Origin of the sequence: Clostridium ragsdalei P11 (assembly GCF_001675165.1) — a bacterium.
GTDB lineage: Bacteria > Bacillota > Clostridia > Clostridiales > Clostridiaceae > Clostridium_B > Clostridium_B ragsdalei.
This window is the reverse complement of sequence record NZ_LROS01000075.1, coordinates 1-57,671: the sequence shown is the minus strand read 5'-3', so window position 1 is coordinate 57,671 and position 57,671 is coordinate 1. Positions and strand designations below refer to the sequence as shown.

General features: G+C 30.3%; 45 protein-coding genes and 15 tRNA genes (1 of these 60 running past the window's edge). 54 read left to right on the top strand and 6 right to left on the bottom strand.

Going from position 1 to position 57,671, the window contains the following annotated elements:
* From guaA to gatB, 18 genes are all read left to right on the top strand, one after another.
* A protein-coding gene (guaA, locus tag CLRAG_RS18245; protein ID WP_065079700.1) for a glutamine-hydrolyzing GMP synthase crosses the window boundary here: on the top strand, window positions 1-12 show its 3' portion. The gene continues 1,521 nt to the left of window position 1, outside the view; 12 of the gene's 1,533 nt are visible here — the last part of the coding sequence; its start codon lies off the left edge, out of view; the stop codon is at window positions 10-12.
* A 287-nt stretch (window positions 13-299) separates the two neighbouring features.
* Complete coding sequence (locus CLRAG_RS18240; RefSeq protein WP_065079699.1) at window positions 300-1,451, top strand: methyl-accepting chemotaxis protein; 1,152 nt, start codon at window positions 300-302, stop codon at window positions 1,449-1,451.
* Window positions 1,452-2,032: 581 nt separating this feature from the next.
* On the top strand, window positions 2,033-3,385 hold the full coding sequence (locus tag CLRAG_RS18235) for a glucose-6-phosphate isomerase (RefSeq protein WP_065079698.1): 1,353 nt from the start codon (window positions 2,033-2,035) through the stop codon (window positions 3,383-3,385).
* 273 nt (window positions 3,386-3,658) lie between these two features.
* On the top strand, window positions 3,659-3,859 hold the full coding sequence (locus CLRAG_RS18230; protein WP_013240314.1) for a hypothetical protein: 201 nt from the start codon (window positions 3,659-3,661) through the stop codon (window positions 3,857-3,859).
* A gap of 39 nt (window positions 3,860-3,898) precedes the next feature.
* Window positions 3,899-4,351 (top strand): YaiI/YqxD family protein, encoded by a 453-nt coding sequence (locus CLRAG_RS18225; protein WP_065079697.1) that lies wholly within the window; start codon window positions 3,899-3,901, stop codon window positions 4,349-4,351.
* A 398-nt stretch (window positions 4,352-4,749) separates the two neighbouring features.
* Entirely contained in the window at window positions 4,750-6,753 is a 2,004-nt protein-coding gene (locus CLRAG_RS18220) for a triple tyrosine motif-containing protein (protein WP_065079696.1), read from the top strand.
* A 69-nt stretch (window positions 6,754-6,822) separates the two neighbouring features.
* The gene (locus CLRAG_RS18215; protein ID WP_065079695.1) at window positions 6,823-7,497 is read left to right on the top strand and encodes a lytic transglycosylase domain-containing protein; all 675 of its coding nucleotides are present in this window, start codon (window positions 6,823-6,825) and stop codon (window positions 7,495-7,497) included.
* A gap of 382 nt (window positions 7,498-7,879) precedes the next feature.
* On the top strand, window positions 7,880-8,596 hold the full coding sequence (locus CLRAG_RS18210) for a pseudouridine synthase (protein ID WP_065079694.1): 717 nt from the start codon (window positions 7,880-7,882) through the stop codon (window positions 8,594-8,596).
* 292 nt (window positions 8,597-8,888) lie between these two features.
* A complete protein-coding gene (locus CLRAG_RS18205) occupies window positions 8,889-9,182 on the top strand; it encodes a YerC/YecD family TrpR-related protein (protein WP_063556227.1) in 294 nt (97 codons plus the stop codon).
* Between the two features lie 445 nt (window positions 9,183-9,627).
* Window positions 9,628-11,868 (top strand): DNA helicase PcrA, encoded by a 2,241-nt coding sequence (gene pcrA / locus CLRAG_RS18200; protein WP_065079693.1) that lies wholly within the window; start codon window positions 9,628-9,630, stop codon window positions 11,866-11,868.
* A gap of 32 nt (window positions 11,869-11,900) precedes the next feature.
* Window positions 11,901-13,895 carry an NAD-dependent DNA ligase LigA gene (ligA, locus tag CLRAG_RS18195; RefSeq protein WP_065079692.1) on the top strand — a complete coding sequence of 665 codons (1,995 nt, stop codon included), beginning with the start codon at window positions 11,901-11,903 and terminating at the stop codon, window positions 13,893-13,895.
* Window positions 13,896-14,166: 271 nt separating this feature from the next.
* Window positions 14,167-14,436 carry a hypothetical protein gene (locus tag CLRAG_RS18190; protein WP_065079691.1) on the top strand — a complete coding sequence of 90 codons (270 nt, stop codon included), beginning with the start codon at window positions 14,167-14,169 and terminating at the stop codon, window positions 14,434-14,436.
* 72 nt (window positions 14,437-14,508) lie between these two features.
* Window positions 14,509-16,551 carry a sigma-54 interaction domain-containing protein gene (locus tag CLRAG_RS18185; protein WP_338030895.1) on the top strand — a complete coding sequence of 681 codons (2,043 nt, stop codon included), beginning with the start codon at window positions 14,509-14,511 and terminating at the stop codon, window positions 16,549-16,551.
* 199 nt (window positions 16,552-16,750) lie between these two features.
* Window positions 16,751-18,046, top strand: a complete 1,296-nt coding sequence (locus CLRAG_RS18180; protein ID WP_065079689.1) for an APC family permease — start codon at window positions 16,751-16,753, stop codon at window positions 18,044-18,046.
* Between the two features lie 60 nt (window positions 18,047-18,106).
* Window positions 18,107-18,838, top strand: a complete 732-nt coding sequence (locus tag CLRAG_RS18175) for a gamma-glutamyl-gamma-aminobutyrate hydrolase family protein (RefSeq protein ID WP_065079688.1) — start codon at window positions 18,107-18,109, stop codon at window positions 18,836-18,838.
* A gap of 178 nt (window positions 18,839-19,016) precedes the next feature.
* The gene (gene gatC / locus CLRAG_RS18170; RefSeq protein ID WP_065079687.1) at window positions 19,017-19,304 is read left to right on the top strand and encodes an Asp-tRNA(Asn)/Glu-tRNA(Gln) amidotransferase subunit GatC; all 288 of its coding nucleotides are present in this window, start codon (window positions 19,017-19,019) and stop codon (window positions 19,302-19,304) included.
* A gap of 19 nt (window positions 19,305-19,323) precedes the next feature.
* The gene (gatA, locus tag CLRAG_RS18165) at window positions 19,324-20,781 is read left to right on the top strand and encodes an Asp-tRNA(Asn)/Glu-tRNA(Gln) amidotransferase subunit GatA (RefSeq protein WP_065079686.1); all 1,458 of its coding nucleotides are present in this window, start codon (window positions 19,324-19,326) and stop codon (window positions 20,779-20,781) included.
* A 5-nt stretch (window positions 20,782-20,786) separates the two neighbouring features.
* The gene (gatB, locus tag CLRAG_RS18160; RefSeq protein WP_065079685.1) at window positions 20,787-22,217 is read left to right on the top strand and encodes an Asp-tRNA(Asn)/Glu-tRNA(Gln) amidotransferase subunit GatB; all 1,431 of its coding nucleotides are present in this window, start codon (window positions 20,787-20,789) and stop codon (window positions 22,215-22,217) included.
* Between the two features lie 36 nt (window positions 22,218-22,253).
* On the opposite strand, the gene CLRAG_RS18155 is transcribed toward gatB, so the two are convergent.
* The gene (locus CLRAG_RS18155; protein WP_065079684.1) at window positions 22,254-22,460 is read right to left on the bottom strand and encodes a hypothetical protein; all 207 of its coding nucleotides are present in this window, start codon (window positions 22,458-22,460) and stop codon (window positions 22,254-22,256) included.
* Window positions 22,461-22,605: 145 nt separating this feature from the next.
* On the opposite strand from CLRAG_RS18155, the gene CLRAG_RS18150 reads away from it, so the two are divergent.
* Entirely contained in the window at window positions 22,606-24,222 is a 1,617-nt protein-coding gene (locus CLRAG_RS18150; protein ID WP_065079683.1) for a peptide ABC transporter substrate-binding protein, read from the top strand.
* Window positions 24,223-24,584: 362 nt separating this feature from the next.
* Here CLRAG_RS18150 and CLRAG_RS18145 read toward each other — a convergent pair whose 3' ends face one another.
* Complete coding sequence (locus tag CLRAG_RS18145; RefSeq protein ID WP_242872179.1) at window positions 24,585-25,997, bottom strand: hypothetical protein; 1,413 nt, start codon at window positions 25,995-25,997, stop codon at window positions 24,585-24,587.
* Between the two features lie 85 nt (window positions 25,998-26,082).
* Here CLRAG_RS18145 and CLRAG_RS18140 point away from each other — a divergent pair, with 85 nt between their 5' ends.
* From CLRAG_RS18140 to CLRAG_RS18050, 19 genes are all read left to right on the top strand, one after another.
* A complete protein-coding gene (locus CLRAG_RS18140) occupies window positions 26,083-27,072 on the top strand; it encodes an AIR synthase family protein (RefSeq protein ID WP_065079682.1) in 990 nt (329 codons plus the stop codon).
* 44 nt (window positions 27,073-27,116) lie between these two features.
* Window positions 27,117-27,863, top strand: a complete 747-nt coding sequence (gene rph, locus CLRAG_RS18135; protein WP_065079681.1) for a ribonuclease PH — start codon at window positions 27,117-27,119, stop codon at window positions 27,861-27,863.
* A complete protein-coding gene (locus tag CLRAG_RS18130) occupies window positions 27,863-28,471 on the top strand; it encodes an XTP/dITP diphosphatase (protein WP_065079680.1) in 609 nt (202 codons plus the stop codon). Before rph ends, CLRAG_RS18130 begins: the two co-directional genes overlap by 1 nt.
* A 3-nt stretch (window positions 28,472-28,474) precedes the next feature.
* The gene (locus CLRAG_RS18125; RefSeq protein WP_063600891.1) at window positions 28,475-28,945 is read left to right on the top strand and encodes a metallophosphoesterase; all 471 of its coding nucleotides are present in this window, start codon (window positions 28,475-28,477) and stop codon (window positions 28,943-28,945) included.
* 119 nt (window positions 28,946-29,064) lie between these two features.
* Window positions 29,065-29,140 (top strand) — tRNA-Pro (locus tag CLRAG_RS18120).
* Window positions 29,141-29,219: 79 nt separating this feature from the next.
* Window positions 29,220-29,293: transfer RNA gene (locus CLRAG_RS18115), tRNA-Gly, on the top strand.
* Window positions 29,294-29,298: 5 nt separating this feature from the next.
* Window positions 29,299-29,375 (top strand) — tRNA-Arg (locus CLRAG_RS18110).
* Window positions 29,376-29,378: 3 nt separating this feature from the next.
* A tRNA-Lys gene (locus CLRAG_RS18105) sits at window positions 29,379-29,454 on the top strand.
* A 7-nt stretch (window positions 29,455-29,461) separates the two neighbouring features.
* A tRNA-His gene (locus tag CLRAG_RS18100) sits at window positions 29,462-29,537 on the top strand.
* A gap of 4 nt (window positions 29,538-29,541) precedes the next feature.
* Window positions 29,542-29,616: transfer RNA gene (locus CLRAG_RS18095), tRNA-Gln, on the top strand.
* 4 nt (window positions 29,617-29,620) lie between these two features.
* Window positions 29,621-29,696 (top strand) — tRNA-Lys (locus CLRAG_RS18090).
* Between the two features lie 30 nt (window positions 29,697-29,726).
* A tRNA-Leu gene (locus CLRAG_RS18085) sits at window positions 29,727-29,811 on the top strand.
* A 30-nt stretch (window positions 29,812-29,841) separates the two neighbouring features.
* Window positions 29,842-29,916 (top strand) — tRNA-Gly (locus tag CLRAG_RS18080).
* An 8-nt stretch (window positions 29,917-29,924) separates the two neighbouring features.
* Window positions 29,925-29,998, top strand: a tRNA-Gly gene (locus CLRAG_RS18075).
* Between the two features lie 5 nt (window positions 29,999-30,003).
* Window positions 30,004-30,080, top strand: a tRNA-Arg gene (locus CLRAG_RS18070).
* Window positions 30,081-30,086: 6 nt separating this feature from the next.
* Window positions 30,087-30,162 (top strand) — tRNA-Lys (locus tag CLRAG_RS18065).
* A gap of 17 nt (window positions 30,163-30,179) precedes the next feature.
* Window positions 30,180-30,255, top strand: a tRNA-Pro gene (locus CLRAG_RS18060).
* Window positions 30,256-30,274: 19 nt separating this feature from the next.
* A tRNA-Gly gene (locus tag CLRAG_RS18055) sits at window positions 30,275-30,348 on the top strand.
* Between the two features lie 28 nt (window positions 30,349-30,376).
* Window positions 30,377-30,453: transfer RNA gene (locus tag CLRAG_RS18050), tRNA-Arg, on the top strand.
* A gap of 157 nt (window positions 30,454-30,610) precedes the next feature.
* On the opposite strand, the gene CLRAG_RS18045 is transcribed toward CLRAG_RS18050, so the two are convergent.
* Entirely contained in the window at window positions 30,611-30,778 is a 168-nt protein-coding gene (locus tag CLRAG_RS18045; RefSeq protein ID WP_154105027.1) for a hypothetical protein, read from the bottom strand.
* Between the two features lie 679 nt (window positions 30,779-31,457).
* Between CLRAG_RS18045 and CLRAG_RS18040 the strand changes: the two genes are divergently transcribed.
* A complete protein-coding gene (locus CLRAG_RS18040) occupies window positions 31,458-32,696 on the top strand; it encodes an FRG domain-containing protein (protein WP_065079679.1) in 1,239 nt (412 codons plus the stop codon).
* 160 nt (window positions 32,697-32,856) lie between these two features.
* On the opposite strand, the gene CLRAG_RS18035 is transcribed toward CLRAG_RS18040, so the two are convergent.
* Complete coding sequence (locus tag CLRAG_RS18035) at window positions 32,857-33,447, bottom strand: site-specific integrase (protein ID WP_065079678.1); 591 nt, start codon at window positions 33,445-33,447, stop codon at window positions 32,857-32,859.
* Between the two features lie 434 nt (window positions 33,448-33,881).
* Here CLRAG_RS18035 and CLRAG_RS18030 point away from each other — a divergent pair, with 434 nt between their 5' ends.
* The 3 genes from CLRAG_RS18030 to CLRAG_RS18020 all read left to right on the top strand — a co-directional run bounded on the left by CLRAG_RS18030 (window position 33,882) and on the right by CLRAG_RS18020 (window position 41,357).
* Entirely contained in the window at window positions 33,882-38,381 is a 4,500-nt protein-coding gene (locus tag CLRAG_RS18030) for an AAA domain-containing protein (RefSeq protein ID WP_065079677.1), read from the top strand.
* A gap of 212 nt (window positions 38,382-38,593) precedes the next feature.
* Entirely contained in the window at window positions 38,594-40,177 is a 1,584-nt protein-coding gene (locus CLRAG_RS18025) for a helicase-associated domain-containing protein (RefSeq protein WP_065079676.1), read from the top strand.
* Window positions 40,178-40,193: 16 nt separating this feature from the next.
* A complete protein-coding gene (locus CLRAG_RS18020) occupies window positions 40,194-41,357 on the top strand; it encodes a hypothetical protein (RefSeq protein ID WP_065079675.1) in 1,164 nt (387 codons plus the stop codon).
* Window positions 41,358-41,826: 469 nt separating this feature from the next.
* On the opposite strand, the gene CLRAG_RS18015 is transcribed toward CLRAG_RS18020, so the two are convergent.
* Both CLRAG_RS18015 and CLRAG_RS18010 read right to left on the bottom strand, forming a co-directional pair.
* The gene (locus tag CLRAG_RS18015) at window positions 41,827-43,014 is read right to left on the bottom strand and encodes a tyrosine-type recombinase/integrase (protein ID WP_065079674.1); all 1,188 of its coding nucleotides are present in this window, start codon (window positions 43,012-43,014) and stop codon (window positions 41,827-41,829) included.
* A 26-nt stretch (window positions 43,015-43,040) separates the two neighbouring features.
* Window positions 43,041-43,841, bottom strand: a complete 801-nt coding sequence (locus CLRAG_RS18010) for a helix-turn-helix domain-containing protein (protein ID WP_065079673.1) — start codon at window positions 43,839-43,841, stop codon at window positions 43,041-43,043.
* A gap of 150 nt (window positions 43,842-43,991) precedes the next feature.
* Between CLRAG_RS18010 and CLRAG_RS18005 the strand changes: the two genes are divergently transcribed.
* The 12 genes from CLRAG_RS18005 (at window position 43,992) to CLRAG_RS17950 (ending at window position 57,518) form a co-directional block, all read left to right on the top strand.
* Entirely contained in the window at window positions 43,992-44,189 is a 198-nt protein-coding gene (locus tag CLRAG_RS18005; protein ID WP_242866906.1) for a helix-turn-helix transcriptional regulator, read from the top strand.
* 29 nt (window positions 44,190-44,218) lie between these two features.
* Window positions 44,219-44,434, top strand: a complete 216-nt coding sequence (locus tag CLRAG_RS18000; protein WP_063600895.1) for a hypothetical protein — start codon at window positions 44,219-44,221, stop codon at window positions 44,432-44,434.
* 166 nt (window positions 44,435-44,600) lie between these two features.
* On the top strand, window positions 44,601-44,792 hold the full coding sequence (locus CLRAG_RS17995) for a helix-turn-helix transcriptional regulator (protein WP_065079672.1): 192 nt from the start codon (window positions 44,601-44,603) through the stop codon (window positions 44,790-44,792).
* Between the two features lie 35 nt (window positions 44,793-44,827).
* The gene (locus CLRAG_RS17990; protein WP_023162391.1) at window positions 44,828-45,040 is read left to right on the top strand and encodes a helix-turn-helix domain-containing protein; all 213 of its coding nucleotides are present in this window, start codon (window positions 44,828-44,830) and stop codon (window positions 45,038-45,040) included.
* Window positions 45,041-45,074: 34 nt separating this feature from the next.
* The gene (locus CLRAG_RS17985) at window positions 45,075-45,986 is read left to right on the top strand and encodes a DnaD domain-containing protein (RefSeq protein ID WP_065079671.1); all 912 of its coding nucleotides are present in this window, start codon (window positions 45,075-45,077) and stop codon (window positions 45,984-45,986) included.
* A 113-nt stretch (window positions 45,987-46,099) separates the two neighbouring features.
* Complete coding sequence (locus CLRAG_RS17980; protein WP_065079784.1) at window positions 46,100-46,555, top strand: GNAT family N-acetyltransferase; 456 nt, start codon at window positions 46,100-46,102, stop codon at window positions 46,553-46,555.
* A gap of 67 nt (window positions 46,556-46,622) precedes the next feature.
* Window positions 46,623-47,615 (top strand): hypothetical protein, encoded by a 993-nt coding sequence (locus tag CLRAG_RS17975; RefSeq protein WP_065079670.1) that lies wholly within the window; start codon window positions 46,623-46,625, stop codon window positions 47,613-47,615.
* 798 nt (window positions 47,616-48,413) lie between these two features.
* Complete coding sequence (locus CLRAG_RS17970) at window positions 48,414-49,361, top strand: DUF2971 domain-containing protein (RefSeq protein ID WP_065079669.1); 948 nt, start codon at window positions 48,414-48,416, stop codon at window positions 49,359-49,361.
* A 30-nt stretch (window positions 49,362-49,391) separates the two neighbouring features.
* Window positions 49,392-52,655 carry a type I restriction-modification system endonuclease gene (hsdR, locus tag CLRAG_RS17965; RefSeq protein ID WP_065079668.1) on the top strand — a complete coding sequence of 1,088 codons (3,264 nt, stop codon included), beginning with the start codon at window positions 49,392-49,394 and terminating at the stop codon, window positions 52,653-52,655.
* Between the two features lie 3 nt (window positions 52,656-52,658).
* On the top strand, window positions 52,659-54,077 hold the full coding sequence (locus CLRAG_RS17960) for a class I SAM-dependent DNA methyltransferase (RefSeq protein WP_065079667.1): 1,419 nt from the start codon (window positions 52,659-52,661) through the stop codon (window positions 54,075-54,077).
* Window positions 54,077-55,369, top strand: a complete 1,293-nt coding sequence (locus CLRAG_RS17955; RefSeq protein ID WP_065079666.1) for a restriction endonuclease subunit S — start codon at window positions 54,077-54,079, stop codon at window positions 55,367-55,369. The genes CLRAG_RS17960 and CLRAG_RS17955 overlap by 1 nt, the downstream gene beginning before the upstream one ends.
* Window positions 55,370-55,637: 268 nt before the next feature.
* Window positions 55,638-57,518: an RNA-binding domain-containing protein gene (locus tag CLRAG_RS17950; RefSeq protein ID WP_065079665.1), complete on the top strand. Its 1,881-nt coding sequence runs from the start codon at window positions 55,638-55,640 to the stop codon at window positions 57,516-57,518.
* The last annotated feature ends 153 nt before the right edge of the window (window positions 57,519-57,671 follow it).

The following is a 57,671-nucleotide window of genomic DNA, read 5'->3' as shown; positions in this document are numbered from 1 at the left end:
GAATGGGAATAAAAGGTAAATATATTAAAATTTAATATTAGTAAAAATGGAGTGCTGTAGAAATACTTTTTAAAGTAGTTTTGCAGCACTCTATTTTTGTATATATGAAAAAATTTACCTAGAAAAGTCAACCAAATTGAGTATTAATAAGGCATATTAGTAATTGATAGAATTAAATTTTTATAATATACTGAAAATATATGATTATTTAAATTACGACAGAATAAACAATTATAACTTAAATTAGGCCACAAATTTACAAATATTTTATAATTGGGGTAGGAAGGAAGGGATTTATTATGATTTCCATAAACATACTGGAACAGTTAAAAGCTATATTAGAATTGCAATTAGATATGATACCTGGTGGAGTGTTATATCTAATTATTGAAGGAGACACATTTACATGGAGAAAAGCATCAAAACAATTTAATTTGGATATGTTTAAGGTTGGTGATAAATTAAATTCAAACAGTGTAGTAAGTAGAGCAATGAAAGAAAATAGAACATTGACAGAAAATATTCCCAGATATCTTTATGGGGTAAGATTAAAGACAATTGCAGAACCCTTAGTTGATGAAAATGGGAAAGTTGTTGGAGCACTTTCAATTGTATTTCCAAGGCTTCACCCTGTAGCAAAATCCTTTAATAATTTTGCACCTGTTTTATCCGAAATGTTTCCAGAAGGAGCTTTTATCTATTTGACTGATTTATATAAAGTAATGTATAGACAAGCATCAAAACAGTTTGATATTCCTACTGTAGTTGTAGGATATAAATTAATAGAAGGTGACATTGCAAAAGAGGTTATAGATAAGAAAAAGCAAGTTACACTAGAATTTGACAGTTCAAAGTATGGAATCCCTACTTTAGTTACATGTTTACCATTGTTCGATGAAGAAAATTCAAATGAAATTGTGGCCACATTAGGAATAATGATTCCAAAAAAAGTTGCAGGTGATCTAAGAGATATGTCTGCTAATCTTGAAAGTGGTATTTCTGGAATTGCTTCTGCAATTGAACAGTTATCAATATCTGCAACAAACATACACTCAAATGAAATGGATCTTAATAATGGTATTAAGGAAGTAATAAATTTGTCCGAAGAAATTAACAAAGTATCAGTGTTTATAAAAAATATTGCTGATGAAACAAATATGCTTGGCTTGAATGCTGCCATAGAGTCAGCTAGAGCAGGAGAAAACGGAAAAGGCTTTGAAGTTGTTGCACAGCAAATAAGAAAATTATCTAAACAATCAAAAGATACAGTTCCACAAATTAAGAAATTAACGGATAGCATCAAACAGAAAGTTGATGAAACTCGTGAAAAAAGCCAGGGTTCTTTATCAGAAAGTCAAGAACAAGCTTCTGCTACAGAAGAGATTACGGCGAGTATACAAGAATTGACTTCTATGTCAGCAGAATTAAATAAAATTGCACATAAATTGTAAAGGACATTATATTATAAACAGAGTTCTTGGCATCAGATGGAGTTTTGACTTCAGCTGATGCTTAGAAATCGTTATCCAGGGACGTAGCTGCTCTCAACGTACACTTGGAGAAGTGGGAATGTTAGAGCAGGTAGTCATCGGATAAAAATGTATTTAAGAGTGTATCATAACAGTATATGGTTGTGATACACTTTTAATATGTAATATATTAATACTTAACTTTCGCAGTTTAAAAACTTTGCGAAGCAAAGCTTTTAAAAATAACAAAGTTCAAATAACAAAGAACAGATAAAGATGATTTCCATCGTACCTCAGGAAATCTATAATTTTAATATTTTCTGACGTTAGGAAGAAAATTATCCTTATTTGATATTTGAACTTTGTTCTTTAAGAAAATTGTTTCGCAATATTTTTATATTAAGTCAAAATTTTATATGTGCGAAAGTTGAGTTAAGGAATAGTGTATTAGAAAAATTAATATATATTAAGAGATAAAAAGTAAAAATAAAAGGCAAATTTATTAATTTTTTAAGGTTTTTAGTATAAACTATTTTATAGATACACAATTATGGAGGTAAGATATGTTTAAAGGATGTTTAAACTTGGATTTGAGTAAATGTGAGAATTATTTAAAAAATTATGAGATAGAAGCCTTGGAACCTTTTATAAATCAGGCTCATGAAATGTTGCATAAGAAAACAGGAATAGGCGGTGAATTTACAGGATGGATTGGTTTACCTCTAAATTATGATAGAGAAGAGTTTGAGAGAATAAAAAAATGTGCGAAAAAAATTAGAGACAATTCTGATGTCCTTGTAGTTGTAGGAATAGGAGGGTCTTACCTGGGATCTAGAGCAGCTATAGAAATGTTAAGTCATACTTTCTATAATAATTTGCCTAGAGAAAAAAGAGGTGGTCCTGCAATATATTATCTGGGAAATAATATGAGTTCAACTTATATGGCAGACTTTATGGAAGTTATAGAGGGAAAAGATATATCTGTTGATGTAATATCCAAATCAGGTACCACAACAGAACCTGCCATAGCATTTAGAATGCTTAGAGAATTAGTTGAAAATAAATATGGCCATGAGGGAGCAAAGGAAAGAATATTTGCTACAACGGATAAGAAAAAAGGTGCACTAAAATCTGTGGCAGATATGGAAGGATATGAAACCTTTGTAATTCCAGATGATGTTGGAGGAAGATTTTCTGTACTCACAGCAGTAGGGATGCTTCCAATAGCTGTAGCCGGCATTAATATAGATCAATTAATGCAAGGTGCTGCAGATGCAGTTATTGCCTATGGAAATTCAAAGTTAGATAAAAATGATGCCTATAAATATGCAGCAGTGAGAAATATTTTACAGAGAAAGGGTAAATCTATAGAAATATTAGCTAATTTTGAACCATGTTTGCATTATTTTGGAGAATGGTGGAAACAACTGTATGGAGAGAGTGAAGGAAAAGATAATAGAGGAATATTTCCAGCAGCAGTAGATTTTTCAACAGATCTTCATTCTATGGGACAATATATACAAGACGGATTTAGAAGTTTAATTGAAACCTTTATAAATGTTGAGAAGCCAAGAAAAGAGGTTACAATAAAGTTAGATGAAGGAAACCTTGATGGATTAAATTTTATTGCAGGAAAAACTATGAACTTTGTAAACCAACAAGCCTTTAGAGGTGCAGTTTTAGCCCATAGTGATGGAAATGTACCTTGTATAGTATTAAATGTACCTGAATTGACAGCGTATTATTTTGGACATATGGTGTATTTCTTTGAAAAGTCATGTGCTGTAAGCGGCTATCTTATGGGAATAAACCCTTTTGATCAACCTGGTGTTGAAAAATATAAGAAAAATATGTTTGCACTCCTTGGAAAACCTGGTTATGAAAATATGAAATTAGAACTTGAAAAACAGATATAGAGTTTTTAAGCAAAAATCAACTTATACTTCGGATATTTTTTGCAACCTTAAGCTCGTTAAACATTTTGATAAGGCTAAGCAAAAAATTTAAAAGAGCTTCATTATTGTAAAAATATGACTGAGTGTAAGTTGATTTTTAAGTTAGAAAAACTATAAAGCAGCTTTCAAATGAGAAATTCTAGAAATATTTTTATAAATTATCTGTTAAATGTGTAAATATAATATATAATAGGAAGTGTTGTAATATATTTTATAGGTGTAGGGGGAAGTTATTTGAAAAAGTATTTTATAAAAAGATTTGTAATATTTACACTTATATTTTTTGTGTTATATTTTATTAACCTGCAGGATAAAAATTTAGGATCAGTTTTTAAAATTATTGGCATTTCTTTATTGTCAGGTGGGTGTCTTGGAGGACTTATGCTTTTGCTAAAGATTACCTTCGGAAAGATGGGACAAAAAAGAAATCAATAGTAAAGGAGAAAATACGTAAAATTATACGTTGTGGATTAGATGAAAATATTAGTAGATGCAGATGCCTGTCCTGGAAAGTCTATAATAGAAAATGTTGCTAGAGAAAACAATGTGGAAGTTATAATGTACTGCGATATAAATCATATTTTAAGCAGCAATTATAGTACTATTAAGTACGTGGATGGTGGATTTCAAAGTGTAGATATGGTTCTTATAAATAAAGTTGAAAGTGGAGATATAGTTATAAGTCAGGATTATGGGGTAGCAGCTATGACTTTAGGTAAAAAAGCTTATGCTATAAATCCTAAAGGGTACATATATGATGACAATAATATGGATCAACTTCTTTTTGAAAGACATATATCTTCAAAAATAAGAAGGTCAGGGGGAAAAACTTTCAGCCCTAAGAAAAGGACAAAACAAGATGATGAGAGACTTGAAAAAAATTTACTTAAATTAATATCCAGGTATAAGGCATTTTCAAAGAAATAACTAGTCAGTATGCTAGCCTATTTTTTATCAGACTGCGTCGGTAGAACCCTTAGATAGGATTCACTATCTGCGGAACCTGCCTCCTTGTCAGATAAAAAATATCCTTCGCATTTTTGACTTGTTATTTTCTTTCAAATGCCTAAGGCTAATTAGTGTAGATAATTTTTACAAACGAGAATAGGATACTCCTTTTAAAGTAGTTTACTTTTAAAGGGAGTATTTTTGATTTTAGCTAAGTCTCAATATTGTGATAGATTGAAATATTCCAATTTATTGACCTAGTGTTAAATTATAATAGAAATATACAAAAAATACTATTACAGAATATGGAACTATAGTATAATAAATTTATGGGAATTAGTTCCTAGGAATATTATTTTACATGGGGGATGATGTAGATGAATGAACTTGCTATAAGCTGTAATCTAGAAAGTCCACAGGAGCAAAAATCAAAAATTATTATAAATATATATAATGACTTAAAAGAAAAACTTGTTTATAAGTATATGATTGGATGCAATGGAACCTGGAGTGTATTAAAGGATTTTACAAAAAATGAGAGTGTAGAGTGGATTCCAAAGAATGAAGGAAAGTATATATTAATGGTACAAGCTAAAAAGTTAAATGGAAGTAAAAGCTTTGATTATGTATCCAGGATGGACTATGTAATAGGAAAAGTAGAGGAAAAATTAATAACTGCTGTACATATGGATAAGAAGAAATTAAAATTAGGTGATAAATTAAATATAACAGTTAATACATCTAAAATGCCTCTTATGTTTAGATACTGGATAAAAATAAAAGATGAATGGGAAATGATAAAAGACTATTGTGCTGAAAATACACTTTCCTGGACAGTTAAAAGTGACGGAAAATGTCAAATATTAGTAGAGTGTAAAAATGTGGACTCAAAAAATAAATATGATGACTTTAAAATTGAAGAATTTCAGGTGCTTCCCCTAAAAGAAATTAGGATAACGGATTTTAAGTGTCTGACTGGTAAAATTTTAGAAGATTCTGAACTTACTTTTCAAGTAGATGCACAGTATGATATAGATAGAACTATACTTTATAAATTTTTTAAAATAAGTTCTAATGGCCAGGTACAGTGTGTACAAAATTATTCTACCAAGAGGACGGTAAGTTATGTGGAACATAAGAGCGGTGAGTACAAGCTCTTATGTATGGTAAAAGACATGTACTCCCAAAATAAATTTGACGATAGGGCTATGCTTAATTTTGAAGTTAAAAAGTACAGTAAAATTTATATAAAAAGTTTTATTACAGATATAAATTACCCACAATTATGTGGAACAAAAGTAACTTTAAAGGCTGAAACTATAGGTGGAAGAGAGCTTTTATACAGGTACATAATTTATGGGAAATCCAGTGACGATTCTGGATATACTCATTCTAATAGTTATGTTTGGGAAAGTAAGGCTCCAGGAGATTACAAGATAACTTTGATGGTGAAGGATAAATCCTTTCAGGGAAGTTATGAGGCTATGGAACATTTAAATTATGTTATAGATGAGAGAAGCGATGAACCTGTCAAAATTGAAAAAGTTTTAATGGATAAAAATGACCATGTGCTAATAAATGAAAATATTAATGTAGAGGTAGAAGCATCGGGAGGGGTGGATCTTAGATACTCATTTATAATAAGGGAAAAGGCAGCAGAGTTATACAAAATAAATTATTGTAAAAATAACCACATGAAATTTATTCCTAAAAAGGAAGGGAATTATGAACTGGAGGTTAGAGTAAAAGATAAATATTCAAAGAGAGAATACGACTGTCATTCCATAATAAATATAACGGTCCTAAGCTATATACCTGCTGCAATTGATTATGTGTTGTATCCAGCAAGAGAGTATTATTTAGTAGGAGATAAAATTTCTATAAATTGTATAGTTCAAAATACTAGAAATGTGGTTATGAAATATGTGCTTAATATAAATAATCATCAGGTGGAAGAGACGGATTTTGTGAGTGAAAAGACCTATGTGTTTATACCAAAATACAGTGGTAGATATAAGGTAGATATATTTGCAAAAAATGTTAAAGGAACCAGAGAATTTGATTGCAAAAAGGAAGTTACAATTAAAGTAAATGAAGCACTACCTGTAACAAATACGAGAATAACCTGTGACAGTGCAGATTTTATATGCAATAAACCAGTTATATTTACAGCTCATAGTGAAGGGGGTAAAGATGTACTATATGAATTTTATATAATGGAAAAAGGGGATTGGAATTTAGTTCAAAACTATAGTAAAAAAAATTACTATACATTTATTCCCTTTGAAAAAGACGAATACAAAGTGCTTGTACTTAGTAAAAGCCAGTACAATAAAGTGTTTTATGAAGATTATACCATATTTTCCTTTAAAGTTAATTGAATGGGTATAAAGTTATCATATATTAATACGATGAAAATGAGTAGATTATGTTTTTAAGCAGGTGAAAAAATGAGTGTAAATAACGTAAGTAATGAGAATCAAAATACAAATCTTCAAAAAGTATTACAATATGAGATGATGACTCAAATATTAAAACAAGCCTTTGGAGATTCTGATTCCTTTCAACTTGTAATGGAAAGCTTAACTAAAGCATTATCAGACAGCAGTGGAAATATTGACTTGTCTAAATTAAATTTGGGACAAGAAGATCTTAGTAAACTAGGATATGGGGCAGGCCAAAGGTTAAATACTGTCTATAATAGTGTAAAAAGTGACATACAGAGTGGGTCTGCAAGTATTGATGAGGCAATTGCAAATGCTTCAAGAAAATACGGGGTGGATGCTAATTTAATAAAGGCAGTTATAAAACAAGAATCTGATTTTAATCCAAATTCTACATCCGGTGCAGGAGCTGAAGGACTTATGCAGCTTATGCCAGGTACTGCTAGAGAACTTGGGGTCAGTGACCCATATAACATAGATCAGAATGTAGATGGAGGTACTAAATACTTAAAAGAAATGCTTAATATGTATGGAAACAACAAGGAACTTGCACTAGCTGCATATAATGCGGGTCCCGGCACTTTGCAGTCTAGGGGTGTTAGCAGTACTTCGGGTATTTCAAGATTACCTTATGAAACGAGAGATTATGTACAAAAAGTTATGAAATATTACGGAAAATAGTAGGGCTTTTTCTAATGACATTTATATAAAATTGTAACAAATACTTAATTATACAAAATACAGGATATTAGTAAAATATATTAATATCCTGTATTTTTGTGCGGTGCCAAGAATTATACTTATGCAGTAATTAGGTCAATTGTCTGAATTTTGGACTAAGAATTAATAATTAAAAGTGAATAGTGAATGAGGATTTTTCTCCACTATGCTGTGAAAAATCTTATATTTAAAGCTTATTGAAGCTTTGCTTTAATAACGCTATATTTTAGATTTTCTGAAGTTTTAACGAAAGAAAATTGTCCATAACTATTAATTCTTAATTATAATAGTATATTTTCTATAAATGCAGAAAAGGGTATAATATATGAGAGGAGGCGAAAATATGGATAGAATAGACAAGGTTTTAGCAAATTTAGGCTTTGGAACAAGAAAAGAGATAAAAGCTGTAGTAAAAAATGGAGAAGTAAAAATAGATGGCACTGTTATAAAAGATAGTTCTATGAAAATAGATCCTGATAAAAGCACAATAGAAGTTGGAGGTAATGTTGTAGAGTACAAAAAAAATATATATTTATTAATGAATAAGCCTCAAGGAGTAGTGTCGGCAACTTTTGACAATTATGATGAAACAGTTATAGACATTTTAGAGCCTGAGTATCAGGCATTTAAACCATTTCCAGTAGGAAGGCTAGATAAAGATACGGAAGGACTTTTGCTTATTACAAATGATGGTGAGCTAAATCACAGGATGATATCACCTAAAAATCATGTAGACAAAGTTTACTATGCTGAAATAGATAAGTATTTGGATGAAAGAGATGTAAATAGGTTTAAAAAAGGAATACAACTAAAAGATGGTTATAAATGTTTACCGGGTAAACTACATATTATGGAATCGAATGAAGATGGTGCTAAGGTAGAAGTTACTATACAGGAAGGAAAGTTTCATCAAGTTAAAAGAATGTTTAATGCATTAGGAAAAAATGTAGTTTATTTAAAGAGAATAAAATTTGGACCTATGGAGTTGGATAAAGATCTAAATTTGGGAGAATATAGGGAATTATCTAAAAATGAGATTGAAAGTATAAAAAGAATTTAAATATGAATTAAATTCAATCATAATTATATTAAATTTACAATTATATGTGCATAAATGTATCAGATTTTACTTGATATTTTATTCAAGTTTTACTATAATTAAGTTGCAAGGATAAATAAAAGGAATGAATAGCCCCCTTTTTATTTATGAGCAAAACAGTCCATGCCCCAATGGGCTGTTTTTGCTTTTTTGAATTTAATTATCTACAATTTTATAGATTAATGTTTTAATACGTGATAAAATTAAAGGGGGAATATTAACATTAAATGTACATGAATAAGGAGTGTAGTTCATGGAAGAATATAAATCTAAATTACAGAGTAAAGAAATGGATTACTTGTGTGAGGCAGTATTGTCTTTAAAGACAAAAGAAGAGTGTTATAGATTCTTTGAGGATATATGTACTATAAATGAAATAAAGGCATTAGAACAGAGGCTTCAGGTAGCTAGAATGTTGAAAAACAAAAAAACGTATTTGGACATTGCAGCTGCAACAGGGGCAAGTACTGCTACCATAAGTAGGGTCAATAGGTGTTTGAATTATGGAAGTGACGGTTATAAGATAGTCTTAGGAAGATTAAAATAATATATTCAATCAGTACAAATAAATTTTTTCGTGTGTTGATAAAAATATCAGCACATTTTTTATGCTTTTCATGATTAAATTAATTGTAGAATGTTATAATATTAAACAGGAAGTATCTCTGTATCTACTTTAAATTAGGGGAGATAAACAGAGTTCTTGGTTTCAGGTGGAGTTTTTTATCCATCTGAAACTTATTAACAGGATTCTTAGTGCTTTAGCACTTAGAAGGCGTTATCCTTTAGGGAAAATCGTTATCCAGGGGCGTAGCAGCCGTTATGCACAGCATAAGAACTCTAAATCGCTGAAGCTCAAGAGTTCTAATATTCCCAACTTTATAAGAAAAGCAGATATCCCAAATCTTTGATTTGGTGATAGTCGCTTTCGCTGTGTGAGATGGGGGTATTACGGCTGGTAGCCATCGGATAAACAAACAGGAGTGAATGTTATGGATTTAAAAAGCCTTTTGAATAAAGAACAGTATGAAGCAGCAGTATATGTAGACGGTCCTCTATTGATTTTAGCTGGGGCAGGTTCTGGAAAGACCAGAGTTTTAACTTATAGAATTGCTCATATGATTAAGGATATGAATATATATCCTTCTAAAATACTGGCTATAACTTTTACTAATAAGGCTGCAGGAGAGATGAAAGACAGGATAAAAGAATTAGTAGGAGATGAAGTAGATGGAATGTGGGTATCTACATTTCATTCAAGCTGTGTAAGAATACTTAGAAGAGAAATAGATAAATTAGAATATAATAAGAATTTTGCAATATATGATAGTTATGATCAAAAAGTACTTATAAAACAGTGTATGAAAGAGTTAAATATAAGTGACAAGGATATAACTGACAGAGAGATAATAAATAAAATTAGTGGACAAAAAGATAATTTAATATCTCCACAGCAATTTAAAAAAGAAAATGAAGGAAACTTCAGAATGAATAGAATTGCAGATGTTTATTTGTTATATCAAAAAAAACTCAAGGATAACAATGCATTGGATTTTGATGATCTTATATATAAAACTGTACAGCTTTTTAAGGAAAATGAAGATGTACTGGAATTTTATCAGAGAAAGTTTAAGTACATAATGGTAGACGAATATCAAGATACCAATAGATCTCAATACGAGTTTGTAAGGCTTCTTGCAAAGGCACATAAAAATATATGTGTAGTAGGAGACGATGATCAATGTATTTATGCTTGGAGAGGTGCGGACATAAAAAATATTTTGGATTTTGAAAAAGATTATCCAAATGCAAAGGTAATAAAGTTAGAGCAAAATTATAGATCCAAGGGTAATATATTGAAGGCAGCTAATGATGTCATAAGTAATAATTCAAATAGAAAAGAAAAAATACTGAGAACTGAAAGTGAAAATGGAGACAAAATAAAATTATATAGGGCTTATTCAGATATAGATGAAGGCAGGTATATTGCATCTAAGATCAAAGAAATACTAAAAGAGGATGAAAGCAAACATTATAAGGATTTTGCAATACTTTATAGAACTAATGCCCAATCCCGTATATTTGAAGATGTATTTATGAAATCAAATATTCCCTATAGAATTATTGGAGGCTTAAAGTTCTACGACAGAAAAGAAATAAAGGATATTATGGCTTATTTAAAGTTTATAAATAATCCTTTAGATGATGTTAGTTTAAGAAGGATAATAAATGTGCCAAAGAGAAGTATAGGGGATTCTACAGTACAGAAAATACAGGATTTTGCTAATTCTATGAATGAGTCCATGTACAACGTACTTTTAGCTATAGATGAAGTTTTAAATTTAACAAAGAGAAATATTAATTGCATAAATAAATTTGTAAGCCTTATAAACAGTTTTATAAGAAGCAGGGACAAGATTACTGTGTCCAGTCTTATAAAGGAGATATTAGATACTACTGGATATTTAGAGGAACTTAAAGATTCAAATGAGGCAGATAGTATAAGCAGGGTAGAAAATCTACAGGAGCTTGTGTCTGCTGCTGCAGAGTTTGAAACTTCTTCAGAAGATCCGTCTCTTTCTGCATTTTTAGAGAAGGTGACTTTGGTTTCAGATGTAGATAATTTTGATCAAGATGCTGACTCAGTTGTACTTATGACAGTACATAGTGCTAAAGGATTAGAGTTTCCTGTAGTCTTTATGGCGGGAATGGAAAATGGAATATTTCCGGGAACCCAGTCTTTAAATGAGTTTAAGGAAATGGAAGAGTCTAGAAGGCTTTGTTATGTTGGAATAACTAGAGCTAAGGAAAAACTTTATATGACTTCTGCGGAAACCAGAAGGGTATTTGGAAGAATGGTATCTTACCAGCAGTCCAGTTTTATAAGTGAGATATCTCATGACCTTATAGAGTATGATAGTTTAAAAAAATCCAATTTTACTAGTCCTATAAATAAGCAATTAAACAAAAATACTTTTTCCTGGGGTAAAAAGGTTCACCAGAGCAGCTTGATAGAAAATCCAGTATCTCCTTCTGTAGAAAATGTACCAAAGGGTAATTATTTAAAACTAGAGAATATAAAAGAAGGAACAAAAGTTAAACATGGAAAGTTTGGATTAGGGACTATTGTAAGTATATCTAAAAGTGGCAGTGATATAAAACTTACTATAGTTTTTGATAAGATGGGAATAAAAAATTTAATGTACGGAGTAGCACCGCTGGAAGCTGTATAAGTTGCATTTATTGTTTATGGAGGATTTTAGCTTTGATATATGAAGATAGATATAATGAATTAAAGAAAATAATTACTTATCATAATGATAGGTATTACAATCAGGATAATCCTGAAATATCTGATTATGAATATGATATGTTAATGCAGGAACTAAAGAATATAGAAAGAGAACATCCAGAGATTATTACTCCGGATTCTCCTACTCAGTATGTAGGAGGTGATGCTAAACGTGAAGCAGGCGTACTTGTTAGACATAGAGTTCCTATGTTAAGCCTTAGGGATGTTTTTAACAAAGAGGACGTTGAACAATTTGTTAATGATGTTAAAGCTCAATTTCCTGATGTAGAATTTGTAGTAGAAACAAAAATTGATGGTTTATCAATGGCTTTACGCTATGAAGATGGAAAGCTTATAACTGCTATTACTAGAGGTGATGGTATTGTTTATGGTGAAGATGTTACGGTGAATGCTAAAGTGATAAATGATGTAGTTAAATCACTTAAAGATAAGATTCCGTATCTGGAGATTCGTGGAGAAGTCTATATGACTAAAGAGGCTTTTCAAAATGTTAATGAACATCAGGAACTCTTGGGTAAAAAGGTATTTGCTAATCCTAGAAACTGTGCAGCAGGTACTCTTAGACAGCTGGACAGTAAAGTTACAAAAGAAAGAAATTTATCTCTTTTTATTTTTAATGTTCAAGATGTTCGGGGTATGGAGTTTAAAACTCATACCGAAGGTTATGAATTTCTAAAAAAACAGGGCATTAAAGTTATTGAGAATTATACAGTATGTAAGACTACTTGTGAAATATGGGATGCCATTGAAAAAATTGGTGAAAACCGCGGAGATTTAGATTATGATATTGATGGTGCGGTTATTAAAATCAATAATTTAGCATACAGAACGGAACTTGGTAGTACTTCTAAAGTTCCAAAGTGGGCTATTGCTTATAAATATCCACCTGAAGAAAAAGAAACTAAGCTCCTTGATATTGAACTTACGGTAGGAAGGACTGGAAGGATTACCCCTGTTGCTATTTTTGAGCCAATAAGGTTGTGTGGTACAAGCGTATCAAGAGCCACTCTCCATAATCAAGATTTTATTGATGAACTGGATGTAGGCGTTGGCGATATTATTGTAGTATATAAATCAGGAGAAATTATCCCTAAGATCAAGAAAGTTATACACGAAAAACGTCCTGAAGGAACAGTTAAATTTCAGTTTCCAGATAAGTGTCCTGTATGCGGCAGTCCAGTTGCCAGAGAAGAAGGTGCAGCTGACATTAAGTGTACTAACATTAACTGTCCATCTATGCTTGTAAAAAGAATTATTAATTTTGTAAGCAGGGACTGCATGGATATTAAAGGATTTGGTGCAGCTTATGTTGAACAGCTTGTTGATAAAGGATATATAGATGATATACCGGATATTTATCACCTTAATGAATATAGAGATAAGCTTGTTGAAGAAGGCATAATCGGCAAAGAAAAGAATACAGATAAACTTCTTGATGTTATTGAAAATTCAAAGAAGAATGAACCACATCGGTTATTGGCAAGTTTGGGTATATCTAATGTTGGTAAGTCAACAGCTAAAGAACTTATGAAATATTTTAAATCTATTGATAATCTCATTAATGCAGATATTGATGAAATCAAGAAGGTACCTGATATTGGTGATATAAGTGCTTCAACAATATTTGAATATTTCAAAAATGAAGATAACCTTAAAATTATAAGTGAACTTGCTAAATGCGGTGTAAATATGGTAATGAACGAAGATAAAGAAGCAGATAATTTACTTGAAGGCAGTAAGTTTGTTATTACAGGAACGCTGCCATCAATGGGAAGAACTGAAGCAAAGGAGCTTATAGAGAAACACGGCGGCAAGGTATCAGGTTCGGTATCTAAGAAAACTACATATGTACTTGCAGGGGATGCTCCTGGAAGCAAAGTAACTAAGGCTCAGAAATTAGGTGTTAAGGTAATATCTGAAGCGGAATTATTGCAAATGCTTAAATAAAAATAAATAATAGAATTTTTTAAACAGGGAAATATAATAAGGAGCATAGAAGAATTATTAAGATTTTGAATTAAAATAATAAAGGAAAAATGAATTTGAAAGCATGCTATAAATATTTACAAAGAAGTAAAAAAGGATTATTATAAGAATAGTTTAATTTCATATGAAAGTTAAACTATTTGTATAGTATAGAGATTCTAGGTTAGAGGCAGCTTATTTCCTTTAATATGCTACTAAATTTTGCTTGGGATCACTATAGTGGAGGATAAAAATGAAAAGGACAATAAATTTATTAGGGTGGATAGGAGTTATTTTTACTATCTTAACATTGATTTTAACACTCCTTACTACATATCATTTTACATATGTAAAGTACTTTAATGATTATTGCACGCTTCAGTGGAGCATATTTGTTACTATGGTAGCTTGGGCTATAAATATGATAATTTCTAGAGCTAACTTTAGAAATATAGTATACCCTATAACATGTGTATTGATAGCTTGCGCAACTATGTTTTTTATGTATATGAAAGTTTATTAAGATTATAGAGACAATCTTTTGGTAGATTGTCTTATTTTTTTAGGTACGCCCAACATGGGCGACAGCTTGGGGGTGAATATATTGAAATCTATTGGAATTGTTACAAATAGCAATTCTTTAGTGGCTGAATTTTTGAAAAGCAGTATAGAAAATATATATAAGGGTTTTGTTGCAATAAATAATTATTATTTGAATGAGCTTAAAAGTACAGATAAGATAGATGATGATGTGATATTGATAATGAATCATGAAATAGCAATTGAAATAGAGAGATATGTAAAAAATAAAAAGAATATAATAGTTATTGAAAGAACGATAAAAGAAAATGAAGTTTATAAAATATTTAATATTCCCCAGGGCACTAAAGCTCTTGTGGTAAATAATGCAAAATCGGCTACATTAGAAACCATATCTCTATTATATAGGATAGGTGTAAATAATATTACCCTTATACCTTATGATGAAAATCAAACATATGAAAACATAAAATTTGCAATAACTCCTGGTGAATCTTCCAGAGTGCCAAAATATATTGAAAAAGTTATAGACATAGGAAATCGGTGTATTGATATATCTACCTTTATTAATATTTCTAATAAATTAATGTTTAAAAGCAGAGTAATTGATACCAGGCTGTTTAAATATTCAGAAAAAATTGTAAATTTAGATATTGGTATCAAGGATAAATATAAAGAGCTTTACATTAAAAATGAAGATCTGAATGCAGTACTTAATATGTCCAAAGAAGGAATAATGTTTACAGATTTAGATGGAAAGATATCATTTTACAATAATGCTTTTGAAAGGTTATTCAATATAAGAGAAAATATAAAATGTAAAAATATAAAAAATGTATTGGATAAAAATTTGGTATGCTTGCTTGGAAAAAATAGTGTTAAGGACGAACTCATAGAATATAGAGACAAGTTTATAGTAGTCAATAAAGAAATTGTTAACTACTATGGAGAAAAAAAAGGATGCTATATTAGTATAAGTGAAGTTACATATTTGGAGCAGCTTGCAAAAAAACTAACATTAAAATATAGCAATAAAGGACTTATAGCAAGGTATGATTTTAATTCCATAAAAACAAATTCAAACAGTATAAAAGAATGCATAAAACTAGGTAATAAAGTTGCAAAATCAGATTTGACAGTTTTGATAACGGGTGAGAGTGGTACTGGCAAGGAACTTTTTGCTCAATCAATACACAATGCATCTTTGAGAAAAAACAGGCCTTTTGTTGCCATAAATTGTGCTGCAGTTCCTGAAAGTTTGTTAGAAAGTGAATTGTTTGGATATGAAAGTGGGGCCTTCACAGGTGCACGCAAAGAAGGAAAAGTAGGATTATTTGAACAAGCTAATATGGGAACTATATTTCTGGATGAAATAGGTGATATGCCTTTAACACTGCAAGCCAGATTGCTTAGAGTGCTGCAGGAAAAACAAGTAATGAGGATAGGTTCTGATGGGCTTATAAATATTGATATCAGAGTTATTTCAGCTACAAATAAAAATTTGCTTCAAATGATAGAGAAAGGACAATTTAGAAAAGATTTATTTTATAGAATCAATGTGCTTCCTATAAATATACCACCTGTAAGAGAAAGAAAAGAAGATATCATTTCTCTTATAAAATATTTTATGGGAAGAAAAAGGAATATAAGATTATCTGATGAAGTCATAGAAATTTTTATGAATTATTCTTGGCCGGGCAATATAAGGGAAATTCAAAACGTTGCTTCCTATATAAAGATTATGAATGATGAAGAAGAAGTAAAAGCTAGAGACTTGCCTTATTATTTGGTTGACTATAATATAGACTTTGATAAAGAAATTACGTATTTGAAATCTAAAAATTGTATTTTGAATTCAGTATTAATATTGAAAATTATTAAGGAACAAGGAATTTTGAAATCAGGAATTGGTAGAAAAAGTATAAAGAAGATTATGGAAGCAAAAAATATAAGACTAAGTGAAGCTGAAATAAGAAGAATAATGAGCATTTTAAACAAATTGTCATTAATATTATGCAACTTAGGAAGAGGCGGAAGCAAAATTACAACAAAAGGGGACAATTTTTTAAAATGGATGGAAAATAGGACAAAATTATAGCCTAAATAACCTATTCAATATAAATAACCTATGCAAATAAAACGTGCATAGGTTATTTATTTGCTTTAACTTATGGCATGAAAAATGCTTATAAAAATAAATAATTATGAAAGGTGGGTGAGATATACATAAGGCTCAATATTTTGACTATTTTAAACAAAATATATTTTCATATTAAATGAAGAAGGGAGATTACGAAATGAATAATAAAAAAAAGTTTGGATTTTGGAGTATTGTATTGCTTGGAATTAATGGCGTAATAGGTTCTGGCATTTTTTTACTTCCAGGTAAAGCTTATGCTGTAATGGGCTCTAAAAGCATATGGGCTTATGTTATAGATATGATTCTTGTATTATCAATGAGTCTTTGCTTTGCTGAGGCTGCGGGATTGTTTGATAAAGCAGGAGGACCATATATTTATGCAAAAGAAGCTTTCGGCAATTTTGCAGGTTTTGAAGTTGGAGTAATGAAGTGGATTGTAAGCATTGTAGCATGGGCTACTATGGCAGTGGCATTTCCAACAGCATTGGGGGCAATATGGCCTCAAGTTGCACATGGAATGATGAAAAATATAATAGCTATTTCAATAATATTAGGATTAGGCATAATTAATATTTTAGGTATAGAGATAGTAAAGTATCTTAATAATATTGCAACGATTGCTAAATTATTGCCTCTTATACTTTTTATAGCTATTGGAATATTTTTTATAAAAGGTGGTAATTACATTTCAACTGTACCTATAAATTCATCTGCATTAGGTTCAACACTCATAGTTGTATTTTATGCTTTTACTGGGTTTGAAACTATTGCAGTTGCAGCTGAAGATATGGACAACCCAAAGAAAAATTTACCTATTGCAATAATAATTACTATGGTTTTGGCGTCTACTATTTATGTCCTCATACAAGTTGTATCTATTGGAATACTAGGAATACAACTTGCTCAGTCTTCGACACCTGTAGCCGATGCCGCAAAAGTTTTTTTAGGACCATTAGGTAAAATTTTAGTTACTATTGGAACTATTATTTCCATATTAGGAATAAATATTAGCTGTTCTTTTAATACCCCAAGATCTGCTGTTGCATTATCTGAAGGAGGAGTGCTTCCAAAAGTAATAAGAAAAAAAAGCAGATTTGGCACACCATATATAGCAATTATAATAACAGTTTGTGTTGCAATTCCTTTGGTCTTAACTGGAAGCTTTATACAGCTTGCTGCAATAAGTGTTGTATCAAGGTTTACCCAATACATACCTACATGTCTTGCAATTATTATGCTTAGAAAGAAGAGACCAAATGAAAAATCAACATTTAGAGTTCCATTTGGACCAGTACTTCCGATACTATCTGTGATAGCAAGTATATGGATTTTGACAAAGGCTACTCCTAAACAATTGATTTGGGGACTTGGTGCCTTGGTTATTTGTGCACCTATTTACTTTATAATGAAGCATTATAAAGTAAACAATTTATCTAAAAATGCAAGTGTTTAAAAATTAAAGATATTATAAAAATTATATTGAATTTAAAATAGCTATCAGGGAGGAAAAGATATGAATACGATTATCGGAATATCAGGTAATATATTAGCAATGGAAGGTGGACCAGTTCCTGGAATGAAAAGGACATATGTGAATAGTGATTATGTTTCATCTGTAACTTTGGCTGGGGCCTCACCGATAATACTTCCTGTGATTGAAAATGAAGAGTATATTTTTGATCAAGTAAAAAGAGTTGATGGAATAATTATTTCTGGTGGATATGATGTGAATCCCATATTATATGGAGAAGAACCTAGAAAGGCTCAGGGATTTACTTCATATGAGCTGGATAATTTTAATTTTAAGCTCATTAAGGCAGCATGCAGCTTGAAAAAGCCGATACTTGGCATTTGCAGAGGGCTGCAAATAATAAATGTATATTTTGGAGGAACCTTATATCAAGATCTTGATGATAAGGATGGATTTTATATTAAACATTCTCAAGATTCCAGCAGAAGCTTTACAAGTCATACTATATTTGTAAAAAAAGATAGCATATTGTATCCCATACTTGGAGAAAAGTCTATGGTAAATAGTTTTCACCATCAAGGTATAAAAGATCTAGCAAAAGGGTTTAAAGTAGGTTCAGTAGCCAAAGATGGTGTAATAGAATCTATAGAAAAAACAAAGGATAATTTTATTTTGGGTGTTCAATGGCATCCGGAGGGACTTGCAGGTAATAGCGAGCAAATGCTTGAAATATTTAAAAAGTTAGTGTCTGTTTCAAGGAACAAAAGTGTATGATATTGATATATTAGCTAAGATGATATAAAATATAACAAAAATGTAATGAGATTTACCATATTTTATTCTATTGAAAACGGATAGTTAAGACTATCCGTTTTTGTACAAAATAGGTTTGATGAATAAAATAAATATTTAGTTTTTACTCCATTAATAAAAAGGGATAGGAGATGCATTTATGAGAGTTAAAAAAGAAGAAATGAAATATGTAGCTCAGCTTGCTAAGCTGGAGTTTAATGAAGAAGAAGAAAAAGAAGTCATAGAAGAATTAGATAGAATGTTTAAATATATGGAAAACTTAAATGAACTAAATACAGATGGAGTGAATATAACCATAAATCCATATTGTATGGAAAATAAATTTAGAGAAGATAATGTGGAAGAATCTATGGATATAAAAGAAGTACTGGATAATTCACCACAAAATCTTAAAGAATATATAGTAGTACCCCAAGTAATAGAATAATTTTACAGGAGGTGGTTTTATGAAGCTGACTGCACATGAAATTAAAAATATGTTAAAAAACAAAGAAATAAGTGTAGAAGAAATTGTAAGATCCTATTTAAATAGAATAGATAAATTTGATACTACATTGGGAGCTTATTTATATGTAGAAAAAGAGGGAGCACTTAAAAGAGCAAAGGATTTGGATAAGAAAATAAAACATGGTGAAAAAATGGGCAGACTTTTTGGAATACCTATTTCTATAAAAGACAATATAAGCGTTAAGGGTATGCAAAACTCTTGTGCTTCAAAGATGCTTCAGGGATACATATCTCCTTATGATGCTAGCGTAATAAAAAGAATAGAAGCTGAAGATGGAATAATAATTGGAAAAGCAAATATGGATGAATTTGCCATGGGATCTTCAAATGAAAAAAGTGTTTTTAAGTTAGCCAGAAATCCCTGGGATTTAAGCAGAGTTCCAGGAGGATCTTCAGGTGGATCGGCTGTTTCAGTTTCAGCTGGTGAATCTGTAATGTCTCTTGGAACAGATACAGGTGGTTCTGTAAGGCAGCCTGCATGTCTGTGTGGTGTAGTAGGTTTAAAGCCAACTTACGGAAGAGTTTCTAGGTATGGAGCAGTTGCTTTTGCTTCAACTTTAGACCAAATAGGTCTTATGTCAGCAGATATAGAAGATTGCGCATGTTTAACACAATGTATAGCAGGACCTGATAAAAATGATTTTACTACAGTGGATATGAAAGTACCGGATTACAGCAAAAGTTTGACTAAAGATATTAAGGGAATGAAGATAGGTATACCTAAAGAATATTTTGAGGATGGGTTAGATGATAGAATTAGAAAATCCATAGAAGAAGCTGTAGATGTACTAAAAGCAAATGGAGCTGAGGTTAAAGAGTGTTCTATTCCACTAGTAAAGTACTCCATGGCAGTTTATTATGTAATTGCAAGTGCTGAAGTTTCCTCAAATTTAGCTAGATTTGACGGAATAAGATATGGGTATAGATCAAAAAATTTTAAAGACTACATGGACTTATATTTTAAATCTAGAAGTGAAGCACTGGGAATGGAAGTTAAGAGAAGGATAATGTTAGGGACATATATGCTTTCTAAAGGTTACTATGATGAGTATTATGAAAAGGCACTTAAAGTTAGAAACCTTATAAAAAACCAATTTGAGGAAGTCATGAAGGAATTTGATGCACTTATAGCACCTACTTCACCTACTACTGCATTTAAAATAGGCGAGAAGAAAAAGAATGCATTATCTATGTATCTTTCGGATGTTTATGTGCTTCCTGCTAATGTATCCGGTATGCCGGCTATATCTGTACCTTGTGGTATGGTAGATGGACTTCCAGTAGGATTTCAAATTATGACAAATTATTATAGAGAAGATACGATCTTTAATATAGCTTATAGTTTTGAACAATCTACTAACTGGCATAAAATGAGTCCACAAATTAGTGAGGTGTAAAAATTATGGAATATGAATTGGTAATTGGCCTGGAAGTTCATGTGGAGCTTTCAACAAAAACTAAGATGTATTGTGGGTGCAGCACTGAATTTGGAGGAGAACCCAATAGCCACGTTTGTCCAATATGCCTTGCACTTCCAGGTGCGCTACCTAGAATAAATAAAAAGGTAATAGAGTATACAATAAAATCGGGAATTGCTCTTAATTGTTCAATAAATAAAAAGAGTAGAATGGATAGAAAAAATTATTTTTACCCAGATTGCCCTAAAAATTATCAAATAACCCAACACAGATTTCCTCTATGCAGCGATGGATACATTGAGGTAGAAAATAGTGAGGGGGAAAAAAAGAAAATAGGCATTGAAAGAATACATATGGAAGAGGACGCAGCAAAATTAATCCATACAAAGGCAGGTACCTTGATCAATTATAATAGGGCAGGTGTACCTCTTATAGAGGTGGTGTCCAAACCAGATATAAGAACCCCAGAGGAATCTACCTGTTATCTCCAGAAGTTAAAAAATATTTTGAGATCCATAGGAGTTTCAAATTGTAAGATGGAACAAGGTTCTTTGAGATGTGATGGCAATATATCCATAAGACCTAAAGGCAGTAGAAAATTTGGTGTAAAAGTGGAAATAAAGAATGTGAATTCCTTTAAAGCTCTTGAAAAAGCTTTTGAGTATGAATATTTAAGGCAAGTAAGGGCTGTAGAATCTGGAGAAAAGATAGTACAAGAAACCAGGAGATGGAATGAGTCTAAAAATAGAACTGAAGTTATGAGGGCTAAAGAACAAGCTAGAGATTATAGATACTTTCCAGAAGGGGATTTAACAGCTATAAATATTTCAAATGAATGGATAGACAAAATAAGAAAAACTATACCTGAACTTCCCTATGATAAAGTGGAGAGATTTATTAAAGAGTACAATGTCTCAAAACACGATGCTGAGGTACTAATATTAAATATGAGGGCAGCAGATTTCTTTGAGAAAACTGCTAAGCTAAGCCGAAATCCTAAAGCTGCTTTTAACTGGATTATGGGAGATATATCAAGGCTTATGAATGAAAAATCGGTATCATTAAGTAAACTTAAATTTAAGCCGGAAGACCTAGTAAGTTTAATAAGGTTTATAGATTCAGGAATGATTTCTAATAATATAGGTACAGAAATAATAGAGGAAATGTTTGTAAGTGGTGCAAAACCTGAAGAAATAATTGAGAAGAGGAACTTTTTACAAAACAGCAGTGAAGATGAAATCCTGAAGATAATAAAAAAGGTTATGAAAGACAATCCTAAACCATTAGAAGATTATAAAAATGGTAAGAAAAGAGCTATTAAATTTATGATAGGTTTAGTTATGAAAGAAACTAAGGGAAAGGCAAATCCTAAGATTGTAAATGACCTTGTAAATAGAGAATTTAATAAAAACTAATTAAATAAAGGAATAGGAAACTATTTTAAAGCTTTCTTATTCCTTTTTCTTATTGTCCGTTTTAGTTAAAGAGCCATCATCTTTCTTTGTCAAAAAATACATATATTGAGTTAGTTTTTCTACTAAGTAATTTCTATATTTTAATTGTGATAACATCTGCTTCATAATTATAAATCCCCAAATTGAAACAAACATAATAGTACACATAGTTAAAATACCTAAAACTTCTAATGCAAGTATCATATTTACACTCCTTATATCTAAATGTACGTGAACATTATATCATAAAAAACATGGATTAAAAATAATACAGCCTAATTTGTTTATTTTTATAATAAGTGACAATAATTTAAATAGTATCCCATGAAGTGGGAATGAGGAGATATATATGAAGAAATTTATTTATATAATATTAGGTATGCTCATAATTTCCATGATTTCTATAACTTTAATTGGAGGATCTTTGCAAAAGAAAGTTGAGCAAACTGAAAGCAGTAATTATAAGAATGATGTGACATATAATTTGGGTAAGTTACCTGAAGATCTTATAATGCTTGATTCCAATAATTTGAGGGAAAAGGATATACTTGCAAACACATTTGAAGGACTTGTCAATTGTGATGAAAATGGCAAAATAGTTCCTGCGCTTGCCGAAAGTTGGGGTGTAAGTCAAGATGGAACTAATTATACTTTTAAAATAAGAAAAGATGGAAAATGGAGTGATGGTTCTGATATTACTGCAGATGACTTTGTGAACTTTTTTTGTGATATTTTAAATAAAAACACAAATAACATATTTTCAGATCAGCTAAATTGTATATTTGGAGTAGAAGATTATAGAAAAGGCAAGTGTGATTTTAAGAATGTGGCTGTTACTGCTTTAAATAATAAAACGCTAAGTATAAGATTAAATTATCCTTGTAATTATTTTTTGAATATACTCTCTCAGCCTATATATGCACTTAGAAATATTGATTCTAAACTCATAGATTGGAAAAAAGACTATAGATCAATAATGTATTCAGGGAGTTTTTGTATAAACAATATATCTGACAGCGGGGAGATTACATTAAAGAAGAATGCTCATTACTGGAACAAGGCACAGGTGAAAAGTAATAGTATAACATTGAGTTCCTTAAAAACTAGAGAAAGTGCACTTGCTGCATTTCAAAGTTCTACAATAAATGTGTTCACAGATCCGCCTTTAGGAGAATTAAAAACTATAGAAGGTAAGGCAAAATATAAAGTCTCACCTTTACTTCAAGGGGAAGGCATAGCTTTTAATTTAAAAAGGAATGGTATTGTAAATGACAATAGTTTTAGGAAGGCAGTAGCTGCTTCTATTAATAGAAATAATATAGTTAAAAATATATTAAATAGCACTGCTTTGGAGGCATATTCTTATATACCTCAGTATACAGGAAATGGACTGAATGGCAAATATATAAATAAGGTATTTTTTCAAGGTAATGAAGATATAAAAAAAGCTTCTGATATGATGAAAAGTGTAAGTTCTAGTTATGGAGAAACTTCATTAAAACTCATATATTTGGACACAGTTGAGAACAAAAAGACATGTGAAACCATAGCTGAAAGTATAAAAAAAGCTGTTGGAATAGATGTGAAGTGTGAAGGATATGAGTCTTTTAAATTCAATGAGAAGTTAAAAAAAGGTGACTATGATATGGCAGAGATAAAATACGAGGGATACTATGATTATCCTCTGTCATTTTTGGATATGTGGAGGTCTACATCCCAATATAATTTATATGGATATAGAAATGTGCAATTTGACAATAAATTTATGAATGCATCATTTGAAAAGGATGGAACTAAAAGAATAGAAATACTTAAGGAAATGGAAAATATGTTGATGGAAGACATACCAATTATTCCTCTATATTTCAATGATGTAATTATAAGTGAAAAAAACTATGTACAGGGTATTTATACTAATAAATTGGGAAATATAAAGTTAGATAAAGCTTATTTAGATGTTCATTGATAGAGCATATAGTACTTTTTACAAGGCTTGAAAAGGTCTCATAAATATGAGACCTTTTCGTTAAATAGAATTGAAATTTGTAAATTGATTTGAAGTGCTTTTTAATTGTCCTTTTGGAGTAAAGTATATACAGTTTGTTTCTAAAGATGAAAGGCTTGTAATAGCATTAATTTGATCTAGGGTACATTTCCCGTTTTTTTCATGTATGCAACTTTCCGAGCAATTAATATTCATCATTAGGTATCACCTACCTTATAGAAGCAGACTTAGTTTTAAAGTTAAATTATGAAGTGCTTGTACTGTAGTTATATTATTATGTCCCAAATATTAAAAAATATTTTTAAAAACTTTTAGTTGTAATACTAGTGTGCTATTTTAGGACTTAAAAGATGTATTACAAGAAAAAATATAGACATATTTTTATAGGCGTCAAAGGAAGTTTTTACAGATTTAAAACTTTCCTTTTTTCTGCTGTAAGTTACGTATTTGGTAAAAACAGGTGCTATTTCACATGATTCAGGTGATGGAATTGAATCTGTTTTAAAATTTTGTTCTTCTCTTAAATCTTCAGATTTAAGAGAAAAGTTTTCGTACCTTTCTGCACTACTTAGATCAGGGGCATCAGGCCAACTTAAAATTATACCTGAGTCTATAAGCTGACGCTTAAATATGTCCAGTACTATTAAACTGTTTTTGTCTTTATCCTCATATATATCTACATCTATGAGAAAGACTGTAAGATATAGGATGATTTCTAAACATGTAAATTCAATGTTTTTTTTGGAAGTATTTTTAATAAATAATCCTTTCTCTGCATCGTACAACTTTAAAAGTCTTTTAAATATAAAGTCAGCATTGTCCTTAGATTTTATAATATTTGTGTACTTATATATAAGCATATAATTTATATAATTCAATGAATCATTTTCTACATCTGTTTCTCTTAAAGGTTCAGCTAAGGTGTTGTCAGAATAAAATTTTTCAAATATGAGCTCTGATATGTCGAGTATTAGATCTTTACAGGTCAAGTCTTTGGAATAGCTGTAGAATATATTAAGACCAAAGCATAATCTTGTAAGTTCTTCAAAAGATAAATCATACAAGTCTTCTTTTAATTTTATAAGCATATTTAGAATGTCAAAAGAAAAATTCCTAAAGTCCTCCCTTTCTTCTCCTTCAAGTAAAGTGCTGCATTTGTAGTAGGCAGCCATCAAAAGTGCCTGAGATGAAAATTTAAACTTTTTATTTTTATCTGCAAATTTTAAGTCATCCATAAGGGAACCGTCTTCCAGTTTTTTATCTGTAAATACACCTTCATTATTTCTAAAGTGCAGGGCATAAAATTTTAATTGACTTTTACAAAGGGATTCGTACAATTTCCCTAAATTATAATTTCTTTTATCTATGTTGTTAAATAGGTTATAGTAATCAGAAAGTTCTAGTAAACATAGAGTCATAAGTGTATTGCTATCTATGTTTATTTCTTTTTTAAATTTATCTTGGTTCCAACATAACTTATTGTCCATATTTATGAGAATAGGGTTTGCTTTCCTATAAATACATATAAGTGGAGAAACACCTTTAAATGTGTTAATATCAAAGTTGGGTATGTTTTTTATATCAAGTTCTTTAACTGGAGTGGAAACTCCGCATTCTGAGTGCAGTACAATTTCCTTTAAAGATTCTTTTGATAAATAAAATAGTTGATTTTTGATGTTAGCCGGGTTTACCTTATTAATTCTCAAAAAAGGTCCTATATATTTCAAAATATTCACACCTACCATAAATTAATCCTTATATATATAATATGAGGTGAGATGTAAAATAGTGCTTGTTTATTTTTAGAAAGAAGGAATTTTTATGAAAGCTGGAAAATTAAATTGGGAAGATTTAAAAACTATAATAGATGAAAATAGGAAAGTAGTACGAGAAGATGTGAGAATAAGAAGCGGTATAGGAGAGGACTGCAGTGTAGTTAATTTTGGTGATATGGAGTGTGTAATGTCTACAGATCCTATTACAGGGGCTAGTGTGAACAGTGGAAAGCTTGCAGTTCATATAAATTGTAATGATATAGCATCTTGTGGAGTCGAGCCTGTTGGAATTTTAGTTACGATTTTAGCTCCAGAAAGTAGTTCTTTAGAAGACATAAGAAGAATTATGGAAGAAATCAGTGAGGAAACGGAAAAGCTAAATGTGGAAATTTTAGGCGGGCATACGGAAATAACAAGAGCTGTAAATAAAATGGTAATATCCTGTACTGTAATAGGAAAAGGAAAAAGTGGAGAAGCTGTAGCTACTTCGGGTGCAAAAGAAGGGGACGATATACTGGTAACAAAACATTTGTGTCTGGAAGGAACTAGTATTGTAGTAAATGACTACGAGGATAAATTAAAGAATATACTTACCACTGAGGAAATAAAAGAGGCAAAAGATTATATAAAATATATAAGTGTGGTAAAAGAGGGGATTTTATCAGCAAAATCAGGAGTAAATTCTATGCACGACATAACTGAAGGTGGAGTACTAGGAGCACTTTGGGAAGTTGCCAAGGCAAGTAAAGTAGGATTTAAAGTATATAAAAATGAGATGCCAATTACTAAAATAACAGAAAAGATATGTAATAAGTACGCAGTTGACCCTTTGAGGTTTATATCTTCAGGGAGTATGCTCATTACTACAAAAGATGGAAGTAAACTCATTAAACTTTTAAAAAGCCAAAATATTAATGCATGTATCATAGGTAAAATTACCAGGGAAAAGGGAATATTGGTTTGTGATGAATTTGAAAAAGAGGTTGTACCGCCTAAAAGAGATGAGTTATTTGTACTAGAGGAAAAGTTGAAATAATTGATGTATAATTAGTAATATAGTTTTGATTTTGGAGGTAAAGTATGAGAATTGATGGTAGAAAATATGATCAAATTAGACCTATAAAAATAACAAGAGATTATACAAAATATGCAGAAGGATCAGTACTTATAGAAACAGGAGATACAAAGGTAATATGTACTGCTTCTATAGAAGATAGAGTACCTCCTTTCCTAAAAGGAAAAGGAGAAGGATGGATTACATGTGAATATAATATGCTGCCTAGGGCTACTCAAGTTAGAAAAATTAGAGATATAACCAAAGGAAAAATTGATGGAAGGACAATGGAAATACAAAGAATAATAGGAAGAGCACTTAGATCTGTAGTTGACTTGAAAGCTATGGGAGAAAAAACTATATGGATTGACTGTGATGTAATCCAAGCAGATGGAGGAACTAGAACTGCTTCTATATCAGGAGCTTTTGTAGCACTAGTAGATGCTGTAAATAAACTTCATAAACGTACCCCTTTTACAGTTTATCCTATAAGAGATTTTGTCAGTGCTATAAGTGTGGGAATAGTAAATAATGTGAGAATGCTTGATTTATGCTATTTAGAAGATTCAAGAGCTCAAGTGGATATGAACATAGTAATGACGGATTCAGGAGAGTTTGTTGAAATACAGGGTACGGGAGAACAAAGCCCATTTACTAGAGATGATTTGCAAGAATTTTTACGTTTAGGTGAAAAAGGAATAAATAATATGATTCGCGCACAAAAAGAGAGTTTAAAAATGGATTCTCTATGGATAGGTACAGGAGGAAAATAATGAAGAAACTAGTAGTGGCAAGCAATAATTGTAATAAGATAAGAGAAATTAAGCAAATACTCTCCAAATATCCTATAGAAGTTTTGTCTATGAAAGATATGAATTTAAATGTGGATATTTTAGAGGATGGAGAAACATTTTCAGAAAATGCCTATAAAAAGGCCAGTACTATATACAATATGCTGCAGGATAAGTGTATGGTTCTTGCAGATGATTCAGGATTAATGGTTAAAGGACTAAATGGGGCACCAGGAGTTCACTCTGCAAGGTTTGCAGGTGAACATGGAAATGACAAAAAAAATAATGAAAAGCTGTTAAATCTTTTAGAAGGTATGAAACCACAAGATAGAGAAGCTAAGTTTGTATGTGCACTGGTACTTATAGTGGATTCAAAAAGGACATTTAAAGTTGAAGGCGAAGTAAAGGGTATAATATGTGATGAAGAGAGAGGAAATAATAAATTTGGCTATGATCCGCTGTTTTACGTGCCTGAATATCATAAAACCTTTGGAGAGATGCCCTATGAAATAAAAAACTCTATAAGCCATAGAGCTAATGCACTTAAAAAATTGGAGGAACAAATGAGGGACATTATGGAGGAGGTTTAGAATTTGCAAATAGGAGTAATAAGTGATACACATAGATACAAGCAAATGGTAAAAAAAGTTATGCAGGTATTAAATCATATGGATTTGATTATTCATCTTGGAGATAATGTAGAAGATGTAAAAGAGATAGAGAAATTTTATCATGGTAACATTATAAACGTAAGGGGAAATTGTGACTTTACTGTAGATGTCCCTCCTGAAAGGATAGAAATCATAGAAGGTAAAAAATTTTTAATAACACATGGGCATAGGTATGACGTTAAATACGATTTATCTAGGTTAAGATATAGGGCTTTAGAGGAAGAGGCAGATATAGTTCTATTTGGGCATACTCATGTATCTGAGATAGCCTATGAGGATGGTATATACTTTGTTAATCCAGGAAGTCCGTCTTTGCCTAGAAATGGGCTGAAAAGTGCTGCTATCATAAGCATAAATGATAAAATTATAAGGCCAGATATCATAGAATTATAAATAAAAATAAAAAAAAGTAAAATAGGGTATTGACGAATTAGAATATATCGTGTAAAATAATTGATGTTGTCAGGAGTTACAAAAAAGATTTCAAGATAAACAAGATGATTTCTTAATAACGGGGTGTGGCGCAGATGGGAGCGCGCGTGGTTTGGGACCATGAGGTCGCAGGTTCAATCCCTGTCACCCCGACCATTTAATTAAGATAAAGCTTAGTTAAATGTAAGGAAGAGATAAAGTAGTGAAATTCTTTTTATTTGACATGAAAGATTATGCGGGTGTAACTCAATGGTAGAGTGCTAGCCTTCCAAGCTAGTTATGAGAGTTCGATTCTCTTCACCCGCTCCAAGCGTGCGTCTTTAGCTCAGTTGGATAGAGCAACGGCCTTCTAAGCCGTGTGCCGGGGGTTCGAATCCCTTAAGACGCACCATAAGCGCCATTAGCTCAGTTGGTAGAGCATCTGACTCTTAATCAGGTTGCCCGGGGTTCGAGTCCCCGATGGCGCACCAAGATGTGGTGGACGTAGTTCAGCTGGTAGAGCGCCAGATTGTGGTTCTGGTTGTCGTGGGTTCGAACCCCATCGTTCACCCCAATGTTGGGATGTAGCCAAGTGGTAAGGCAATGGACTTTGACTCCATCATTCGTAGGTTCAAATCCTGCCATCCCAGCCAAAATGGTTCACTAGCTCAGTTGGTAGAGCACATGACTTTTAATCATGTTGTCCGGGGTTCGATTCCCCGGTGAGCCACCATTTTAATTTTAAATTATTACATTAGTCTATGCAGGTGTGGCGGAATTGGCAGACGCACTAGACTTAGGATCTAGCGCTTTACGGCGTGGGGGTTCGACTCCCTTCACCTGCACCATTTGTAATAATAAGTACAACTTTTATATATGCGGGAGTGGCTCAGTGGTAGAGCGTCACCTTGCCAAGGTGAACGTCGCGAGTTCGAATCTCGTCTTCCGCTCCAAATAAATTGCGGGTGTAACTCAATGGTAGAGTGCTAGCCTTCCAAGCTAGTTATGAGAGTTCGATTCTCTTCACCCGCTCCAAATATGCGTCTTTAGCTCAGTTGGATAGAGCAACGGCCTTCTAAGCCGTGTGCCGGGGGTTCGAATCCCTTAAGACGCACCATGATTAGCGTTATTAGCTCAGTTGGTAGAGCATCTGACTCTTAATCAGGTTGTCCGGGGTTCGAGCCCCCGATGACGCACCATAAGTTCAATTTAATAACGGGGTGTGGCGCAGATGGGAGCGCGCGTGGTTTGGGACCATGAGGTCGCAGGTTCAATCCCTGTCACCCCGACCATTTAATTTAATAAAGATATGCGGGTGTAACTCAATGGTAGAGTGCTAGCCTTCCAAGCTAGTTATGAGAGTTCGATTCTCTTCACCCGCTCCATTTTCATATTTATAATTAAATAGTATGAGCACCCATAGCTCAGCTGGATAGAGTGATGGACTTCGAATCCAGAGGCCGGGAGTTCGAATCTCCCTGGGTGCACCAGTATCAATGCTTTCACGATATCGTGAGGCCTTTTTTATTGCCAAATAACACAATCGTAACACAACCACCATAAAAATATATAAACACAAATAAAAAGACGCCCTATGAATTTATAGAGCGAACAAATCATTTAACCTATCTACAGCTTTTATTTTTTTCAATTCTTATCTTCAGCAGTTATAGATATTTTATTCTCAGTTGATTTACCAACTGAAGATTTATTTTTAATTTTTAGCCTATCTTTAAGATATGTTCCTATAATCACCATAGCTGTTAAGCCAAGTGATGTAATACATACAAATGCTAGTGAAATGATAGTTATCACTCAAGTTGCCATGCGATCTATATTTACATTACCGTAATTAATTCTTTTGCAAGAGATAAATCTTAGGGAGTGACTAAATAAAAATATTTTATTTTCTTATGAACATTATATTATATTTTTAATAGTTAAAAATTTAAAGTCTATTGAAGTAGAATATATCAACTAGATATAAGATTGTAGCTTATACTCAAATTTAGGTACAAGCTATGTAAACTTAAATTTTAATTCAAGTTGAATAATATCAACTAAAGATTAAGGTAGTTAAATACTACTTTAGTGTTATTTTTAACTTTTGTAAATGCTTGTCCTATTTGGCAAGAAGTTTTACAATTAAATAAAGAGAAGTTACATTGATAACATCCAATAATGATTTTTATATGAATTACTTATTTATATAATATAACGTGAATTTAATGAATTAAATAGAAAAATTTTGGAAATAAAAAGTTTCATCAAAATATTTTATTGTATAAGCATAATCAAACAAAATAAAACAAATGTAGGTTATTCTTTAGTACAATAGCTATAAATATCTAAGAAATTGTATATAATTTCAAGATAATAAAGGGTTTGTAGGATTATACTTTATTTTTTGCAAAATTAAGAGGAAATATAAAAAATCGTAGAGAAGTATTATTTAGATTGATTAATAAAAACGGTTAATATAAGGAGTAGACTAATGGAAAAAATTCAAGATATAAGAAAATTTTTAAAAGATAATAAGAATATAATTTTTAATAGAAAAATCATAAATCCTAAAAGTCAAAATAAATATTTAAATGGTCATAGTGTTGAATTATTAGTAGAATTAATGAAAGAAAAAAAAGTAGAGAAGTTAATATGTTCAAGTGGTTGGTATTTAAAAGATAATTATGATTATTATAATAGTTATGCTAAAAAGGTGTATAAGACTGGCAATGCTAAGGATTTAGACAGAAAAGGTTACGTCTTTGTTGGACAAAATACATTTTTGAATCCATTCTATGAAAATTACTCAGGGACTACTTCAACTAAAGATAGAGCGAATGAGGAGATAGCAGTAACTTTAGAAAATGATGCATCAGTTAATATTGGAGATTTAATAGATATTAAAGAAATTGAGAATATTGATTATATATCTACACTTGATATGTATGTTAAAAGAATTAATTCGCTACAGGATGATAATTGTAACAGAATAGTTTGGTATAGAGGGCAATCTAATATTAAATATGAATTGATTCCAAGCATTTATAGAAAAGATAAACAAACAAAAAAGTATTTACTTGATTATAAAACGGAGAAAGATTATTTATCTTTCTTTAAGGCACAATCGTTTCCTTTTTTAAAGAATATTCCCCAAAGTGACTGGGAATGGTTAATATTAATGCAACATTATGGATTACAAACACGATTACTAGATTTTACAATAGATCCACTTATAGCTTTAAGCTTTGCACTAAGGACAGATATGCCAGATGATGAATATAATTGTAGTAATAATGCTGTAGTATGGATATTTGACCCATATAATTATAATAAGGAAAGCATAAACCAAGATGCCAGTATTGTAAATTTAGTTACACTAGATGATCAGCAGACGCTTTTATATGGAGTGGGAGATAAACCATCTAGAATCTCAGAACCTCTGGCTTGTATTGGAACTTTGAATAATAGCAGAATAGTGTCACAAAAAGGAACATTTTTATTATTCCCTAGGCTGCCAATTGAACGAGTAAGACCATTCGAAAAAATATGCGATGATAAAGCAATATTGCAGAAATTAATAATACCGTCTTCAAAAATTGAAAATATGAGAAGACAATTAAAAAATATGGGATATAATAATACTAAATTATTTCCAGGATTAGATTCACTAGCAAAAGATATATTATATAATTATAGAAAAACTAAACTTATAGAGAATGAATTACTTTAGCTTTTTATTATTTACGTATGTGTAAAAATAGTATATTTAAAAACAAGTAAATCAGAATAAAATTTGAACTTAATGATTATTATTTTAATAATATAAAAAATATATTAGTTGAGAAAAGTGTGTTCTAATAATATATCTTAAGTGATTTGTTTGCCCTAAATTATAGAGCGAACAAATCGTTTAACCTATCTACAGCTTTTATTTTTTGTCTTAGAAGAACATGAGTATAAACATTAGCAGTTGTTGAAATATCATCACGCTTTAAACCCCTTTTGTAACTTCTCGTTATATTTTTGGCATCAGTAGGTTCACCAATAGCATTTGGAAATATCAAATCATTATCTACATATATATCTCCCGCTTTTAACTTCTCTTCTGCCTGTCTTATCTTGTGCCTTTTTAGTTCTGTAGCTATGGCAGATGGTATAGGAATAGTTCTTTTACTATTTTTGGTCTTTGGTTCCTGGACAATTAATTCTGTTTTATTTTTGGAATTATCTCTATTTATTAATTGCACTCTCTTAAAAGTCCTCTGTACTTTCAGCTCGTTTTCTTCAAAATTTATATCTGACCATCTTAAGGCTAATATTTCACCCTGCCTTAATCCAGTTCCAAGTGCAAGCATAAACAGAGCTCTGTTTCTATGGCTGGATAAAGATTTTATAAACTTCTTTTCTTCCTCAACAGTAAATATTTGAATTTCTTTAGATCTTGAAAATACAATTGAAATTATAATAAAACAGGCAAGCAATATCTTTGATAATAATATAGCTTAAGAAATGTGGTTTTAATTAAAAAGTGTGAATTTTAGAGGCCATTTTAGAAATAAAAATAGTGCATATACTGAGAACAGGAAATTGTGGATAAATGGTAAAGTTTTAATTTAAATTAGAATTATAAATAAAAGAAACTTTTTAGGGAAAGTAAGGAAAATATGAAAAACTTTATAGTATAATAAAAGTATTACTTAATAATAGGTAATACCTTTATTAGAAGTACAAGATATATCATGAATAATAAAAATGATTGACGTAGAAGTTTTTAGTTATGTAAGGAAATAAATAAGTATTAAGAATTAACATAACTTTCATGTGTTAAGTTGCTTCAAAGTGGTTAGTATTACGTATGAAGTTATAAGAATATTGATAATAGCAATAATGTTTTAAATAAGGTGATGAAATTAGAATGAATAAAGATTCAAAAGAAAGGATATTGAGATTATTTCAATTTTTAAAACAGTACAATAATATTAAAAACCCAATAATTACAGATATCTTAGGTGAAGAATGGTATAAATGGTTAGATGATTTACCGCAGCATGAAACTATAGTAAATAATATTTATTCATTACAGGATGATGAAGTGGAAGAAATACTAAAAGTAAAAAGACCTGTTTTAAAAGAATGCCCTAAACTACCAGTAGAAATTAAGGATTGGGTAGAAAAAGGCTGGGAGAATATTAATGGCCAAGTAAAAATAAGAAAAGAAATAAAATTAGTAAATGAATTTAGCAATCAAAATGAAGATAATGAAAATAAATATATAATTAAGAAATTTCAAGATGATAAACGTAGGATTGATATATTCAATCAATGGGAAAGACAAAGAGAACAATGGCTTAAACAAGAGATACCAGCAAGAGCTGTAGATGATCTATTTAATATACTATATGAATTGTACTCAAACATAAAAAAGAATTCAGAATCATTGGAATTAATTTTAGGTGATGGATTGTTGCTATATAAAAAAGATGTTTTTATTAATCACCCTATACTTTTGCAGTATGTAAAATTGGAATTTGATGCAAACGTCCCGGAATTTAAATTAATTCCATCAGATAAGGGAACAGAAATTTATAGAAGCCTCTTTTATAATATAGAAGATATAAATAATGAATTATTAAAAGGAATATACAATGATTTTGAAGAAAATAATTATTCACCAATCGAATTAAAAAATACAAGTTCATTCTTAAATAGAATTGCTAATGCGTTGTCAGCAAAAGGAAAGTTTTTTGCATCAAAATCAGAAGTTAATGATGATTGGGAAAATCCTCAGATTTATAGAAGACCAGTATTATTTTTAAGAAAAAGAAATTTAGGCTTTGGTATTGCTATAGACTCAATAATTGAAGATATAAAAAATGTAGAAAATATGCCTTCATTTTTAGAGGAAGTAGTAGGGTGCATTGAAGAAAATTCCTTAACTGATGAAAATTCAAATGCTATGTTAAATCTAAATCCAAATGGGATAGATGAAGATATACTATTAACTAAGCCAGCAAATTCAGAGCAACTAGCTGTTGCAAAATACTTTGAAAGTAACAGTGCAGTATTAGTGCAAGGCCCTCCAGGGACTGGAAAAACCCACACTATAGCAAATATGATTGGGCATTTATTATCACAAGGCAAAAGTATATTAGTAACAAGTTATAGTGAAAAGGCTCTTTCGGTATTAAAGGGTAAAGTAGCCCATAATCTACAATCACTTTGTTTGAGTTTATTGTCAACAACTGAAGGCAGGCAAGAGATGGAAAAAACATTGGATGGGATAAATGAAAATAGATCTAGGTTGAATCCAATAACTTTGGCAAAAGAGGTAGAATTATTACAAAAGACAAGGAAAGAATATCTAACTAAATTAGATGATTTAAAATCAAAGCTAAAAAATGCAAGACTGAATGAATACAGACCAATAGTTATAAGTGGAGAGGAATATAAACCTTTAGATGCAGCTAAATTTATTAATGAATATAAAGATACACATAATTGGATTCCAACGCCAGTTAAGCTAGGAGCTGGACTTTCACTAACAGAAGAAGAAATAGTAGAATTATATGAAACGAATAAAATAGTTTCAAAGGAGGAAGAGCAAGAATATGATTATGAGCTCCCGAAACTAGAAGAGTTAAAAAGCCCAATAGATTTTCAAAATTTAATATATAATAAAAGTAAATTTTCAGAGGAAAAATTAAAAAAATATGAGGATTGTTGGAATAGTAGAGATATTAATTATACAATTGAAGATTTAAAATCTATGATAATTGATTTAAATACGGCTTTAGAACATATCAATCTAGATAGTGAATGGACACTCGCTACTATTGAAGCTTCAAAGGAGGAAACTATTAAACAAAGTTGGGTCAATTTAATTAATGAGGTCAATGACGTTTATAAAATGAAATTAGAGATCTCAGAAGAGATTTTAGAGTATAATCCAGAATTTGAGCCTGTTGACGATAAAATTGATGTACGAAAGCAGCTAGAGTTAATAGTGAATAAATTAGATGCTGGAGGAAAGATAACTAAATTAAATTTAATGTTTAATTCGGACATGAAAACAACAATTAACTCATGTAGAATTAATGGCAGTATTCCAAAACATGATAATGAATATAAAGCCTTATTAAAATATTATGATTTAATTAAAGCAAGAAAACAACTTGCAAATAGGTGGAATAGACAAATTGCTTGTTTGGGTGCTGATAATATTAATAAAATGGGCAAAGATTTTGAAGTTGTTTGTAAAAAGTATTGTACTTTAATTAAAGAAAATCTTTCATGGTATGAAAATTATTGGAACCCAATAATATCAAAGTTAAAGTCTATGGATTTTAATTTAAATCAAATTGATCACAGAATAGATTTGTCTAATGATAAATATAGTAGGTTAAGGAATATAAAAAGCAAGTTAGGAGTAAAGCTCATAGATATACTTAATTCAGAGATATATAGATTGGAATATTTCAAGTACCTTAAGATGAAAGAATCAATCGTAAAATTAGTAAATCAATATTCAACAAAGCAGGATAGTAAAATTATTGCTGGATTACAAGAAGCTTTAATAAATGAAGATCTGGAAATGTATAAAAAGTATTATGAGGCTCTAGTGAAGCTGAATGGGTTATCAAAGTATATAGAACGAAGAAGATATTTACTAAATAAGCTTAGTAAGATTGCCCCTGCATGGGCTAAAGAAATAGAAAATAGAGATTCAATTCATAGGGAAAGTAAGCCACCTAAAGGAGTAAAAGAAGCTTGGCTATTTGTTCAGTTTAACGAGGAATTAAAAGAGAGAAATAGTCAATCAATTGAAGCCATTCAAAATGATATGATTGAACTTGAAGATAATATAAAGCAAAACACAGCAGAGTTAGCCTTTAAAAAAGCATGGCAAGCTAAACTTGAAGAATTTCAAAATAATAAAAGGCAAGTGCAATATATTGAAGGGTGGAGACAGTTAATTAGAAAAATCGGAAGTGGAAAAGGGAAGAGAGCTGCAATTTATAAAGCAGAGGCTAGAAAATTAATGCCAAATTGCCAAAGTGCAGTTCCAGTTTGGATAATGCCTTTAAGTAAGGTAGTTGAGAATTTTAATCCAAGTGAAAATAAGTTTGATGTAGTAATAATAGATGAAGCAAGTCAAGCAGATGTTATGGCTTTAGTTGCACTTTATTTAGGCAAAAAGGTAATAATAGTTGGTGATAACGAGCAGGTAAGTCCATTATCTATTGGAGAAAAAACTGAGGATATAGATAGGTTAATTAGAGAGTATCTATATGATATTCCAAATGATAAATTATATTGTGGAAAATTTTCTATATATGATCTAGCTCAAGCATCTGGATATCAACCAATACGATTAAAAGAGCATTTTAGGTGTGTGCCAGAAATAATTCAATATTCAAATATATTGTCATACAATCGCCAAATAAAACCACTAAGAGATGACAGTGAAGTAACAACAAAACCAGCTACAGTAACATATAGAGTTGAAGGAGCAACAAGTCATAATAAAATAAATGAAAAGGAAGCTAAAACTATAGTATCATTAATATTGGCTTGCTCAGAAAATGAAGAATATAAAGACAAAACCATTGGAGTTATTACACTAAGAGGAGATAAGCAAGCTGTTTTAGTAGATAGATTATTACAAAAGAAAATGAATCCACTAGAATACAGAAAAAGAGAAGTACTATGTGGTAATTCTGCCAATTTTCAAGGTGATGAAAGGGATATCATCTTTCTATCTATGGTTGATACTAATGAAGGAGAGGGACCGCTTAGAAGGAATGGATATGGTAATGATGATTTATACAAAAAGAGATATAATGTAGCAGTAAGTCGTGCAAGAGATCAAATATGGTTAGTACACTCAATTGATTCTGAAAATGATCTAAAGCCAGGTGACATTAGAAAAGAATTAATAGATTACTTGAAGAATCCTCATTCAAAGGATATTGAATATGATACACTTTCAAAAGAGGCAGAATCTGAATTTGAAAAGGAAGTAATGAGATATCTAATAGACGGAGGGTATAAGATAGTGCCACAATGGCATGTAGGTTCATTTAGAATTGATATGGTTGCAATTTATAATGATAAAAAAATTGCTATAGAGTGTGATGGTGAAAAGTGGCATGGAGAAGAAAAATTTGAAGAGGATATGATTAGACAATCTATACTTGAACGATTGGGATGGAGATTTATTAGAATTAGAGGCAGTAAATTTTATAGAGATAAAATACAAACTATGAAAGGTGTTTGTGATAAGCTCAATAACAATGGAATATATCCAACTAGTTCTGAAGCGACAAGTAAAAATTTAGGTCATAGTTCGTTAGTTGATAGAGTTAAATCTATGGCAGAAGTAATAAGGACTCAATGGGAGAAAGAAGAGGTTTAGGCTAACTACTTAAAATAGATTATTATATGAATATAGAGAGCAAGCGCTAGTTTGATTACTGGTGCTTATTTTCGTTTCTGAAACAAGTGGTAGAGATGTGAATGCTGGAAAGGTTTAAACTGGTAATATATGTACTTGTATTATATGGTAAGAGTTATAATATAAAAAATTTTTTCATAATATATTTTGAATAAAGTTTTAGGGGATAAGTAGTGAAAAATAGAAATTTAATTGTTAATGAGGATAATAAAATATATGTTTTAGAAAAGTATGATAAAAGCTATGAGGCAGAGGCAGTAATTAATTTGTTTGCTACATTAATTAAAGCTCCAGAAGGGATGCATACCTATCAATTAGATGAATATTCTTTGTGGTCTGCAGCAGCTATAGGATTCAGATCAAGTGACATAATTGATAAAATACAAGGCGTTAGTAAAAATATTGTACCTGAGAAGGTTATAAGATATATAGAGAAAATCGTAAAAGAATTTTGGACTATAAGATTATATGTGGGCGATAACTTAACAGTAGAAATAAATAATATAGAAATAATGAATAGATTAGTAAAGTCTGAAACGTTAACTAAATTATTAGTAAATAAAGTTAGCAATAAAATTCTTTTGTTTAATATAGAAAATCTAAGAGAGTTAAAGGAAGAAATAATAAGGTTAAATATTTTTATTGAAGAAATTAATGGTGATTATAAATGGATGAACTTAGATTATAGAGTTAATGTAGAATTATATAAATATCAGGAAAATGCTTTGAATAGAATATTTGATAAAAATAACAACTTTTCATCTGTAAGAGGGGTAATAACAATGCCACCTGGTGCTGGAAAAACGATTATAGGATTAAAAGTTATTGAAAAGCTAAAAGTAAAAACTTTAATTTTAGTTAAGGATGAGCATAGCTATAAAAATTGGGTTCAACAAATTAGTGAATGGACAAACCTCTCACAGGATAATATTTCTTATCAGGTAGAAAAGAACCTTTTTATGAGTATATTTACATATGATAAAGCTGTAAGAAAATTGAATAATGCACAGTTTCAGAGAAAGTGGGGATTAATAATATATGACGATGCAAGAACATTGGCAACACCTACACATAAATATACAGCATTTATTTCATCAAAATATAAAATAGCAATGGATTCATTATTAGATAGATCTAGCAATGAAATGAGAATTTATAAGGTAATTGGACCAAAGCTTTTTAACATTACTATCAGTGAAATGGAGAAGGTATATGGACAAATACCAGTTGAATGTAAATTTGTTAAAGTATTACCGCACTATTGGGAAATTAATGATCAAGATAAAAAAATTCATGCCGCAGCAAAAAACTTAAATAAGATTAATGCAGCAAGAAAAATAATTGATAAATATAAGAATGTTGTATTTGTTTCTTCTTTTAAAGATGTAGCAAATAAGTTTTCAGATGAATTAAAAAATATAAAAGCTATTGATGGTGACACAGATATAGAGAAACGAGAAGAAGTAATAAAAGATTTTAATAATAAACTCATAAATAAAATAGTAGTTACCGAGATAATTGAAAATTTAAATGTAGAGGATATAGATACATTAGTAGCAATTTCTTTTAGAGGAGTATCCATTAGAGATGAGTATATAAGAATAGGAAAGATAAAAAGTAGTAATAAGTTGTTTAGTGCAAAAGTTGGATACTATTATGCTCTTGTTACTAAAGATACAGTAGAAGAGAGTAAATATAGAGAAGTAATGAAAGAAATGATAAAACATGGGTATAGATATAGTATTCTAAATTTGTAAAGGATGGTGATATATAGTGAAACTTCATGAATATTTATCCCAATTAGATATAAGAGCTATAGAGATTATTGGCAATAATTTAGAAGTTATAGATAATTATGATATGAAAGAAAAGTTTTCAAAATCATATATGATTAAGCTAATAGTAAATGATAGATTATTAAACGCTAATTATTTATATAAATTGTTAGATAATAAGGCAAAGGTAGAATTCGATTATGAAGTGTTAGAAAATATTAAGAAAATTACATTTGGGATAAATGTTAAAAATCAAAATAATATAGATCAACTTGCAAAATGTGGATTAATATTTGATGGACAACATATACCAGAGGACTTAAGAAAACTATTGATTAATAGATACAGAAAAGAGTTGGTAGTAAATCTTAAAAATCCAGTTATATATAATAAACATACCCCTTTTCTAAAGTTAATTTTATTTGTAAGTAGAATTTACTATAATGAAAAGGTACTTATAAATACTGGAAAACTATATAATTACAATTATAAAAAAATAATTATTAGCTATTTGCTTTCAAAGAATTTAATAACCTATGTTGAAAATAAATATATAACTTTAAATATAAATAATTATGACAGTTGGATTAAAGGAAAAAAAGGAATAATCAATGAATTTTATAGTTATTTTTTTAAAAGCAAGAGTAAACTAAAAGTTAAGGAATTATTTTATAGATTAATGTCTATTCAAGTTAATATAGAAGAATGGATTGATGTTAAGAAAATCAAATGGCTGTTGAAAGAATATACAGAAGAAGTTTCCTTTGCACTTGAAATTGGATTAATAATAAAATGTAAAGAAGATGAAGAATATATCCAGCTTAGTAATGAAGTATGGAACATGTTTAGTAAAGATACTTTTGATAAATACAATAACGAAGAAATTGTTATTACTCCAGATTCTGAAGTATTTATCTCATATAAAGATGATCCATTATTTATTTTGATGATGAGTCAGTTTGGAAAATTAAAAAATGAAATTAGTAATGATGATTATTTTTTAGTTTTTGATATATCTGTTAGCTCTGTTAAAAGTTCACAAATAGGTGATTATACATATAAAAAGTTTTTGCGGAATTTAAAAACAAGATGTAATAATATTCCGGATTTGGTGTGTGAACAATTGATAGAAGTAAATAAAAAAACGGTTAGTGAGAATTAAAATAAAAATAATAAATGAAAAGACTAGATTAAATGCTTAAAGATGAAGAAATTAGTTGGAATTTTAGATATTTCTTAATTTGACTAAATAATTAATTGTGTAAAATCTGGAGTTATATTGAACTTATTTGTTTTAAATAAAATTCTCTAAATTTAAAAATATTACAAATAACCCCAAGTAATCGGGGAAGAATAGTACTATTAACTAATAAACCTACTAAGAAATAAGCAAAAGCTATAAATGTTATAATATTATTAACCATAGACATCACTCCATGAATACCAAGTATTTTTACGTGTCCCATTGTCGCCTGGTATTTCATCAAAATTGATTCTAGGGTCAGACAATTTTATTATATCATATATGATAATAAGATTCTAAAAATTTTTGAATACTATAAAATCTTGGATTTACAGCTTAGCTAGTCCAAGAAAATGTCCGCACCCCCGGTTCAAAATTGTCCTATTTTTTATAGAGCGAACAAATCATTTAACCTATCTACAGCTTTTATTTTTTGTCTTGGAAGAACGTGAGTATAAACATTAGCAGTCGTCGAAATATCAGCGTGACCTAAAAGTTCCTGAACTGTTTTCAGAGGAATATCTGCCTCAAACAATCTTGTAGCATAAGTATGCCTCATAGCATGAAAATTTTTATATGAAATATCAGCACGCTTTAAAGCCCTTTTGTAACTTCTGGTTATATTCTTGGCATCAGTAGGTTCACCAATAGCATTAGGAAATACCAAATCATTATCTACATATATATCTCCCGCTTTTAACTTCTCTTCTGCCTGCCTTATCTTGTGCCTTTTTAGTTCTGCAGCTATGGTAGATGGTATAGGAATAGTTCTTTTACTATTTTTGGTTTTCGGTTCCTGGACAATTAATTCTGTTTTATTCTTGGAATTATCTCTATTTATTAATTGAACTCTCTTAAAAGTCCTCTGGACTTTCAGCTCATTTTCTTCAAAATTTATATCTGACCATCTTAAGGCTAATATTTCACCCTGCCTTAATCCAGTTCCAAGTGCAAGCATAAACAGAGCTCTGTTTCTATGGCTGGACAAAGATTTTATAAACTTTTTTTCTTCCTCAACAGTAAATATTTGAATTTCTTTTTTAGGCGGTAACTTTGGTAAAGTAACACTGTTACATGGATTGATAATAATGTAATGCTCTTTGACAGCTTGATTTAAACCAGTTTTAAGTAATTTATTCAAATTTTTAATTACGTTAGGTGTTTTATGCTTTTCCTGTATAAGTATATTGTAATAAGCCTGTAAATTTGCGGTTTTTAAATCTTTAAGTTTTTTCAATCCAATAGGTGAATTTAATATATAAATTTTATATATTCCGCAGTATCTTTCAAGAGTAGAAGGTCTTAAATCATTGATTCTGTATTCATAAAGCCATATTTTAATCCACTCTTGTAGGGTTATCTTCTCATCGCAGGGAAGAAGCCCTGCAGCGGATTTATTCATATACTCATTTTTCTTTTTTATAGTCTCCAGTTTTGTCTTTCCGTAAAACTGCTTTCGTACAAGCTTTCCGGTATCATCGTGTCCTATAGTAATTGTAGTTCTCCATCCCTTTAGAACTCCATCTTTATAATATTTTTGTACGGAGCCTTCACCATTTGCTTTTTTAGAGGGCATATATTACACCTTCCTTCCATATGTAATTATGGCTGCTGTTTGACTGTGTATTTTGATGAATTTAGTGCATCATCAACCAGATCTGTAAAAGCTTTTTTTAAGTGCTTTGAAAAATAATTTTTATTAAACTCATTTCCATTAGTATATTCTAAAATCTCATTTTTAAGCTTTATTTTGGACTGTTCATCACAGAATAAAACGAGGTTTTCAAGTTTATCTATTATTGAATCAAGCCCAACTTTTGTAATAAATTTAAGCCTGTTTATATCTTTAAGTTTATCCCTGGAGATAGAATCCATATATTTAACATCATCAAGGGAACTTTCAGTGTTGTAGTATAAAACTTTATTCTCTATTTCATCATAAAAACTTTTCAGTATATCTACAGCTTTAGTTATGAGATATAGAAAATCTAAGTTTATTTCATACTGCTTTTTCTCATTATCAAAATTTGTGAAAATATCAGAAGTATAATTTGAGAGCAAAAAATACACTGCCTTTTTCATATTGTTAGGATAATTTTTTATGAGCTTTTGAATATTTTGCTTTGAAAGATATTTAGAAAAATACTCAAAGTTAATTTCATCTATACTTACAGAGTCAGTTTTACCAAGCAGGTAATCCGTTGGAACGTCAAAATACTGTGCTATTTTTATAAGCATTCCAATTGATGGATCTCTACCGTTTTCCCAGTAAGATATAGTTTGCGTATATATTTTAGAATTATTATTTAAATCTGTATTGAGTTTATTGAGTTCATCTGCAAGTTCCTTTTGAGTCAGACCTTTAGATTCGCGAAGCTGTTTAAGCCTATCTTTAAATTCCATTTTGTACTCCCCCTATGGACATAGTATATCATAAAATCATTAAATTTATAAATATGTAGTTCATAAAATTATTGACAATCATTAAAATAATGATAGAATTAAATTATAAAATCAATAAAATAATAAAAAATATTATCATTGTGAGGGGGAATGGATGATTATATGTTGTATAAATTGAAAGCTAAGAGAGTTGAAAAGGGCATAAAGCAGGGGATACTTTCAAAACAACTTGGTATAACGCCTCAATATTTAGGAAGAATAGAGAAGGGTGAAGTTGAACCCAGGAGGGACTTGATGAAGAAAATAGCAGAACTTTTGGGTGAAGACGTGAAAGAACTATTTTTTTAATAAAATTAATTAAGCCTGGAGGGATTTAAATGGAAGAATATAAAACAGCCGACAGGATGAGACATGATAAGAAAAAAGTGATGACAGTATCACAATTTATGGAGGAATACTGTGTGGGCCATAATAAAGCATATGAGTTAATACATTGCAAGGGTTTTCCTGTGGTTTTCTGCGGAAGAAAAGCACTTATCATAAGAAATAAAGTTGATGAATGGTTTCTAGGACATTTAGGTGAGAGATTCTGATACGGATGTTTCTTTATAGTTTATAGGTGACGGATAGAATGCTTTTAGTCAGAATATTGAAAACAATACAGAAATATCTTACAATTAAATTAAAAGGAATAATGCTATATTATGTCACCAAATATAATTACATGAAATGGCATTTAATAATTTTTAGGTGGTAAGTATGGGGGTAAATTATAAACTTAAGTCTCTTAGAATTAAAAATAATATAACTGAGAAAGAGATTGCATATATGCTTCACATGAGTATATCTGCATACAGCCGTAAAGAAATAGGAAGCAGGAATTTCACTATTGGAGAGGCCGGAAAACTTGCTAGATTTTTTAATACTACGATAGAGGACATTTTTTTGTGATAGTTACTTTTATCTTATAATATGGGGGGATCTATATGATTAAAGAAAGGCTCAATGAACTTCCACCGCTTATAACTGTAAAAGAAATGGCACAGGTACTTAGGATAGAAAGAAGTACTGCTAACGAAATTATTTACAGGGAAAACTTTACTATAATTATGCTTAAATCCAGGAGGACAAGAATAATTAAAGAGGAATTGATTAACTGGCTTGAAAATAATACAGCCAAATATAAATTTAATGGGTAGAATGGGTATTATTAATTTTTAGGAGGTTATTATAATGGCTAAGTACAGGCAGCTCCATACTGATTTCTGGAATGACGGATTTGTTTTAGATTTAACTCCCGAGGAAAAGTTCTTTTACATATACTTGATGACTAACTCGAACACTACCCAGTGTGGTATTTATGAGCTTCCTAAGCGAATTATAGAAACTCAGACTGGTTACAATAGAGAAACAGTGGACAAACTGCTTCTCAGATTTCAGGAGTATAAAAAAATATTTTACCTAAATGAAACAAAAGAAATAATGATTTTAAACTGGATTAAATACAATAAACCCAATAATTTAAATGCTGTAAAATGTGTCAATAGAGAACTTAAAAATGTTAAAAACAAAGAATTTGTCTCACTATTTTATAAACAGTGTCTTAATGAACAACTGGATATTGAAAGTATTTTTGATGGAATAGAGATAGAGAATTCTTCTGATTCTGAAAATGAAGCTGCTAAGGATTTAAAAGAGCCCTTTACAAGCCCCTTGGAAGGGGCTTGTAAGGAGCCTATAAGTAAGGAAGTAATAAGTAATAAGCAAAAAATAATAAATAATAAGCAAGAAGTAAGGAGTAATAAGAGTGCAGATGAAGCGGTACCTTTTGACACCTACAGTATTGTGCTGTCATTTTTTGAAGAGAACATACATCCTGCAGGAGAAGCTGAGAGAGATAAACTGCGTATGTGGAGTGGTGTTATGGACTGCGATGTGATTATCCTTGCGGTTGAGGAGGCTTTAAAGTACAATGCCAGGAATATAAACTATGTGGGTAGAATACTGCAGAGCTGGAGAAAGAAAGGCTTGAAGACTGCCAATGATGTTAAGGAGTATAAGAATATACATGATCAAAGGGGAAAGTGCAGGCAGTATGATTTTAAGGAGCTTGAGAGGCAGCTGCTTGGATGGGGCGATGGATAATTTATACTTTTTGGTGCACTTTTGTATTAAGTGGTGCTATTATGGTGTTAAAGGCTGATTTAGTATATAAAAATGTCCATACAAATAGCAATTTGTGGGGGGATAGGATTGTTATGAGTTTAAAATATGTTAAAGCAAAAAAAGAAGATGCAGATATGTTAATAGAAATTTATAATGCTTCGTTCTATGATGATTATATTAAATACGGAGAATGTCCTGCTTATGGTAAGACAAGAGAAAGCATGGAAGCATCTATTGAGAAATTTCCCAAACTTATTATACATTATGATGATAACCCTGTTGGAGTTATTTCTGTTGAAAATAAGGGGAAAGGAGAGTATTATCTCGGGTGTCTTTGTGTGATTCCCAAATATCAAAGTAAAGGTCTTGGTACGCAAGCAGTTAAATATATGCTGGATTACTATAAAGGCTGGAATAAAATAACATTGATAACACCTATGGACAAAGAGCAAAATATAAATTTCTATACAAAGAAGTGTGGATTTACGATAGATGGTACAGATATGGATGGAAATGTAAAAGTAGCACATTTTATAATGGAAAGATAAATTCCAATTTAAGGGTGAGCCCTATAAATAGTAATTTGTTTATAGGAGAACTGAAAGGAGAAATGATTTGAATAAAGTACAGAAAACTGCTTATGAATTAATACAAGCAGACGCAAGGTTTTTATATACATTAACTGATATTTCAAAAAATGCTCAAAATATTAATAGTAATTATATTTTTATGAGCCTACCTTATATCGGACTTTTTACAGAAGGTGCAGAGCAGTGGTGCAAAAAAGTTGGATTAAATGCTCCTTGCTTTAATCCAACTGAGAAAGTATTTTATACGCAATTAAGACAGAGACACAAGCTTTTTGAAAAAAGCTATGAAGATTATGCTACTTTGCTTTTTAAAAAGTTCACAGAAAGCGAAAATTACTTTTATAACATACGTAGCTTATATGAAAAGATTTTTGGATATTACAATGTAGGTACTGATTTGTGTAATGGTGAGTTTTGTGGCAACACAATTTTATGTTCAATGTATACTCCTATAAAATTATTAAGCAATGAAGATGTGGGACCATGGATAAGAGATATGAGTATAGTTGCTGGAAAGTTAGTAGCTTATTTGGGTTGTAATGAGTTTCCCATATATAGATATAATGATAATATTATTGTTAAATGTAAAGATTACCATTTTTATAAAAACTCACCGCTTAAGATGAACGACGATTTTGGATTTCTGCTTTTCTCTATACTTTGCAGTATTAATTATGCAATAGAGTTTATTGAAAATTATTTTATAGATGAGATTCCTCAAAAGTTTAAATATGCATATTTACAGTATTATTATCTTTGTGATTTCATTAAAGAGGTGAATACTCAAAAGAATACTGATTTTTATATAGATGACTGTTTATTTGATAGAAAATTTCGTAACTGTCTCGCTCATTATGGTTTGGGTCAGTATATAAGAGAGACTGAGATCATTTCAGATGATATACTAAAAGGATTAACAAATAAAGCCTTTGGAAAAGACTATCTAACTACAAAAGCGGAACTTTATGAAATTCTAAGAAGTTTAACTAAGCAAATAAAACAAATTATTTTAGAATAATATGTAAAAATATCTATTGTTAGTCTATAGTTTAAGTATTATAATCAAATAAACAAATTCCAATTTAATGATGTGAAATAAATGAGCATAGAAGTAATTTGCAATAGAAGGAGTATACGGAAGTATAAATCTAAAGAAATATCAATAAATATTCTTAATAAAATGTTAGGTGCTGCAAGAACTGGTTGGAGCTGTAGCACCTGGATATCCTGATGAAAAACTAAATCTAAGACAGAGAGAAATACCGGATATCATTATTGAATATAGACTTTAAAAATTAATATTTTCAATTATGTCAAAAAATAATAAACACCGCCTTTTTACCTGCATAATTAAGGAAAAAAGGCGGTGTTTATTATAGAAGAACTGCTCAAATCAGCCAGATCAGGCAACGAAAAATCCATGAATAAAATCCTTGAAAAGTTTATCTACTTCATAACCAAAAATACAGGAAAATATAGAATATCTTCATATGGCTTTGAAGACTTATTTCAATGATTAGTATGTATTGTAAAATTTATAGTATAATAAAAATATGTAAGAGTTATGGAGAGTATATCCATAAAATTGATAACTATTAGAAAAAATTTGTACATAATGTAAAATTTATAGATTTATAAAGATAATTACTTTGGAATAGAAATCATGGTGTTTGTTTCTTTAAGTGAAGTTTAATTTTCAGGCATTGAAGAAGTAATTTTTGAGCGGAATAAAGGTCCAATGATAATGCTTAATTGGTGAGTTAATCAATGATTAGATAGATATGAAAAAGTATAATTAGGAAGAGATGATATAGAGTTGACGAGAAAATTATATCATTATTGCAGTTTAGAAACTTTTATTTCAATAATATCGAATAAATGTATTAGATTATCAGATCTAAGCAAGTCAAATGATTATATGGAAAGAAAATGGATAATAAGTATCATTGAAGAAGCGCTGGATAAATCACTTAAAGATGAAGGTATAATAATTGATCTTAGAGAAAACTACTGGTATGAAGACGGTATTAATAATCATATTGAATATTTATTGAGTATGTTGAAAGATAGAGTTATGGAATCAAGTTATATTGCTTGCTTTTCGAGAAAAGGTGACTTACTAAGTCAGTGGAGAGCATATGGAGATGATGGTAAAGGAGTGTCAATTGGTTTTGACCCGAAATTATTGAGAAAAGTTAACAGTAACAAGAATGATATTTATATAGAAGATATATTATATGATAAGGATGAACAAATTGAAGATATTCGACTTGCTGTTAATGGCGCCGTAACATATATGAAGAACTTATTTCATGATGATGCTGTAAGAGTAAGTGATGATTTTAATAAGTATTTTATTGAAGAATTTGATGCTTTTTGTGAAGTAATTTGTGATGAACTGGAAATTTCAAGCTGTTATATGAAGAATCCAGCATTTAAAGAGGAGGATGAAGTAAGAATATTTTATGTGCCGTTAATTAGTGAGGATAATCATCTAGCTATTCAAGAAGAACTTAGTAAAACAAGAAGATTTAATAATTATGTTTTAAAACCAATAGATTTTCATGCAAGAAATGATCAAATTATAGGCTATGCTGATCTTTCATTTGAAAAATTAGTTCAAAAAAATATTATATCTGAAGTAATAATAGGGCCAAGCTCTAGAGTTAACAAGAATGATATTTGTTACTTATTATCTAAGTTTGGGTATAATTCAGATGATATATTAATAAATGAATCACAAGCTTCATATAGGCTTAGATAATTATATTACTGTATAATAGGGGGACATGTTATGAGTAATTTCGAATTCTTAAAGAAAAGATGGCCTATACTTGAAAATTTAGGTAGGCTAGCAGAGAGAAATCTTTACATAGATTCAAATACTACATTTATGAAATGTGGTATGTTTGGAGAAATTATTGTTAAATATATGTTTTCTATAGAACACATTGATGAGACACCAATAGTTTACAATAACAATCATAATAATAGAATTAAATTACTAAAGAAAGAAGATTTAATTCCAGAGGATATTGATACTATACTTAACATGTTAAGAATAAAAAGAAATTATGCTGCACATGAATGGTATGAGAATGTTGAAAAAGCAAAAGTTCAATTAGAATTAACTTATAAATTAGCTGTATGGTTTATGCAAACTTATGGAGATTGGGACTTTGAACCTAAACCTTTTGTAATGCCTGAAAAAAATCAGTATGGTGAAGATATTAGTGATATAGCAAAAGAATATGAAAAAAAGTATAAAGACTTAGAAGCAGAACTTAATGTATTAAAAGCAAAAGAAAAAGACAAAGAAGAGTTAGAAAAACGCAGGGAGCAGGGTAAAAAGGCTAGCAGAAAAATTGAGTTAAATGAAGCGGAAACTAGAAGGATAATAGATGCTCAGCTTCGGGGAGCTGGCTGGGAAGCTGATACTACAACTCTTAGATACTCAAAAGGGACAAGACCTGAAAAAGGAAGGAACTTAGCTATTTCAGAATGGCCTACATATTCAAAAGAAAAGGGTCATGGTGCGGTAGATTATGCTTTATTTATTGGTAAAAAGTTAGTGGGATTTATAGAAGCTAAAAAGTATTCTAAGGATGTTGCAGGTACTATAGTAGAGGCTAAGGTTTATGCAAAAGGTGTAAAAGAGGAACATAGTGATTATGTAATTTCTAATTGGCGTAATTATAAAGTACCTTTTTTATTTTCTGCTAATGGAAGAAAGTATATTAAAGAGATTAAGGACAAAAGTGGAGTGCATTTCTTGGATTGCAGAAATTCTAAAAATAATGCTAAGGTTCTTCAAGGCTGGTATTCCCCAGAGAAACTTCAAAATATGCTTAATGAAAATTTAGATGACGCCAATAAAAACTTAAATAAATTAGGCTTTGATTTCTTGCAAAATGAGGATGGCTTAGAGCTTAGATACTATCAGGTGGAAGCTATAAAGGCAGTGGAAAAAGCAATTATTGAAGGAAAAGAAACTGCATTAGTAACAATGGCTACAGGAACAGGAAAAACACGTACAGTATTAGGACTTATATACAGATTACTTAAAACTAATAGATTTAAAAGAATTCTTTTCTTAGTTGATAGGACATCATTAGGAAATCAGGCATTAGATACCTTTAAAGAAATTAAAATTGAGGACTTAAAAACTTTAAATCAAATCTATAATATTAATGGATTAGATGAAAAAATCATCGATAAAGAAACTGAAGTGCATGTAGCTACAGTACAAGCTATGGTTAAAAGAATTATATACAATGAAGATGAAACAAATGTACCTTCTGTAGGTGATTATGATTGTATTATAATTGATGAGGCTCATAGAGGATACACTTTAGATAAAGAGATGAGTGAAGAAGAAGCTGAATGGAGAGATAGTCGGGATTTTTTAAGTAAATATAAGAAAATCATTGAGTATTTTGATGCCTTTAAAGTTGCACTTACTGCAACACCAGCACTTCACACAACAATGATATTTGGAAAACCAGTGTACAATTATACTTATAGACAGGCTGTTATTGATGGATATCTTGTGGATCATGAACCTCCTCTTATTATAGAAACTGAGCTTACAAGGGATGGCATTCATTATAATAAAGGTGACAAGGTAGCAAAATATAATAAATTTACTGGTGAACTTATAAATGGAGCGGAAATAGAAGATGATATTGATTTTGAAATAGATCAATTTAATAGAAAAATAATTGTGGAGTCACATACAAGAGCTGCATTAGAAGAAGTTACAAAGTATATTGATCCAGAAAATGATGAAGGAAAAACATTAATATTTGCTGCAAGCGATGCTCATGCTGATATGATTGTTAGATTGTTAAAGGAAATTTATAAGGAAACAATGGGCGGCGTAGATGATGATTCTATTCTTAAAATAACAGGATCAATTAAAAATGTAGATCTTGAAATAAAGAAGTTTAAAAATGAAGAATATCCAAAGGTAGTAGTTACAGTAGATTTATTGTCAACAGGAATTGATGTGCCTAGAATTGATAAAATAGTATTTTTAAGAAGGGTTAAATCAAGAATACTTTATGAGCAAATGCTTGGCAGGGCAACCAGAATATGTGATAGCATTAATAAAACTCATTTTGAAATATTTGATTGCGTACGATTATACGAAGCTCTTGAGGATGTAACTAATATGAAACCAGTTGCAGCAAATGAGAATACAAGTTTTAAAATATTAAGGGAAACTTTAGAGAGAACTGAAAACACTGATGAGAAGCAAGTAGCAGTAGAAAAAGTAATAGCAAAACTTCAAAGGAAAAAGAAGCTTATAGATGGAAATCAAAGATTAATATTTAAAAGCCTTTGTAATGATAAGACACCTGAAGAGTTTATAAAAAGTCTTAGAGAATCGGATATAGATACTGCTGCTGGTGAAATAATAGAAAATAACGCATTAATTGAATATTTAGATGAAAAGTATAGAAATGATAAAATAGTAATTGTTTCAGATAAAGAAGATAGGGTAGTGTCACATACAAGGGGATATGGTAAAGGTAAGAAACCAGAAGATTATATTGATGAGTTTAGAAAGTATATTGAAGAAAATAAAAATACTATTCAGGCTTTAGAAGTTGTATGCACAAGACCAGAAGATTTAACGAAGAAGTCATTAAAGCAGCTCAAAGCCATATTAGATAACAATGGGTTCAATGAGGAATATTTAAATACTGCCTGGAAGGACTTGAAAAATGAAGATATTGTAGCAGATATCATAGCATTTATAAGGCAGCAAGCTTTAGGCAGTCCCTTAGAATCTAATGAGGAGAGAGTTAAAAGAGCTATTAAAAGAATAAAGAGAGAATATTATTTGACAAAACCTCAAGAAAACTGGATTAATAGAATAGAAAAAGTTATGCTAAAGGAAGTAGTAATAGATACAGAAACATTAAATACTGGAAGCTTCAAATCTCAAGGTGGTGGATTTGATAGACTCAATAAAAAGTTGTTTAATGGCAAATTAGGAGAGATAATAAAAAAATTAAAAAAATATATGTTCTACAATAAGGAGATTAGCTAGATAATGAATACACAGGAAATAGTAAGCAAACTTTGGAACCTTTGTAACGTACTAAGAGATGATGGAATAACTTATCATCAATATGTAACAGAATTAACATATATTCTTTTCTTAAAGATGGCAAAGGAAACAGGTACAGAGGATAAATTGCCAGAAGGTTATAGATGGGATGATTTAAAAGTTTATAGAGGAATGGAACTTAAGAAATTTTATAATAAATTATTAAATTATCTTGGAGAAAAGACTACTGGGATAGTGCAAAAAATATATCAGGGATCTGCAACAAATATAGAAGAACCAAAAAATCTAGAAAAAATAATTAAAACTATAGATGGATTAGATTGGTATTCAGCAAAAGAAGAAGGACTTGGAAACTTATATGAAGGATTACTTGAAAAAAATGCATCTGAGAAAAAATCTGGTGCAGGACAATACTTTACTCCAAGAGTATTAATTAATGTTATGGTGGAACTTATTGATCCAAAACCAGGTGAAAAATGCAATGACCCTGCAGCAGGAACTTTTGGATTTATGATTGCTGCAGATCGTTACATGAAACAGAAAACAGATAACTATTTTGATTTAGGTACAGAACTTCAAGAGTTTCAGAGAACTAAGGCTTTTTCTGGATGTGAATTAGTTCACGAAACACATAGATTAGCCCTTATGAATGCTATGCTTCATGATATAGAAGGAAACATAATCCTCGGAGATACTTTAACAAATACAGGAAAGCAGATGAAAGACTTAAATGTTGTGCTTTCAAACCCTCCATTTGGAACTAAAAGAGGTGGTGAAAGAGCAACAAGAGATGATTTAACTTACATGACTTCAAATAAACAATTAAACTTCTTGCAGCACATATATCGAAGTTTAAAAGCAGATGGAAAAGCAAGAGCAGCTGTGGTATTACCAGATAATGTACTATTTGATCATGGTGATGGAGCGAAGATTCGCGCGGATTTAATGGATAAATGTAATCTACATACAATATTACGTTTACCTACTGGTATTTTCTATGCTAAAGGAGTTAAAACAAATGTGCTTTTCTTTACTAGAGGTACTAGTGATAAAGACAATACTAAAAAAGTTTGGATATATGATTTGCGTACCAATATGCCTAGCTTTGGAAAGACAAATCCTCTAAAGAAAGAGCATTTTGAAAACTTTATAAAGGCTTATACTGCCAAGGATAGAACAAAGGTGCAAGATGAACGTTTTTCGGTGTTTACTAGAGAAGAAATAAAAGAGAAGAATGATAGTCTTGACTTAGGTTTAATTCGTGATGAAAGTGTACTAGACTATGAAGACCTACAAGATCCAATTGAAAGTGGTGAAGAAATAACTTCACAACTTGAAGAGGCAATGGATTTAATCCAAACTGTTGTAAAGGAACTAAAGATCATAGGTGGTGACAGGTAATGGCAAGGGCAAAGAAGAAAAAGTTGTCACTAGAGGAACTTTTGGAAGAAGCTATTGTTAAGAAAGAAGATAGACCTTATGAGGTGCCGGAAAATTGGGTGTGGACAAAATTAGGTAATATTATAAAGGTATCTTCAGGTAAATCACTTACATCTAAAAAGATGATATCTGAAGGCACTATACCTGTTTATGGTGGAAATGGAGTAACAGGATATCATAATGATTTTAATGTTGAAGCACCTATTATTGTAATTGGAAGAGTTGGCTTTTACTGTGGCTCAGTACACTTTATAAAAGAAAATGCATGGGTAACAGATAATGCATTGATTGTTTTTTTCTCAAAAGATAAGATAGATATTAATTTTTTGTATTGGCTTTTATCTACTATAAATCTAAGAAAAAATGACAGTTCCACCGCTCAGCCAGTTATATCAGGAAGTAAAATTTATAAATTGGAATTCCCTCTTCCTCCTCTTCCAGAGCAACAGCGAATTGTAGAAGTCATTGAATCATTATTTGTGAAGTTAGATGCAGCAAAGGAGCTGGTGCAAAATGCTTTGGACTCCTTTGAAAATAGGAAGGCTGCCATTCTTCATAAAGCTTTCACAGGAGAATTGACGGCTAAGTGGAGAGAAGAGAAGGGGGTTAGTTTAGATGCTTGGGAGAATAAAAAGTTAGGAGAAATTGCTAAATTTATTGGCGGAGGAACGCCATCTAAATCAGTATATGATTATTGGAATGGAGAAATAAAATGGGCTAGTGTAAAAGATATTAAAGGTGATTATATTTATAGTACATTAGATTATATTACTGAAGAAGGGTTAAATAATAGTTCATCAAATTTATGTGAAATAGACGACTTAATATTAGTTACACGTATATCACCAGGTAAAACTGTAATTGCAAAGGATAGAATTGCAATTAATCAGGATTTAAAAATTATTAAAACTTATATAAATGCTTTATTTTTGCATTATTATTTTGTTTTTTATGAACAGGAAATAGTCTCTAAATCAAGTGGATCTACAGTTTTGGGGGTAAGATTAGAAACATTAAAAGAAATTAAGATTTGTATTCCGTCAATAGAAGAGCAACAAGAAATCGTTCGTATTCTAGAAGATCTTCTAGGTAATGAACAGCGTGCCAAAGAACTTTGTGATGTTATAGAAAAAATAGATTTAATGAAAAAAGCTATTCTTGCAAGAGCCTTCCGCGGAGAACTTGGAACTAATAATCCAGAGGAAGAAAGTGCTGTTGAATTGTTAAAAGAAGTTTTAAAAGAAAAGCTTTAATAAAAAAACAAAAACTAAAAGGCCACTGACTAATTATAAGTCAGTGGATTTTTAGTTTTTAAAATCAAAAGGAATATTAATTGAAAAATGAAACTGAATAATATAAACTTAATATAATAATATGGATTAAATGTCATTATTATATAAAAAATATATATTATAATGTAAATAATTATTAATGACTTTTAATTAAAACAATTGATATAATTACAGCATAAGAAGGTTATAAAAATGTGGATTAAGATAGATAACCAGTGGAGGTTAGGTTATGAATGAAAAAGAATTACTTGAATTAATACAGGATGATGAAAATGCCGAGCTTGAGTGTAAAAAATCAGAAAAAAACTTACCTAACGACTTATGGAAAACTTATTCAGCCTTTGCTAATACAAATGGTGGTATTATTTTACTTGGAATAGAGCAAAAAGGTTATAATTTTTTCGTAAGAGGTGTTCAAGAAGTCGGAAAAATATTAAGAGATTTTTGGAGCATAATAAATAATATAAATAAAATAAGTTCAAATATTTTAAGAGACAGCGATGCAGAAGTAATAGAAGTAGATGGAAAAAAAGTAATAAAAATATTTATTCCAAGGGCACATAGAAGGCAAAGACCTATTTATTTAGGATCTAATCCAATTACAGGAACATATAGGCGTAATTATGATGGTGATTATAAATGTTCAGAAGATGAAGTAAAAAGGATGCTAGCAGATCAATCCGATTTTTCACAAGATGAAAAGATATTAAGAAATTATACTTTGAAAGATATAAATAAAGAATCATATGAAAGATACAGAAAGAGGTTTAGTATATTAAAGCCAACACATCCGTGGATTAATTTAGATGATAAAGAATTTCTCTTAAGAATAGGTGGCTGGGGAAAAGACAGAGAAAATAATGTTGAAGGATTGACAATTGCTGGATTGTTAATGTTCGGAAATGAATGGGAGATTACTAAAGAAGTACCGGATTATTTCCTTGATTATAGAGAAAAAGGTAATAGTGAAGATAATGTGAGATGGAATGATAGGGTTACATCTCAAGATGGAACTTGGAGCGGAAATATTTTTGACTTCTATTTTAAAATTATAAATAAATTAACGGAGGATATTAATATTCCCTTTAGACTTAAAGGAATTGTTAGGAAAGATGATACATCAGTTCATGAGGCATTTCGTGAGGCACTTGCCAATGCACTAATACATGCTGATTACTACGGTAAACAAGGCATAGTGATTGAAAGGTATGGAAACTACTTTAAATTTTCAAATCCAGGTGAACTTAGAATTTCTGTTAAACAGGCAATTCGAGGTGGTATTAGTGATCCAAGAAATAAAAATATTTTTAAAATGTTTTCTTTGATTGGTATTGGTGAGAGAGCAGGATCTGGCATTGAAAATATATATAAAGTTTGGAATGAACAAAGCTGGAGAAAACCTGAAATTATAGAAAAGGTTCAGCCGGATAGAACTATAATGATACTTAGGACTATTTCTTTATTACCAGAGCAAAGTATTTTAGTTTTAAAAAATACATTAGGAGAAAATTTAAAAAGTTTATCTAAAGATGAAGTAGTAGCTCTTGTTGCAGCACTTGAAGAAGGTCAAATAACTAATACTAGACTTCAGATATTAATAAATAAAAACTCTATTGAGGTAAATAAAATATTAAGCTCATTAATAGATAAAAAATTATTAAAAACGGAAGGGCAGCGAAGAGGCACAATATATTTATTATCTAATATGTTTAATCACAGCAGTTATTTAAATGAGAACTCCATAAATAGTGAAATGAACTCCATAAATAAGGAGATTAACTCCATAAATAAGGAGGCTAACTCCATAAATAACAGCGATAACTCCATAAATAATAATGAAGATATACAAAAAAAATTAGTTAACATAGCAAAAAAAATAGAAAATAAAAAGAGAGTAAATTTAAGTCTTATGGAGGATATTATATTAGAATTATGTGAAGTTAAACCTATGAAATTAAGTGAATTGGCAAAATTATTGAATAGAAATGATGTAGGTCTTAGAAGTAATTATTTAAATAAATTAGTTAAACAAAATAAATTAAAACTTTTATACCCAGGACAAATTAATCATCCTAAACAGGCATATGTAACAGATAAGTCAGAAGATTAGGAGAGTATAATTTATTTAATGGTGGACTTTAAAAATCAATATTTTCCATTATGTCAAAAAATGGTCAATCACTGCCCTTTTACCTGTATAATCAAATAAAAAGGCGGTGGTTACCATAGAAGAGCTTGTTAGAAAAGCCAAATCCGGCGACAA

Coding starts and splice junctions, on each gene's coding strand:
- CLRAG_RS18240 (WP_065079699.1), top strand. CDS start 300: ATGATTTCCATAAACATACTGGAACAGTTAAAAGCTATATTAGAATTG.
- CLRAG_RS18235 (WP_065079698.1), top strand. CDS start 2,033: ATGTTTAAAGGATGTTTAAACTTGGATTTGAGTAAATGTGAGAATTAT.
- CLRAG_RS18225 (WP_065079697.1), top strand. CDS start 3,899: ATGAAAATATTAGTAGATGCAGATGCCTGTCCTGGAAAGTCTATAATA.
- CLRAG_RS18220 (WP_065079696.1), top strand. CDS start 4,750: ATGAATGAACTTGCTATAAGCTGTAATCTAGAAAGTCCACAGGAGCAA.
- CLRAG_RS18215 (WP_065079695.1), top strand. CDS start 6,823: ATGAGTGTAAATAACGTAAGTAATGAGAATCAAAATACAAATCTTCAA.
- CLRAG_RS18210 (WP_065079694.1), top strand. CDS start 7,880: ATGGATAGAATAGACAAGGTTTTAGCAAATTTAGGCTTTGGAACAAGA.
- CLRAG_RS18205 (WP_063556227.1), top strand. CDS start 8,889: ATGGAAGAATATAAATCTAAATTACAGAGTAAAGAAATGGATTACTTG.
- pcrA (WP_065079693.1), top strand. CDS start 9,628: ATGGATTTAAAAAGCCTTTTGAATAAAGAACAGTATGAAGCAGCAGTA.
- CLRAG_RS18190 (WP_065079691.1), top strand. CDS start 14,167: ATGAAAAGGACAATAAATTTATTAGGGTGGATAGGAGTTATTTTTACT.
- CLRAG_RS18180 (WP_065079689.1), top strand. CDS start 16,751: ATGAATAATAAAAAAAAGTTTGGATTTTGGAGTATTGTATTGCTTGGA.
- CLRAG_RS18175 (WP_065079688.1), top strand. CDS start 18,107: ATGAATACGATTATCGGAATATCAGGTAATATATTAGCAATGGAAGGT.
- gatC (WP_065079687.1), top strand. CDS start 19,017: ATGAGAGTTAAAAAAGAAGAAATGAAATATGTAGCTCAGCTTGCTAAG.
- gatA (WP_065079686.1), top strand. CDS start 19,324: ATGAAGCTGACTGCACATGAAATTAAAAATATGTTAAAAAACAAAGAA.
- gatB (WP_065079685.1), top strand. CDS start 20,787: ATGGAATATGAATTGGTAATTGGCCTGGAAGTTCATGTGGAGCTTTCA.
- CLRAG_RS18155 (WP_065079684.1), bottom strand. CDS start 22,460: ATGATACTTGCATTAGAAGTTTTAGGTATTTTAACTATGTGTACTATT.
- CLRAG_RS18150 (WP_065079683.1), top strand. CDS start 22,606: ATGAAGAAATTTATTTATATAATATTAGGTATGCTCATAATTTCCATG.
- CLRAG_RS18140 (WP_065079682.1), top strand. CDS start 26,083: ATGAAAGCTGGAAAATTAAATTGGGAAGATTTAAAAACTATAATAGAT.
- rph (WP_065079681.1), top strand. CDS start 27,117: ATGAGAATTGATGGTAGAAAATATGATCAAATTAGACCTATAAAAATA.
- CLRAG_RS18130 (WP_065079680.1), top strand. CDS start 27,863: ATGAAGAAACTAGTAGTGGCAAGCAATAATTGTAATAAGATAAGAGAA.
- CLRAG_RS18040 (WP_065079679.1), top strand. CDS start 31,458: ATGGAAAAAATTCAAGATATAAGAAAATTTTTAAAAGATAATAAGAAT.
- CLRAG_RS18030 (WP_065079677.1), top strand. CDS start 33,882: ATGAATAAAGATTCAAAAGAAAGGATATTGAGATTATTTCAATTTTTA.
- CLRAG_RS18015 (WP_065079674.1), bottom strand. CDS start 43,014: ATGCCCTCTAAAAAAGCAAATGGTGAAGGCTCCGTACAAAAATATTAT.
- CLRAG_RS18010 (WP_065079673.1), bottom strand. CDS start 43,841: ATGGAATTTAAAGATAGGCTTAAACAGCTTCGCGAATCTAAAGGTCTG.
- CLRAG_RS18005 (WP_242866906.1), top strand. CDS start 43,992: ATGGATGATTATATGTTGTATAAATTGAAAGCTAAGAGAGTTGAAAAG.
- CLRAG_RS18000 (WP_063600895.1), top strand. CDS start 44,219: ATGGAAGAATATAAAACAGCCGACAGGATGAGACATGATAAGAAAAAA.
- CLRAG_RS17995 (WP_065079672.1), top strand. CDS start 44,601: ATGGGGGTAAATTATAAACTTAAGTCTCTTAGAATTAAAAATAATATA.
- CLRAG_RS17990 (WP_023162391.1), top strand. CDS start 44,828: ATGATTAAAGAAAGGCTCAATGAACTTCCACCGCTTATAACTGTAAAA.
- CLRAG_RS17985 (WP_065079671.1), top strand. CDS start 45,075: ATGGCTAAGTACAGGCAGCTCCATACTGATTTCTGGAATGACGGATTT.
- CLRAG_RS17980 (WP_065079784.1), top strand. CDS start 46,100: ATGAGTTTAAAATATGTTAAAGCAAAAAAAGAAGATGCAGATATGTTA.
- hsdR (WP_065079668.1), top strand. CDS start 49,392: ATGAGTAATTTCGAATTCTTAAAGAAAAGATGGCCTATACTTGAAAAT.
- CLRAG_RS17960 (WP_065079667.1), top strand. CDS start 52,659: ATGAATACACAGGAAATAGTAAGCAAACTTTGGAACCTTTGTAACGTA.
- CLRAG_RS17955 (WP_065079666.1), top strand. CDS start 54,077: ATGGCAAGGGCAAAGAAGAAAAAGTTGTCACTAGAGGAACTTTTGGAA.
- CLRAG_RS17950 (WP_065079665.1), top strand. CDS start 55,638: ATGAATGAAAAAGAATTACTTGAATTAATACAGGATGATGAAAATGCC.